At 34.3% G+C, this 43,964-nt stretch carries 46 protein-coding genes; 35 read left to right on the top strand and 11 right to left on the bottom strand.

Translation table 11 applies throughout. The annotated features are described in order from the left end of the window. Positions 1 to 166, top strand: a 166-nt coding sequence (locus tag CHRY9293_RS14280) for a transposase (protein ID WP_162033599.1), incomplete at its 5' end; no start/stop codon positions are given. Between the two features lie 732 nt (positions 167 to 898). Here the strand turns inward: CHRY9293_RS14280 and recA are convergent. Continuing rightward, positions 899 to 1,972, bottom strand: a complete 1,074-nt coding sequence (gene recA / locus CHRY9293_RS14275) for a recombinase RecA (protein ID WP_162033598.1) — start codon at positions 1,970 to 1,972, stop codon at positions 899 to 901. 22 nt (positions 1,973 to 1,994) lie between these two features. Next, on the bottom strand, positions 1,995 to 2,735 hold the full coding sequence (locus CHRY9293_RS14270) for a LexA family transcriptional regulator (protein ID WP_162033597.1): 741 nt from the start codon (positions 2,733 to 2,735) through the stop codon (positions 1,995 to 1,997). Between the two features lie 129 nt (positions 2,736 to 2,864). Between CHRY9293_RS14270 and CHRY9293_RS14265 the strand changes: the two genes are divergently transcribed. The 12 genes from CHRY9293_RS14265 (at position 2,865) to CHRY9293_RS14210 (ending at position 9,896) form a co-directional block, all read left to right on the top strand. Continuing rightward, positions 2,865 to 3,080 (top strand): hypothetical protein, encoded by a 216-nt coding sequence (locus CHRY9293_RS14265; protein ID WP_162033596.1) that lies wholly within the window; start codon positions 2,865 to 2,867, stop codon positions 3,078 to 3,080. Beyond that, entirely contained in the window at positions 3,077 to 3,283 is a 207-nt protein-coding gene (locus CHRY9293_RS14260) for a hypothetical protein (protein WP_162033595.1), read from the top strand. The genes CHRY9293_RS14265 and CHRY9293_RS14260 overlap by 4 nt, the downstream gene beginning before the upstream one ends. Then, positions 3,283 to 3,438, top strand: a complete 156-nt coding sequence (locus CHRY9293_RS14255; RefSeq protein ID WP_162033594.1) for a hypothetical protein — start codon at positions 3,283 to 3,285, stop codon at positions 3,436 to 3,438. The genes CHRY9293_RS14260 and CHRY9293_RS14255 overlap by 1 nt, the downstream gene beginning before the upstream one ends. 2 nt (positions 3,439 to 3,440) lie before the next feature. Further along, a complete protein-coding gene (locus tag CHRY9293_RS14250; RefSeq protein WP_162033593.1) occupies positions 3,441 to 3,845 on the top strand; it encodes a hypothetical protein in 405 nt (134 codons plus the stop codon). A 131-nt stretch (positions 3,846 to 3,976) separates the two neighbouring features. Further along, positions 3,977 to 5,086, top strand: a complete 1,110-nt coding sequence (locus tag CHRY9293_RS14245) for a coiled-coil domain-containing protein (protein WP_162033592.1) — start codon at positions 3,977 to 3,979, stop codon at positions 5,084 to 5,086. A 16-nt stretch (positions 5,087 to 5,102) separates the two neighbouring features. Beyond that, positions 5,103 to 5,687: a hypothetical protein gene (locus tag CHRY9293_RS14240; RefSeq protein WP_162033591.1), complete on the top strand. Its 585-nt coding sequence runs from the start codon at positions 5,103 to 5,105 to the stop codon at positions 5,685 to 5,687. A 2-nt stretch (positions 5,688 to 5,689) separates the two neighbouring features. Next, on the top strand, positions 5,690 to 6,433 hold the full coding sequence (locus CHRY9293_RS14235; protein WP_162033590.1) for a lambda exonuclease family protein: 744 nt from the start codon (positions 5,690 to 5,692) through the stop codon (positions 6,431 to 6,433). Positions 6,434 to 6,451: 18 nt separating this feature from the next. Further along, entirely contained in the window at positions 6,452 to 6,898 is a 447-nt protein-coding gene (locus tag CHRY9293_RS14230; protein ID WP_162033589.1) for a hypothetical protein, read from the top strand. A gap of 24 nt (positions 6,899 to 6,922) precedes the next feature. Then, positions 6,923 to 7,087 (top strand): hypothetical protein, encoded by a 165-nt coding sequence (locus tag CHRY9293_RS14225; RefSeq protein WP_162033588.1) that lies wholly within the window; start codon positions 6,923 to 6,925, stop codon positions 7,085 to 7,087. 3 nt (positions 7,088 to 7,090) lie between these two features. Further along, positions 7,091 to 7,873, top strand: coding sequence for a hypothetical protein (locus CHRY9293_RS14220; protein WP_162033556.1), 783 nt, complete (start codon positions 7,091 to 7,093; stop codon positions 7,871 to 7,873). Further along, the gene (locus CHRY9293_RS14215) at positions 7,845 to 8,108 is read left to right on the top strand and encodes an HNH endonuclease (RefSeq protein WP_162033587.1); all 264 of its coding nucleotides are present in this window, start codon (positions 7,845 to 7,847) and stop codon (positions 8,106 to 8,108) included. Before CHRY9293_RS14220 ends, CHRY9293_RS14215 begins: the two co-directional genes overlap by 29 nt. Before the next feature lie 879 nt (positions 8,109 to 8,987). Further along, positions 8,988 to 9,896: a hypothetical protein gene (locus CHRY9293_RS14210; protein WP_162033586.1), complete on the top strand. Its 909-nt coding sequence runs from the start codon at positions 8,988 to 8,990 to the stop codon at positions 9,894 to 9,896. 83 nt (positions 9,897 to 9,979) lie between these two features. Here CHRY9293_RS14210 and CHRY9293_RS14205 read toward each other — a convergent pair whose 3' ends face one another. The 8 genes from CHRY9293_RS14205 to CHRY9293_RS14170 form a co-directional block, all read right to left on the bottom strand. Further along, on the bottom strand, positions 9,980 to 10,456 hold the full coding sequence (locus CHRY9293_RS14205; RefSeq protein ID WP_162033585.1) for an Imm26 family immunity protein: 477 nt from the start codon (positions 10,454 to 10,456) through the stop codon (positions 9,980 to 9,982). Positions 10,457 to 10,578: 122 nt separating this feature from the next. Then, the gene (locus tag CHRY9293_RS14200; protein WP_228455545.1) at positions 10,579 to 10,947 is read right to left on the bottom strand and encodes a DUF2750 domain-containing protein; all 369 of its coding nucleotides are present in this window, start codon (positions 10,945 to 10,947) and stop codon (positions 10,579 to 10,581) included. A gap of 187 nt (positions 10,948 to 11,134) precedes the next feature. Beyond that, positions 11,135 to 11,620 carry an ankyrin repeat domain-containing protein gene (locus CHRY9293_RS14195; protein ID WP_162033583.1) on the bottom strand — a complete coding sequence of 162 codons (486 nt, stop codon included), beginning with the start codon at positions 11,618 to 11,620 and terminating at the stop codon, positions 11,135 to 11,137. Further along, complete coding sequence (locus CHRY9293_RS18960; protein ID WP_162033600.1) at positions 11,607 to 11,705, bottom strand: GH-E family nuclease; 99 nt, start codon at positions 11,703 to 11,705, stop codon at positions 11,607 to 11,609. The genes CHRY9293_RS14195 and CHRY9293_RS18960 overlap by 14 nt, the downstream gene beginning before the upstream one ends. A 31-nt stretch (positions 11,706 to 11,736) precedes the next feature. Next, a complete protein-coding gene (locus CHRY9293_RS14185; protein WP_162033582.1) occupies positions 11,737 to 12,468 on the bottom strand; it encodes a DUF4262 domain-containing protein in 732 nt (243 codons plus the stop codon). 2 nt (positions 12,469 to 12,470) lie between these two features. After that, positions 12,471 to 15,770, bottom strand: a complete 3,300-nt coding sequence (locus tag CHRY9293_RS14180; RefSeq protein WP_162033581.1) for a DUF6443 domain-containing protein — start codon at positions 15,768 to 15,770, stop codon at positions 12,471 to 12,473. 2 nt (positions 15,771 to 15,772) lie between these two features. Further along, a complete protein-coding gene (locus tag CHRY9293_RS14175; RefSeq protein ID WP_162033580.1) occupies positions 15,773 to 18,775 on the bottom strand; it encodes a hypothetical protein in 3,003 nt (1,000 codons plus the stop codon). A 4-nt stretch (positions 18,776 to 18,779) separates the two neighbouring features. Further along, a complete protein-coding gene (locus tag CHRY9293_RS14170) occupies positions 18,780 to 20,318 on the bottom strand; it encodes a T9SS type A sorting domain-containing protein (RefSeq protein WP_162033579.1) in 1,539 nt (512 codons plus the stop codon). Between the two features lie 741 nt (positions 20,319 to 21,059). Between CHRY9293_RS14170 and CHRY9293_RS14165 the strand changes: the two genes are divergently transcribed. From CHRY9293_RS14165 to CHRY9293_RS14085, 17 genes are all read left to right on the top strand, one after another. Continuing rightward, positions 21,060 to 21,242 (top strand): hypothetical protein, encoded by a 183-nt coding sequence (locus CHRY9293_RS14165; protein WP_162033578.1) that lies wholly within the window; start codon positions 21,060 to 21,062, stop codon positions 21,240 to 21,242. A 9-nt stretch (positions 21,243 to 21,251) separates the two neighbouring features. Continuing rightward, positions 21,252 to 21,662 (top strand): hypothetical protein, encoded by a 411-nt coding sequence (locus CHRY9293_RS14160; protein WP_162033577.1) that lies wholly within the window; start codon positions 21,252 to 21,254, stop codon positions 21,660 to 21,662. Then, positions 21,628 to 22,953 carry a phage terminase large subunit gene (locus tag CHRY9293_RS14155; RefSeq protein ID WP_162033576.1) on the top strand — a complete coding sequence of 442 codons (1,326 nt, stop codon included), beginning with the start codon at positions 21,628 to 21,630 and terminating at the stop codon, positions 22,951 to 22,953. The genes CHRY9293_RS14160 and CHRY9293_RS14155 overlap by 35 nt, the downstream gene beginning before the upstream one ends. Before the next feature lie 6 nt (positions 22,954 to 22,959). Next, on the top strand, positions 22,960 to 23,589 hold the full coding sequence (locus CHRY9293_RS14150; RefSeq protein ID WP_162033575.1) for a hypothetical protein: 630 nt from the start codon (positions 22,960 to 22,962) through the stop codon (positions 23,587 to 23,589). 120 nt (positions 23,590 to 23,709) lie between these two features. Beyond that, positions 23,710 to 27,039: a hypothetical protein gene (locus tag CHRY9293_RS14145; RefSeq protein WP_162033574.1), complete on the top strand. Its 3,330-nt coding sequence runs from the start codon at positions 23,710 to 23,712 to the stop codon at positions 27,037 to 27,039. Positions 27,040 to 27,108: 69 nt separating this feature from the next. After that, positions 27,109 to 29,052 (top strand): hypothetical protein, encoded by a 1,944-nt coding sequence (locus CHRY9293_RS14140; RefSeq protein WP_162033573.1) that lies wholly within the window; start codon positions 27,109 to 27,111, stop codon positions 29,050 to 29,052. Continuing rightward, positions 29,039 to 30,817 carry a hypothetical protein gene (locus CHRY9293_RS14135; RefSeq protein ID WP_162033572.1) on the top strand — a complete coding sequence of 593 codons (1,779 nt, stop codon included), beginning with the start codon at positions 29,039 to 29,041 and terminating at the stop codon, positions 30,815 to 30,817. Before CHRY9293_RS14140 ends, CHRY9293_RS14135 begins: the two co-directional genes overlap by 14 nt. A gap of 61 nt (positions 30,818 to 30,878) precedes the next feature. Then, the gene (locus CHRY9293_RS14130; RefSeq protein ID WP_162033571.1) at positions 30,879 to 31,484 is read left to right on the top strand and encodes a hypothetical protein; all 606 of its coding nucleotides are present in this window, start codon (positions 30,879 to 30,881) and stop codon (positions 31,482 to 31,484) included. A 7-nt stretch (positions 31,485 to 31,491) separates the two neighbouring features. Continuing rightward, entirely contained in the window at positions 31,492 to 33,195 is a 1,704-nt protein-coding gene (locus tag CHRY9293_RS14125) for a hypothetical protein (protein ID WP_162033570.1), read from the top strand. After that, positions 33,192 to 33,986, top strand: a complete 795-nt coding sequence (locus tag CHRY9293_RS14120) for a hypothetical protein (RefSeq protein WP_162033569.1) — start codon at positions 33,192 to 33,194, stop codon at positions 33,984 to 33,986. The genes CHRY9293_RS14125 and CHRY9293_RS14120 overlap by 4 nt, the downstream gene beginning before the upstream one ends. Continuing rightward, on the top strand, positions 33,953 to 34,981 hold the full coding sequence (locus tag CHRY9293_RS14115; protein ID WP_162033568.1) for a hypothetical protein: 1,029 nt from the start codon (positions 33,953 to 33,955) through the stop codon (positions 34,979 to 34,981). Before CHRY9293_RS14120 ends, CHRY9293_RS14115 begins: the two co-directional genes overlap by 34 nt. Continuing rightward, the gene (locus CHRY9293_RS14110; RefSeq protein ID WP_162033567.1) at positions 34,982 to 35,434 is read left to right on the top strand and encodes a hypothetical protein; all 453 of its coding nucleotides are present in this window, start codon (positions 34,982 to 34,984) and stop codon (positions 35,432 to 35,434) included. Beyond that, a complete protein-coding gene (locus tag CHRY9293_RS14105; RefSeq protein WP_162033566.1) occupies positions 35,427 to 35,915 on the top strand; it encodes a hypothetical protein in 489 nt (162 codons plus the stop codon). Before CHRY9293_RS14110 ends, CHRY9293_RS14105 begins: the two co-directional genes overlap by 8 nt. Next, on the top strand, positions 35,912 to 36,229 hold the full coding sequence (locus CHRY9293_RS14100; protein WP_162033565.1) for a hypothetical protein: 318 nt from the start codon (positions 35,912 to 35,914) through the stop codon (positions 36,227 to 36,229). Before CHRY9293_RS14105 ends, CHRY9293_RS14100 begins: the two co-directional genes overlap by 4 nt. Next, the gene (locus CHRY9293_RS14095; protein WP_162033564.1) at positions 36,214 to 36,576 is read left to right on the top strand and encodes a hypothetical protein; all 363 of its coding nucleotides are present in this window, start codon (positions 36,214 to 36,216) and stop codon (positions 36,574 to 36,576) included. The genes CHRY9293_RS14100 and CHRY9293_RS14095 overlap by 16 nt, the downstream gene beginning before the upstream one ends. Next, complete coding sequence (locus tag CHRY9293_RS14090) at positions 36,564 to 37,034, top strand: hypothetical protein (protein WP_162033563.1); 471 nt, start codon at positions 36,564 to 36,566, stop codon at positions 37,032 to 37,034. Before CHRY9293_RS14095 ends, CHRY9293_RS14090 begins: the two co-directional genes overlap by 13 nt. Positions 37,035 to 37,036: 2 nt before the next feature. Further along, positions 37,037 to 37,894 carry a hypothetical protein gene (locus CHRY9293_RS14085; protein ID WP_162033562.1) on the top strand — a complete coding sequence of 286 codons (858 nt, stop codon included), beginning with the start codon at positions 37,037 to 37,039 and terminating at the stop codon, positions 37,892 to 37,894. A 167-nt stretch (positions 37,895 to 38,061) separates the two neighbouring features. Here CHRY9293_RS14085 and CHRY9293_RS14080 read toward each other — a convergent pair whose 3' ends face one another. After that, positions 38,062 to 38,352: a hypothetical protein gene (locus CHRY9293_RS14080; RefSeq protein ID WP_162033561.1), complete on the bottom strand. Its 291-nt coding sequence runs from the start codon at positions 38,350 to 38,352 to the stop codon at positions 38,062 to 38,064. 215 nt (positions 38,353 to 38,567) lie between these two features. On the opposite strand from CHRY9293_RS14080, the gene CHRY9293_RS14075 reads away from it, so the two are divergent. The 5 genes from CHRY9293_RS14075 to CHRY9293_RS14055 all read left to right on the top strand — a co-directional run bounded on the left by CHRY9293_RS14075 (position 38,568) and on the right by CHRY9293_RS14055 (position 43,808). Continuing rightward, positions 38,568 to 39,641 carry a hypothetical protein gene (locus CHRY9293_RS14075; protein ID WP_162033560.1) on the top strand — a complete coding sequence of 358 codons (1,074 nt, stop codon included), beginning with the start codon at positions 38,568 to 38,570 and terminating at the stop codon, positions 39,639 to 39,641. Positions 39,642 to 39,656: 15 nt separating this feature from the next. Then, positions 39,657 to 41,990 (top strand): autotransporter outer membrane beta-barrel domain-containing protein, encoded by a 2,334-nt coding sequence (locus CHRY9293_RS18740; RefSeq protein WP_228455544.1) that lies wholly within the window; start codon positions 39,657 to 39,659, stop codon positions 41,988 to 41,990. A 22-nt stretch (positions 41,991 to 42,012) separates the two neighbouring features. Further along, a complete protein-coding gene (locus CHRY9293_RS14065; protein ID WP_162033559.1) occupies positions 42,013 to 42,366 on the top strand; it encodes a hypothetical protein in 354 nt (117 codons plus the stop codon). Positions 42,367 to 42,415: 49 nt separating this feature from the next. Then, the gene (locus CHRY9293_RS14060; RefSeq protein WP_162033558.1) at positions 42,416 to 43,165 is read left to right on the top strand and encodes a hypothetical protein; all 750 of its coding nucleotides are present in this window, start codon (positions 42,416 to 42,418) and stop codon (positions 43,163 to 43,165) included. A 106-nt stretch (positions 43,166 to 43,271) separates the two neighbouring features. Then, entirely contained in the window at positions 43,272 to 43,808 is a 537-nt protein-coding gene (locus CHRY9293_RS14055) for an N-acetylmuramoyl-L-alanine amidase (protein ID WP_162033557.1), read from the top strand. Positions 43,809 to 43,964 lie beyond the last annotated feature (156 nt).

Below are 43,964 nucleotides of genomic sequence, written 5' to 3'. Positions count from 1 at the left end.
AACAGTAATGAATCATTATAGGGATATCTTAAACTATTTTGATAATAGAAGTACCAATGCTTCAGCAGAGTCTTTTAATGCGAAAATCAAAAACTTTAGATTGCAACTAAGAGGGGTAAAAGACAGAGCCTTTTTCTTATTCAGATTATCCAAACTTTTTGCATAGCCCCCCAAGTTTTGCGCCTGATCCGTTAATAATTGTAAATCATTTAACAATATTTCTCTTGCCTGATCTCCTTTTTTTGATAATGAAAGGGACAATAAATCTTTCGTTGAAACTTCCGTAATATTTTCTTTTAATTGGAGCTGAGAAACGATTTCTTTAAAATCGCCTTCTAAATTTCTATGCCAACAAAATGCATTTGACTTTCCTTTAAAAGGAGTGTGTACTAATTCTTCAAATGAAGAAAATACTTGAATTTGATGGTGATAAGAATTGCTTTTGTTCACTTGAAAATAAAAAAGGGCTAAATTTTATATTTAACCCTTTTTGCGGAGAGTGAGGGAAACTATCCCATCTCTGACATGTTTTCAACAAACTGAATAACAAGCTATTAATGCATCTAAATTTGTTAATACTTATACTTTTTTGTTTACTTTTTGTTTATTTTCAAACCCTATAGAATCTTCGTGTATACCTTCAAAATATTATCTGACACTCCAAAACTCCAATTAGCATTTTCTTTATACATTTTCTTTGGTCTAAAATGAACAGGGATTCCATATTTTTCTTGATTTCTCACATTAGTAAAATACTGTTTTGAAATACCCGTTTCTTCATGAAATTGCACAATAAAAGATACTAGCCTTAATCTTTTAAGAATCTTTGGCAGTTTTAATATTTGTTGGTCTGACTAAATATCATCCTATTTAATTTGACTTTTTTCTATTACAAGACTCATCCGTTAATTGTAAATTTCTTTAATTTTAACATTTCAATTTTATCAATTAATTCAGCTAAAAGCACAGGGTTTCCTTTAATCAAACTCCTAGCAGAATCTCGTCCCTGTCCAAGATTTTCATCTCCATAACTGAACCAAGATCCGTTTTTAGCAATAATTCCATGATTTACCGCAATATCTAAAACTTCACCTTCTTTTGAAATTCCCTGACCGTACATTATATCGAATTCCACCTGCTTGAAAGGTGGAGCAACTTTATTTTTTATCACCTTCACTCTAGCTCTACTACCTATTACATTATTATTTCCATCTTTTAATTTTGAACTGTCCCCTCCGGCCCTTCTTATATCAACTCTAATCGAAGCAAAAAACTTCAAAGCATTTCCCCCAGTTGTAATTTCAGAATTATCATATTCGCCAATTCTATCCCGTAATTGATTGATAAATATTACAGCACATTTAGTGCGGCTTGTCACTGATGTTAATTTTCTTAAAGCCTGGGACATTAATTTTGCATGCAGCCCTATTTTAGAATCACCCATTTCACCCTCAATTTCCGCTTTTGGGGTTAGCGCAGCAACCGAATCTATTACCACAATATCAATAACACCTGAGCGAATAAGATTATCTGTAATTTCTAATGCTTGCTCTCCATTATCTGGCTGAGAAACAATAAGATTACCAAGATCAATCCCAAGTTTTTCGGCGTATCCTCTATCAAAAGCATGCTCTGCATCAATAAAAGCAGCAAAACCACCCGCTTTTTGAGCTTCAGCAATAGCATGTAATGCTAGTGTCGTTTTTCCTGACGATTCCGGTCCATAAATTTCAATAATCCTTCCTTTTGGATACCCTCCAACTCCTAAAACAAGATCTAGCCCTGCGGATCCAGAAGAAATAACTTCTATATTTTCTTCTATCTGAACATCCCCCATTCTCATTACAGTTCCTTTCCCAAAGTCATGGTCTAATTTTGCAAGTACTACATTAAGTGATTTGTTTTTATTTATAAAAGTTTCATTTGATTTGATGTAATTTTTGTTTTCCTTGTTTTTAAGGCTTTGCTTCATTTAATATTTTGTTTTTGTTCTTTTAAAAAAATATATTGGATCTTACTTTCTTTTCAACCGTGAAAATTTGTAAAATCTCGTCAATATTTATCTCATAGTCTTCCCAAGTGGGGTTAAATGAGTGGCAAAGTATGATTCTCTTTTCTTTATCTATTTTCTTAATTTGCTTTACTACAACTCCCTCATCAGTAACAATCACAAAGAGCTTGGATCTTATAGGTAAGTTTTCGATATGATCAAAATATTGTTTAATTAATAATTCTTCACCTTCTGAGATAGATCTTTTAGTATTATCATCCATTGAATGCCCATATACTCTAACCACCAGATAAAAACCTTTTGCATACTCTTTGGGAACTAATCTTTTTTTCTTTTCTGGCAAAGCCGCTATATCCCCACCACCCAACTTTCCTCCAGCTGTTTCTAAATCTTGAAACTCTACCATCATATAATCATCCTCCGGAACTGGGAAGACTTCATCTTTTTTATCATTCTTTTCTTCTTTGTCGCCAAGATCTAAACCTTCTCCAGTTAAAAACCAGTATTCATTAAAGTCATCAAAAGCACTTTTTATTTTATTCACCAGATTACTACCAACATTTCTCTTGTTATTTACTATAGCACTTATATACTGTTGAGAAGTCCCAATCTTTGAAGCAAATTCTTCTTGAGATATATTCTTCCATTCATAGAATTCTTTAAGTCTTTTATTTTTAGAAAAATCAATATTTATCTTTTTGGTTGTGAATTTATCTTCTTTCATTTAAAATATTTGTAGTTGAAAATCAGCAAACTATATAATATCAAGAAAATAATAACATACTTATTGTTGTTTTTTATCTTTTTGATTGTATATTTGTGGTACAATTGTTAACAAATGTAAAACAAAATTATGATAGCTCAAAAAAAATATTGCGAAATTATTCTTAACGCTCCTACTCTTTTGGGGACACTGATTATCAAAGACGGAGGATCAATGAAGCCAGATTGCATTCTCAGAAACTTACAAAGAGAATCACCTACCATCCGAAGAAGTAAGGCATTATTCGATACATTAGAAGAGGCCGGTTATACAAAAGAAGAAATATTCCAAAAAGGAAAACCATGAAAGGATTAACCGCAGATCAAATATATCCTTCAGTAATGTTTCAAATAAACCAAGTGCAAGATCCGAGTGAACGTCAAAAATTAGAAACTATGATACTGGGGGCAGTGGAAAGTAAATTAAGAAGAAAAGCTCGGATTTCTGCACAATTAGATAAAATCCCAAGATATCAATACAATCAAAAAACAATCAAAAAAATAAAATAATGAAAAAACAATCAAAAAAATTACTTAAAAGAGGATTAAAACTCTTCATAAGAATCGAAATAATACCATTCAATGATAATGGCAAAACAGTGGAATATTGTACGATGTATGTTTTCGGACTACCATTAATATCCAATATCTCTCAATCCAAATAGTCATGGAAACATTATCAATCCAAAATAAAGCAATTGACTTTTTGAACACATATAACAGAAATGTTTTAGTTGAAGTTTCAGAGCATATGGATATTGATAGTCTTTTTACTTATAACCGAAGTAGATATGATTCGGATTACTTTGAAACTATTCAGTATTTGGATTGGGATGAATTCTACTTTGAGGTAAAGTTCAAAATAGAATTTGATTATGAATCTCACCACGCAAAAGAAACTCGTGATAATGATGAGGAATCTATCATTGAATTTAAAAATGTAGAGGCAATTACTGAGATATTAGTATGCCTAATTTGGATTGATGATGAATACCAGGATTATGATTTATCAGAAAAGGAAATGAAAATGATTAAACGATACTTTGAAAAACACATAACCCTATCAGAATAATATAAAAAATTTAAAATCATATTGAAAATGAAATCTTTTAAGATCCTAACGGTAATCCTAAAGGCGGAAAACCACAAAAATGTGAAGCAAAATAAACCATATCATAATTAACAACAAAAAGCTCAAGAGCAATGAATGAAGTTTTAGAACAAAAAGAAAAAATATTTTTTGAAATTGAAAAAATTGAAGTTGAAAAGCTACCGGAACTGCAAGGTTTAAAAGAAAAACAATTTCAAATAGTAAGAGATAATCCTTTTGTTGAAATTACTGACATTAAAACCTACGAAGAAGCCAAAAAAGCAAGAACTGCTTTACTTACTGCCAGAACAAATATTGAAAAGCAGGACAAATTAATCGTTAGTAAGATCAATTCTTTTAAAACAAGAGTAAAAGAAATTAGCCAAAGCCTAATTTCCATTACCCAATCTCATGAGGAGAAACAACAGTTGGAAGTTAAAAGATGGGAGGAAACCAAGGAACAGGAAAAACAAGAAAAAATCCGATTAGAAGAAGAAAGAAAAGGAAAAATAAAAGATGCTATTGATTTAATTTATAAAAAAGAGCTCCAAAAAATTGAAATCCTTTCATTTGAAACAATTGATACCTTAAAAATAGACTGGGAACAAAATCTATTTAAAACGAATCTTTCTCAATTTGAAGAATTTGAATTAGACTTCACGGAAAAATTAATTCTTCTTAAAAATCAATTTGCATCAAAGGAACAAGTACTTAGGGAAAAGGAAGTACAAAGATTGGAAAGTGAATCTCTGAAAGCTGAACGTGAAAAAATTCGCCAAGAATTGGAATCCCTTGCTTTTGAAAAAGCCAGACATGAAGCGGAATTACAAGCCAAAGAACAAAAAGCAAAAAAAATCAGGGAAGCTGAGGAAGAAAGATTGAGACAAGAGCGTCAAGAAATAGAAAATGAAAAAATACGTCTCGCAAATATAGAAGCCGAGCGTATTGCAAAAGCTGAGGCTTTACATAAAGAGCTATTAGAAACAGAGCAGGCCGCAAAACAAAAAGCAGAAACAGAAACAAAGGCGAAAGAGGATGCCGGAAGATTACAAGCACTTAAACCTGAAAAAGAAAAAATAATCGATTACCTGCAAAGCATAAGAGGATCTATCCCATTGCCCGTAATACAGGACGAAAGTTTGAAAAAAGAATTTACAACAGCAATTGATCAGATCAATGAAATTATTTCAAAATCAGTTTCAATAATAAAAAATTTCAAATAATTAAAATCAAAATACAATGTCAAAAGAAATTACAGAAACAATTCCCACAAACAGTTTTTTACCGATAGGCTATAAGATGCCTGATAAATCCAAACAGTTTATGAAACTAAAACAAGGTGATAATTCCATAAGAATATTATCTTCTCCATTACTTGGTTATGTTGTTTTTAGTCATGAAAAAAAACCAATCAGACGTCCATTTTCTTTAGGGGATTTTCTTCCGGAAGAACTGACTGAAATCAAACCCAAGATTGATCCGGAAACAAACAAACCTGAACCTTCAAAACATTTTTGGCTAATGCTGGTTTGGGATTATACCGATAATGCCCCCAAAGTTTTAGAAATAACACAAATCACGATTCTAAAACCTCTGAATCTTCTTTGTGAAAATCCTAATTGGGGAGATTTAAGACAATTTGATATTACCATTAATAAAGTGGGTGCAACAAAAAATGATACTGAATTTACCGTTATTCCAAATCCCCCATGCCCCTTAAAGAATGAAATAAAAAATTTAGTTGAAGAACTGCATGAAAAAGATTTGTTAAACCTTGAGGCAATTTGGGAAGGTGAATATCCTTTCTTAACCTATAATTTTTAAATATGGGATTCTTTGATTCAGAATTTATAATTGGGGGTGTAACAGCCTCTGATTATTCCGAAACCTTACACATGTTGGAGACAAAGGAAAACCAAGCTAAAATAAAGCGGGAGGAAAAACTTAAACAACGTTTAGGGAGATTTACTGCCTCCAATGTTCATAAACTTATAGGTGGTAAACGTGATGAGAAAAGTAAAGAATTGTCCAAGGGAGCTGTTTCATACATCAATGAAATAGTTTCCGAAGCAACAACCGGAGAAACGGATTTCTTTGAAACAAAAGATACTAGACATGGTATTGCGTATGAAGAAGAAGCAATGCTATATTTTATAGAAACCACAGGAATAAAAGTAGAGAGCTTTGGAGAAGATCAGAAATTCATTCCTTTTGGAAATCATGCAGGATGCTCTCCCGATGGTATTATAAAAGACATTTTTATTGTTGGAGGTGCTGAAACCAAATGCCCTAAATCGGCAACATTTGCAAAGTATGCAACAGAGCTTACCCTTGAAAATTTCAAAGCGGAATGTTGGGAGTACTATTGGCAATTACAATTCTCCATGTTTTGTACGGGAGCAACATTTTGGTATTTCATTGCTTATGATCCACGAGTGAAAAAAGGAAGTAAAATTTTCTATTTGAAGATTGAAAGAAATGAAACCGACATTGAAAATCTTAAATCCAAATTACAATTAGCAATTGCCTTGAAAGAGTATAAACTCAAAAAGTTAGGATATTATAATTAAAATTAACCCATAACAAAAATGATTTTTGACACTTCCATACCAGACATACGAAAAAAAGCACTCCATAGAGTAAAACACCTGTTCCATAAGAAAGCAAAGATTGAGGTACTAGAAAAGAAAAAAAATAGAACCTATAGTCAAAACAATTACTTGCATTTAATTCTAGGTTGGTATGCCCTTGAATATGGTGATACTCTTAAAGAAGTAAAACTCGAACACTTCAAGAAAAAAGTAAATCCGGATATTTTCAAAACAGAATTTATTAATCTTAAAACCGGAGAATCTCGCGAGGAATGGAAAAGTACCCGTGATATTACAACATCTGAAATGTCTATAGCAATAGAAAGGTTCCGTAATTATTCAGTGAAATATATGAATCTATATTTGCCGGAATCTCATGACCTGCCCATATTAGAAGTCATCGAAAACGAGTTGGAATTACAACACAATAAAATTTATTTATAAATAATCATGGAAGATACTGATATCATGCCCTACGGACTTCATAAGGGCAAACAAATGCAGGATGTCCCTGCTGAATATCTTCTCTTGCTATATGAAGAAGAAAAGTGTACAGAACCTGTCAAAGAATATATTAAAGATAACCTGCAGGTCCTTGAAATAGAAATTGAACGTAATCAAAAAAACATATAACCCATGAAAGAAAAACTGGAAACCAAACATCAGGAGAAAAGATTCTTTACTTCCCAATTAGAAGAAATGAAAGATTTGTATCTGGCAAAAAGATTACTAAGAACATGGAATGAAGATTTTGTAGATGAAGATAGTGGAGAGGTTGTTTCCATTGAACGGAATGAAGTAATTCTCGACATTGGAGCCCATTTGGATCATCACAATTTACAGATTATAGATTTTCATTTAAGTGCTGGTGATATTAACGGAGTCGAGGTAAGCAATCAGAAAAGGGATGGAATTTTTACAGATGAATTCCTTACATCCACCTGGTGTGTAACAGCTGTAATTGGAGGTAAGAAAAAGAATGTTTACTTGTATGCCTATTCTGTATTTATAGCATTAGAAATTGCTAAAGATTATATTGAGCAATCTTATCCCGGGCGATTTGGGGTTACAGGAGTTAAAGAACTCAATAATGCTATACTTATCACCAATGTTTCACAGGAAAACGATGGTGAATTAAAATTCTACATGATTGAAGTTGAAATCGAAAAAGATAACCACTCTTACAACAGAGTATTTATTGTCAAGGCATTAAATGCAGAAAATGGAAAAGCGTTAATTGAAGCATTTTTAACCCATAAGTTTGAGCAGGATAATGATAGTAATGAATTTCACCTCACACTTCAATCTGCAAAAGTAATTCCATGTGAAGCAGTGATCGATTCCTCTTTTTGTGCAAAATATCTTGATCCAGAAAAAACAACAGATAGCTATGGAGAAACATACCAAAGTCTATACTGAATTTTTTCCTGCTCATAATGGGTTCTACTATTGCGAAATATGCCATAAACAAGCACATGATATACATCACATCATTAGAAGATCAGAGTTTGGAACCAAGACAAAAGATCAGCAGGACAACATTGAAAACCTGATCGCATTATGCAGAATATGCCATGAGAAAGCACATGCTAATATTCTCACTAAAGAACATTTAGCTGAAATCCACCAAAAAACAATTAAAATATGGAAATAAGTATTTAGAGGGTTTCAAGATGATTGGATTAAAATCTAGTAAAAGATCAGCGATACTCTTTGATTACAATATCAGAATTTCAATTCATGAGTTTCTTTGAAAAGCCAAATAAACTAATTAGTAACCAGAACTTCATTCTCTTAAAGATTGAGAAATAAAGAATGATTAATATTTATGATTTATCTAGAAAATATTGGGATTTTGCATTCGAAAATCCTGATAAAATCAAACCTAATCATACGGCAACTTATTTTTTTGCTATCGAACATTGTAATCGACTAGGATGGAAAGAAAAATTTGGATTTCCTACCTCCATGGCAATGGAAGCCATTGGAATAAAATCATACAATACCTTTATAAAAACACTTAAAGATTTAGTCGATTTTGGTTTTATAATTATGATTGAAAAGTCGAAAAATCAATATTCTTCAAATATAATTGCCTTATCAAATTTTAATAATACACAGCATGAAGCACTTGACAAAGCATTAATAAAGCATCATATAAAGCAAAGTGAAAGCATTGCACAAAGCACAGGTGAAAGCAATGATAGTATAGATATACCAATTTACAATAATACCAATTTACCAATTCACAATATTCTTTTAGAAAAAGAGTCAAAAGAAAAAAATGGATCAGAAAAAAATTCTAAAGAGCTAAGCACAGAATCAGAAGAAAGAAAAAAAGTTGCGCAAAAAAAAGAAAAATTCAAACCTCCCAGTGTTCAAGAAGTCCAACAATATTGTAATGAGCGAAAAAATGGAATTCCTGCATATTCATTTATTGACTTTTATCAATCAAAAGGATGGAAAGTAGGAAATCAACCTATGAAAGATTGGAAAGCAGCAGTTAGGACCTGGGAAGCAAAAAACAAACAACATGGAAAATCAACTCATCAACACACAAACACAGAACATAGCCATTCAACAAATTCAACTACAGGAAGTCATCCGATACCCGGGAAAATATCCGCTCGAACCATTCTTGCCCAAAGACTTACTGGAAAAGCTTCCGGAAATAACGAAAGCGGAAATCTCACAATCGATGCTCAAGTGGTCGAATGATCAGGAAATATCTGTTTTCACCGCTCGCGTTTTGAATTTTATTAATCCAAAATTTAATGATCAAAACGAAATAGAATTGGCAGAAGTTGAATTATACTCATTTGCAAAAAAATGTGAACTAACCGCTGATGAATATATTTTAGCTCTCGAACTTGCTGCTGATGGCAAATTATTTACTGAACCAAACGAAGAAGGGAATTCCGGTAAAGTAAAGTTATTTCGTGAAATTGACAGACTAAAACTTGGAGAAGTCAAATCAGCTTTCCTTTATTACAAAACTCTTGATGAGCAGTACAAATTAGGAAAATCTAAAATAAAATCATTTTTAGCACCACCAAAACAGGAAATAACGACAGAAGAAAAGAAAGCACAAAGAATAAATTTTTATAAGACAGATTACAAAAGACTTCAGCAGGAAGGAAAAGTCTTAGGGGCTACTTATTTTTATGATTTAATCAAGAAAAATGGCCTTGAAAAAGTGAACTTAAGATTTGTTGAACAAATTTTGAACAATTTCATTCCTGAAACAATCGAAACAAATGGAATTTCTCATTCAGAGCAAATGCAGCCAATAAAACTTCCAAGAATCAAAAAACAGGATGTAAAAGTTTTTTTCATTGATGCAGTGGTTAGTGCTTATATTGAAAAAGAGAAGTTGAAAAAACTTTCCGAATCAGAATGGATTGATTACTGGGAATGTATTTTTGAACTAGCCAATATTTGATATTTAGATTACATATTTAGATGTACTGGAAAAATTCATAAAAAAGGCCGTTTTCACAAGTTGTGATACGGCCCAATCATGTTCTATGGAAAAGTTGTATTAAATAATTCTCTATCATCCTTCAACCAAGCGCAAGGAACTCCATTGTAGTAGTCTCTAATACGGTCTTCCACATGGTTTTTATCCCACACAGCAGCTCTTTCTAATCCAATAATTTCCTTTTTTGTTGCCGGTGCTATTTCACCCATATTTGGATTGTAAAATTCAAAATGGTCAGGCTGCAAAGCATCTTGAATAAATTTCATAGGTAGAATTTCTAATTCCTTTCTAATATCCATCTTGCCAACTTTAAGCCATTCACCTTTTGTAATAATTTGATCATAAATTGCAATAATAAATAAGATTGTTTTGTCATTCAAGATCTCAAAATCTGTTATTTGTTCTTTGGATTTGTAATCGAAAAAAACATATCCATTATTTAAAATTTGTGCATAAACGTAATACTTACCATCAATAGGAATCTCCAAAATAGACCCTAGTGTTATTTTTTGTCTTTTCATAATCCAAATATTTTCTTAGCTTCATTAATATAATGTTGTAAGTTAGGATTTACTATACAAAATATTGATACTTTGCAGGGTATCGAAATACTTCGAAATTTTTATTGTTATAATTCTTAAGATTATTGATAATTTTTTAATTCTTCACTCAAATCTTTTGCAAACTCCTTTAGGGTCACAACAAATCCTGTTTTATCATAAATTGGAAATATATTTATTAGGCAATTCGAATCTGCTATAAAATCAATAATTTCATTTTCTAAGTCATCAAGATCCAATTTCCTAATAGCAGTATTTTCCCAACCACTAATCATACATAATTTTGCAAACTCCTCTGCACTCCAAACAGGAAATAATTTTTGACCTTCTAATTCAGATAATACATACTCTCCATTTTTATCAATAAGAGTGTAAAAAACTTCCCAATCTGCAATTTTTTTGATAAAGTATTTATATCTTTCGAATGGTTCTAATTTTAAAATATTTTCCATTTTTTTATTTACATCTGTCATAACATAATTCTTTTTTTGTATTGTTATTTTCAGGTCCAGAAGTTAAATCCCTAAATAAATTAAGGTAACTACATATAACTTTACATTAATCTAGTAAAATTAAATTAACCCACAAATCCCTCACAAAATGTGAGGGATTTTACCAAGTAATTAGTCTAACTTATTTTTAATTGTTTAAAATCTCTATCAACTCATCATCTTCAATTTGTTTTGCAAAATCCAAAGCCGATCTATTACTATTATTTTTAGAGTTAGAGTTTGCATTATGCTTTTTTAATAGCTTTACCACATTATAATCTCCGCGAGCATTAAAAGTCGCTACACACATAGGGTTGTTTCCATGAATATCTTTTTTATCTATTTCGATAGAATCATTTTCAAGAAGAAGTTTTGTTGTTTCATAATCGTTATATGCCGTACTAAAGTGTAGTGGGGTTTTACCATCTTTATCAGAATGATTAATATCTATACCGCATCCCAAAAGATATTTTAAAATTTCATAACTCTTACTTGAAAGGGCCTCCTGAAGAAGATTTTCATTATACACATTTATAAAATCATTAACATTTCTTGTGTTAACTTCCTCTTTTAAATTTTCTAATTCGTTTAGTCTTACATATTGAAAGACTTTTTCCATATTATCTTTGTTCATATCTTCCACTTCTATTTGCTGATTTTGATTCTGGTTGATAATTGTTAGGATTCTTATATTGCTTTAAAAATTCTGCTTTTGGGATTTTTCATCAGTATAATCTTTATTTACCCAATTTACCCCCAGTTCTTCCATCTTAATTCTTCAGAGTCTCTCCATAAACCTTTGCCAATATCCAAATTAGTAATGGGCGCAAGTGAATTATCAATTCCTAAAATGGTAGCTATCGGTAAAATTCTAATATCATTTTTTCCTATTTCTTCTCCATTCATTGTAAATCCTTGCCATTCATCCTCTTCCCATCGCATTACTTCAGTAATCCTTGTCCCAAATAATGCTTCTAGATTTGTAATTATTTTCGAATTAGAGGGTATTTTCCAATCCCATACAACATTTTCGTCTAGCCATTTCCAAACAGATTGCTCTTTTAAATTCCATTCTAAAGACATATTGGGAATATCTAACGAATAATGGTTTTCATCGGGAAGTATCTGATAAGCATCAAAATTATGCAAATCATAATAATCATAAACTCCTAACATCATTTTTCTTGCCCAAGAATGATGAATCTTTATTAATTTAAAACTACCAAGATTCGAAATAGAAAAATTCAGTGATTCCAAATTTTCAATATTTAATAGAGTAACAGCTTTATTAATTATGAACAATATCTCATCATAAAGAAAATTTTCATTGCCAGCGATAATTAATTCAAGATTAAATTTTTCATAAATACCAATTGTATAAGCATATCTGGGAACTTCACTCTGTGTAACAACTGTTATATGACAAAAATTTTCCTCAATATTTTTCCTAATAGTTTCTTTAAATTCCTTTGTATTATCCATTATTATTTATGTATTTCTTTATGACAATCTTTACATAGTGCCGCTCCATTTTCTATAGTTGTTTTTCCTCCATCAGCGTGCCTTACTTTATGATGTCCATCTACTTGCTCAATAGTTTTTGATTCCCCACATCCTACACATTTTCCATTCTGGTTCTCCAGCATTTTTGTCTTTTCTGATTTGGTATATACTCGTTTCGGATCTCTTTCACCAGGAGATACACTCCCTTTTCCTTTAGGTGGTTTTGGAAGCTCTATTGATGTTTTTAGTTCTGTTTTAGTTGCGACTTTCGCTTCTGCTTTTATTTCTGCTTTTGTAGCTGCTTTTACAATCCCTTTTTCTACCGCACCAACTTCAGGAATAAGATTTAAAGAAAGCATTTTTAACGCGTCTCCTCTACTTACTTTATTTCCCTCAAAATCTTTTCCGCTAAATAGGCTGTAAATTTCTTCGATAGGAGTAACAGACTTTATGACAGCCATAAAAGAATCACTTGCATCTTTTTGGGCTGCTATTTCAACTCGTTCTTGGACACCTCCTTTAAGCCTTTGATTTAATCTAAATCGGAAATCTTCTCCTTCAAGACCTTCAAGTTCCACATTGTCAATAACTCGATTCTCAGAAAAAGCATATGTACTATTATGGATATAATCCTCTGCGAGCGGGTCAATGTTAAAAAACCGTCCTATATCCGGCATATATTGACGCCATCTATATTGGTAAAATCCAGTTTCTTGTAGCTCCTGTCCTTGCATTTTGTACTGATAGCTCGGATTCCCATTTAGTATATTATATCCTTGATGCTTTAATCCAAACGGATAATAATTGTTTTCTTCAAGAACTTCTACTCCTGATCCATTGTTAAAATAGCTTAAGCGCACATTTCCTAAATGGTCTGTATAGTTGTAAATATACTTATTTTTTACAAAATCAAAGTAGCCCTCTGAGGTAGGAACAAACTTTAATGAGGAAGATGAAGCCAATACATTAGAAGTTCCACTATTATCATACTGAAACCCATCTAGATATTGTGTTTCTTTTGTAGTACCACCTAGAATATAATTTTTTGCAACCTTCACTCCATCTGCTCGATATACATAACGGGTAATAGCCGCATTTGAATTCCCTGAATTAGCTTTAATCTCTGATGGGAGATTCAAAAAGTTATAGCTGATACCATTGATTCCTTTATCAGGATGACTGGTCATATTACCATTATTATCATAACTTATAACATTTCCTCCTCCAGGATAACCATCCGTGTTTTGACTTGCATCCGTTACTTTAGTAAGTCTATTTCCTAAATAGATATAACTAAGATTATCAATCTGCATTGCCTGCCCATTCGTGTTCTTAGCATTTCGATATAAACGGGTAATATTTCCATTCACATCATATTCCATAGATTCCCCAAAATGATCTGCCTGAGGGATGGTGCTTAAAGGTTCAATATAATGACCATACAAGAGCCTGTTTAATCCATCATAATGATAGGCATATCTTTTTAAGATTCCATCATTGGATGTTTTCCAATCAATCTCTGCAATATTTCCATTGTATTTTGCAGGGGCTTGAGCCGTAAGAATGGGATTGTTATATTTGATCTCATATCCAAACAATTTTCCATTCAAATTGGAAGGATCATTGATCTTAGTCATCCATCCTCGGATATTGTATTTATAATCTATGGTTTGAATTGGACTGGTCGGACTTACTCCTCCTACTTTCTTACTCTGCAATTGAGAAAGCTCATTATAGCTATTCTGAGCTAAGATTTCCTCAGGATTACCATCTACTTTATGGATATATTTTAATAATCTATTTTGTGAATCATAAGTAAATACTTCAGTGATAACTTTTTCAGTATCGGTATTCAATCTCTTATGTTTGGTGATCGTATTTTGAACGACTCCTGTAAAGTCTAATTTGGATTCTGTTCTTGTGTAACCTCCCAAATAATTGATAGAATGATTTCCTATCACTCTTCCTTTAGTATCATAATAAGAGTAGTTCTTCGTCCAGTTATCATTCTCAATATTCTTCACCAGGCTCATCACCGAAAAACTCTTGGTACTTTTTCCTCCACTTGTAGATGGGTTATCTGTTAGGACAACTTCTCCCTGAATACTGGTAGGAAAAGGTGGATTGAAACTATAGAGAGGATAAGTATCATAATAGTTCACTGATAATACTGTTTCAAGATAGGGAAAGTGATTATTGGTATATTGAATCGACATTCCATTCTTGGTAAATCCTTGAGGATTTCGGTTTTCAACAATCACATTGTTAGCAATCATATTCTGCATGTCTGCACGGTAAGTTCCCCCTACGATTCCAGTGATGATCACTCTTCCAAATAAATCATATTTACTGAAAAGCCATTTCCCGGTTGCTCTCATGAGTTCATCCTGAGAAAAGACAAGCCGGTCCGCTTTATCATACACCATATGCTCCCAACCTTTACCGGGAAGCTTCTTTTCCACCAATCGACTTCTTCCATCATATCGGTATTCATAAGCCAAAGTATATTGATCTTCCCAGCCCCAGGTCTTCTTTTTGGAAAGAAGCGGGGGAATTACCCAGGCAAGCTGGTTATATTCATTATAAACATAATAAGTATCTGCATTTTCGGTAGCATTAAGTACTTTTCTTACCAAAAGCAATTGCCCTATACCATTTTTGAATTCAATGGTTTTATTCCCATCTTCATCAGTAACGGTATTCTTATAAAGTTGGTTAGCCCCATAGGTTCCTTGATATTCAATGGACGATTTGGTAGCGTTGCCTTCCCAAATTGTTGTGGTCGTATATTTAATAACCTCTCCAGCTGTATTAGCATCGTAATCAAACTTTACAGGCTTATTGGTCCAGTCGTTTCCTACCTGAATTTGTTGTTGTATTCTATCCAAGGGGGAGTTTTCCAATACTTTTTCGGAATAGATCTTTTCAACTCCATACACTGAGGAGACATTTCCTAAAGGATTGGGGATTATCGCTCCATTTCCAGTTAATGATTGAGGAATTGGTAAATAATCTTTTACCTGCCTTCCAAATGCATCATATTCGATAGGGGTAACCACATCTTTACCTGATGGAGAAGCTTTAACATTGACAATTTGTTTAGGTCTTCCTAATCCATCAAAATACTGAACTGTTTCAGAGGTTTTAGGATTAGGTTGTGTCGGATCGGAGAGATATGTTTTTGAAGATACATAGTTTTCTGTAGGACTCAACTGGGCATGGAGTAATCCTGCCATAAATAAAGTACTGACCGATATAATTGTTTTTAATTTCCTGTTCATTATTAATTCTTGTAATTGTATTTATATTCTTTCAACACCTTACCATTAACATCGATTACTTTTTCAAGTCTATTAGCAGAATCATAGATATAATTTTCTCTGACTCCTGATGTTGGGGTAATACTTGTCACTCCGATTTGAGGATTATAGGTATAAGTGGTAATCTGCGTAGTCACTAAAGCCGGTAAGGTTCTAAAGGCATCCAATGCGATAATCAGTGCATTTTCCGAAGCTTCTGTTCCCTGTACTGCATCTGCATCCGAAGCAGAAATAATTCCGGCGATTAATCCCGATACCTGAGTATACATTGCTCCTTCTATCTTAGCGATAGGTTGAGTCTGATTATATCCCCAGACAAGAGATACCGGAACTCCATCTTTTGTCGTATACTGCTGAAGGTTTCCTTTTGAATCATATAGATCATAAGTTATTTCTGTACTTGCCGCATTATTTTGCGGATCAAAATATAACTCTGAAATTGGAAGTAATAAATTCCCTGTTTGAGCGGTAGGCAACGATATAGGATACACAGTTTCTGTCTTTGAAACTATTTTATTATTCTTTTTTTCTTCCTGGCTGATTGGAACTCCCACCATATAAGCACCAAGCATAGCAGGATTATGGATGTCTGATGCATATTTATAAGTAGTTACATGCACATCCCCATTCCCTTCAGTTTTCCAAATGGAGGTTGGGTTATTATAGGTATAATCATAAAAATTTTGTTCTATGGTTTCTACATTATCAACAGTTGTTTTCTTTTGAGCTAAAAAGCTGGTATTGAAATTAACCTGATGGGCATCCAATAGAGCGCCATAAGATACTCCTCCAATGTCGGTTAAAGGTCCCCACGAGCCAGCCTGTCCAAATTGTTTTGAAATAAATGTATAAGCTTTTAAATAATCTGTTTGTTGAGTATATAAATACGAAGTTTCACTTATTTTCTTGGTGCTAGAATATACTACTTCTTTGAGGGGTTTACCTCTCATCAAAGAAAATGACAGATAAGGAAGCTGCTTAAAAAGTGCATTTACATACCAGCCAAAGTACACGCCTCTTTTATCGGCGTAGTCCATCTGATCAAGATTGGTAAAATAACTTTCTGTTTTACCTCCATGATCATCAATTTCTGTCACTTTACTGTAACCCACCGAATTATCTTCATCCTTGATACTTTGAAAAGAATTTGAATTAAACTCCCAGAAATTTAGATTAACAGACGAATCATTTCCTTCCAATACATAAATAGGCTTATAAGGAAGTATTCCACTCGAAGAGGTACCTCCATCATTTAGATAAGAATAGGTTTTATTAATACAATTGTTATTTTCGTTACAAGAGCTAATTCTTTTTATTCTCAATCCTCCTGCAATTTGATTTGACGTAGTAGGGATAATTTTAAGAGCGTTTTCATTAATATCCTTATCTCCATATTTCGAATAATCGTTAAGTTCGTATTCAAAATTAGTTTTCCCCCCTGTTGGATAAGTAATCTGTTCCAATACTCCCGCTTTGCTTAAATTAAGGTTAGGAGCTTTATAAGTAGGATATGTATTCTGATAAATATCTTTCTGTTGGTCAGGAGTCATGGTGTACATCGAAAAATAATCAGATTCAAAATTATTCCCATTATAAAAGCCCCATCCATCAATTTTGTCAGAGGTATAATTAGGTAACTTTTGAGCATTATATTGAAATGAATACTTTTCAATACTGTTAATACTAAGATTATTTAATAAAAGTCGATCATTTGAATCATTATTATAATTAAAAACGATATTTTTGATTGCTTTTCCTGCTTTATCTGTTATGGTTATTCCATCCAGTTTATACCAATGTTTGTGTCGGGTATAGCTTTTAAAATGATGAGTATAAGGAGGAATCCATTGCCCGGTAGGAACTTCTAATTCCTCATATTCTTTTTGATTGGTTTCTGAACGATTGAAATTGATTATAAAATCTTCACCTTCTACTTTCTTTAAAAAAACATTATTTAATCGATTGGAAGTATAGGTATTATAATTTCCACCAGATCCGGAATTTCCAATATTTCCATTATTTGAGCCTTGTGTATACCATGAGGCATTGCTACTTTTATTGACCATAAAAATGGCTCTTTCATCCCTCTCATAATTGAATTTGATTGTTTTTCCATTGGGGTATTGGATTTCCTTAATCTGCCAGGAGGAAGCAATTACCTGAGAATTAAAACTATCAGGAGATGGAGAGGGGGAAGAAAATTCTATGGCTGTATCATCTAATCCGAAAATATATTTTACTCCATCATCCATAGTAATGGTAAATCCATACAAAATACGTTTCAAATTTTCTGTTCTTGTTCCCCCATACTGTCCTCCAACAATCGTTTTTTCTTTAAGCAAATAATCTGATTTGTATGCATACTCCACTTTAAAGGTTCTTCCTTCACGGGTACGACCAATCCATTTTCCTTTTTCATTAAGATAAAAGCTTCCCGTAATTCCTCCGACATTAATAATAAATTCATCAGGATCAGGTACTACATTGGTAACATCTCCAGATATGTATTGTAGGTTAGCGCTATGATAATTTTGCATAGCCTCTTGACTATTCCAATTCGCATTATCCAATGTTGAATAATTATCCAGGTAAGAAAAACGATTGTAGGGAGTATACATGCCTTGGTAAACTTCATCCACCCCTCCATTGACAATTCTTGTAATAGAGCCCCCAACATTCAAATTCCATCCTAATCCTACCCAGGTAGGTATTGTGGAGGGTTTTACGGATTTCACGTTGTAATCCAGGGAGATCTTGAAATGATTTTTCCCATTTGCAAATAGGGGGATACCTATGATCGGAACTCCCTTATACATATTAACAGGGTATTTTCCTGTAACGGCAAAAGGTGTAGAATTAGGACTTTGTGGAAAAAAATGATTCCCAAAATTCTTGTAATTCTGTACCCCTTGTGCATTAAATAATGAAAATAATAGAGTAGAAACTAATATGATGTTCTTTTTCATGTACTTACTTCTTAATCAATTTAGTGTTAGCTGTTTTATTCGTGTTGGTTTTGATGGTAATTAAATATGCTCCTTGAGTGAGGGGCTGTGTATTGATTTTAGTCACCTTATTTTTCGTTTTTAGATTTTGTAATTGTCTTCCACTCATGTCATACAATAGGATGTCTGCTTCCTTGAAATCAAAACCAATCTCTATGTACGCATAGTCTGATACCGGATTGGGATAAACTTTGATGTCCTGCTTCTCGATTAATTGATCAACTTGCTTATCTTCAAGTTTGACTATCTTCCAACTCTCAGTGCCAAATTTTTCAGTACTGGTCCCTGCGATAATGATCGAACCATCCTTATTTAATTGAATATCTGATAATCGTTCTTCTCGTTTTTTTGATTCACCTTTTACATACTTTCTCCACTGTTCATTTCCATTTTCATCGAGATATAACATCCAAAAAGTCATATCTCCTGTTTCAATTCTTTCTTCAGATTGAGTATAGCCTCCAATTAGCATCCCTTGAGTAATACCTTTATTCTCGATAATATTCATTCCCATTAATAGATCACGATTTTTGAAATTGTAAGATTTCTGCCAGATTTCTTCTCCTTTTTCATCCAGTGAGATGAGCCATAAGTCAGTACCTTCTTCCAATCCTACCGTTTTATTTCCTGATCTATCGGATCTAGATTCACCACCTATAATATAGCCTGAGGAGGTTAAAGCTAAAGTCCTCAAATGATCATCATCTCTTCCTCCAAAGTTTTTTTCCCATTCTACCTTTCCTGAGCTATTGAGTTTTACCACCCAAAAATCTCCTTCGCCATAGTTATCTGTAGTCTTTGATCCACTCGCATTGCTTCGAGAATAGATTCCTAACAAAGCGCCACCATCACGTGTTGGAATCATCTTCTCTACTTCATCATTAGATTTACCTCCCAAAATCAATTGTGACAATTCTTTTCCGTTTTTATCAAGTCTTACTATAAGTACATCCTTTGCTCCATATCCCTTATCTGAGTTCTGAATGTTTCCCGCTACAAAAAATCCCAAATCGGTTGTCTGGATAACCGCTTTCACTTCTTCTTCAGCCGCTGAGCCAATTGCTTTTTGCCAAAGTTCATCTCCAAATTCATTAATTCTAATGAGCCATATGTCTGAACCTCCTTTGGAGTCTTCTTTTTTATCCAGCCCTTTGCTTGAGTAAGAAGTGCCGGCAAGAAAAAATCCTCCATCCTGGGTAGCAACAGTTGCTGATAAAAAATCATGTTGATCTCCTGAGAAATATTTCTCCCAGATTTTTTCTCCTCGTGGATTAAGCTTGATTAAATGAAAATCGTAACTATTGTTTTGTTTGTTTCTTGCATTTTGAAGTTCCTGAGTCTGGATAGAGCTTCCTGTAATTAAATACTGCCCGTCAAGGGTGGTCGTAACCTGACTTAGAAAATCCTGAGTGGAGGATTCAAAATCCCTTTGCCAGACGACTTGCTGTGAAAAAAACACAGGAAGAGCGCATAGGTACAGCGCACCGAAGTAAAGTTTTTTCATTGTTATATTTTTTTTAGTTGCGAACTTAGACGTTCATTTTATTTCTCAAAATAGGGAAAACCCCATATTTTATATTGACTTCTTAGTGAGTTTATCTATTTCAATTTTATGTGTGTAATTTTGAATTTTGCCCATGGATAAAGGCTTCGATAGTAATTTTGATTTCATTTTATAAGTAATTGTATGTGTATTATTTAAGTTTGCAAAAGTAACACCTTTAGATGGTTATTAAAAATTCCATGATATGAGATTTATTAGGTCTGTTTCTCTTATGATCATTGCAAAGATATTTCTTACAAACGTCAAAACTAGACGTATTATATTTTTCTTTATCTTTTATGAAAATATTTTTTTCAGCATTCTTTAATCACTTTTGGAGCTATACTTTTGTTATTGTTAGTTTAGCCTAACATTTTCACTAAGTTTATTCAAAATAAATGTTAGATAGTTTGTTTTATTAATCTAACATTTGTAACTTTACTCTTATTATAAGGGGTTATTTTGATAGCATCCTTTTGTATATTTAGACTAATCCAGCTTGCATCATGCCAAAAAAACAAATCGATATTACGGATAAAATTATAGGTATTTATGTTGAGAAATACTATGGAGAAAAATTGTGTGATATCCAGGGAAGGTATCATGTAAAGTGTCATTCTGCTATTTATTTTTATTGTTCTGTTGTAGAAGACCGGTTGAGATTTAATAAAGAGCTGAGAGAAAAGATAGAAATTAAGAAAAATGAATACAAATCAAAGATTAGAATTAATAGAGAAAGAAGGGAAAATAGCTTCCGTTCTTAAAGATGAACTTATGGGGATACAAAACAATGCTATTGCAGAAGGCTATTGGCTAACCTACCTGTATTGTGATGATATCTTTGTGTATATGTTATTCTCTAAATTCACCTTACCAACTGCCTAAACTCATGAGATGGCTTACAAGAAAAAAGAAATCTTTGAAAAGGCTAAGGAAGTTATTCCCCAATACAAACTTTTCTTCATTGAAGATATTGTTTCTTTTCTGCCTTGTGATAAAACTACATTTTATCGATTTTTTCCCCCAGAATGCAACGAATACAACGAGCTAAAAGAATTACTCGAGAAAAACAGAGTTGAACTAAAAGTATCTATGCGATCAAAATGGTATACATCGAATGCTCCGGTCTTACAGATGGCATTAATGAAACTTATTGCCACCCCCGAAGAACTTCAAAAACTAAGTCAGACGTATATTGATCATTCTAATAAAGGGGGAAAATTCAATGATGGAAAATTAATTATAGCGGGCAAAAAGTTCGCAAGCCAACATGAAAACCGGCAAACCGATGAGTCTCCAAATTGAAATTAATGAAAGTGCGTATTCAAAGAATTTTGAAAATCTGTTGCTTTCTCAAGATAGGTATATCGTTGCCTTTGGAGGTAGAGGAAGTGGAAAAACAGATACTTTTTATCTCAAATATCTTTTGGAATTATTCCAGCCTTATGAGTTTAAATTGGCCTATATCAACAAAGAAAAAACGAATATTAGAGATCAGCAATATGCCGGATTTAAAAGAGTAGCACAAAGAACAGGCTTATACGAGTATCTTCATTTTTCAGAAGGGACCTATAAAATAGTAAATCCTGAAAACGGGAACGCCTTAGTCCCCAAAGGAATGGATGATCCGGAAAAAACAAAAGGGCTTGATGGGATCACAACCATTTGGTGGGATGAGATCAACAAAGGAACCAAAGAAGATTTTACCGCATTAAATAAACTGTTGAGAAGTCCTCAGGCTGAGTACCTTCAATTTGCCTTATCTTTTAACCCGGTAAGTGAAAATCATTGGCTAAGAGCCCTATTCTTTGAGGAAAAGAATGGATATGAGCTTAATGAAAGATTTAGGGGTAAAGGCTATCTGCATCATTCAACCTATCAGGATAATGAGTTTATTAATCAAAAAGAATATCTTGAAACCTTACTTGCTGACAATTATGATCAAAGCAGTATTGACTGTGATGTTTACGGAATATGGGGAAATCCTAAGAAGGGTAATTTATTCATCAATACTTTCAAAAAAGAAAAGCATGTTCCTCCCGTCCCCTATTTATTTGACAGAAGCCTGTACACCTATATTTCTGTTGATTTTAATGTTAATCCTATGACCGCTCTTGTATTACAGACGGATCTTCATTTACGGAAAATAAGAATCATTAATGAGTTTAGGGATTTTGATAGCGATATTTATAAACTCTGTGACTGGATCGATAGAAATTATAATACAAGAGATCTTTTCATCACAGGTGATAGCAGTGGAAATAACCGGCATTCTTATTCTAAAGGGAGCTTAAGTGGATATCAGATTATACAAAACCAATTGAAACTCAACTTTACTCAAATCAAAGCCATGAAAGGAAAACCTGCCGGATATGTTCAGTCAAAAAGATTAATCGGAAATGCTTTTTTTGCAAGACATCCCGATATGAGTATCAGTAATGCTCCATTTTTAGTGGAAGATCTGGAATCAGTTTCAGTAAGACCTTCCGGAGACATGGACAAGACTTCCGATCCTTCCCAATCTCACCTGCTTGATTGCTTACTCGATGGGCTTTATAGCATTACAAGAGGAAATATTAAAAACATACCAAATTAAAATATCATGTATAAAGTATACAAAAAAACACCTCAGGAAGTTTGGGTAATGAATGAAACCTCCAAAGAACTAACCAGGCTTAAACATATTAAAAGCCATTCGGAATTAGGGGACTTTTATGTATTTAACAGTGTTCTATCGATGCCCTATCAGAGAAAGGTCATGTTTGATCTTATCCAACAGTTTAATACCCTGGGAATAGACAAAGAAGAGCTCATTAAAGAAAATAATGAGATTCTTACTTTACTTGAATCAAGAGAACAGGGGTTTGAAATGAAGATCTACAGTAAAATTACAGAGATCAACAAAACCGCCAAATCCTTGTGGGACTATCAAAGATCCTCCATGCTTATTGCGGCACTTCTTGTAGTGCATGAGGATGATCTTGATCTCATCGGGATTTTTGATCAGCAGCAGGCCGAAAAAAGAATTAATGAATGGTCTAAAGATTCTGAGCTGCTTGCTTTTTTTTTGAACATAGCACAAATGAAGTGCAACAATCTAATAAACAAATTAGAAGTGAGTTTACCCAACTTTTTGGAAACGGAATTCCCCTCGATGCAGCCCCAAGTACTATCCAAAGAAGAAAAATGGTTCTTAAGGGTCATAAGCAAAATAAAGAACTTATTGAATTGATTGCCGGAGGAGATATTGAGAAGACCCACTATATACAATCATTATCCGTAGTAGAAGTATACCGGCTTATGAATGATTTTTTGTCAAAATCCAAAAAGACATAAACGATACATTTGTCTTATGGATCCAAGTGCTATTTTCACCGTTGAATTTGACAAAGAGAAGTTTGTAAATAATGTTTCTGATGCGATTAAATCAAGCGAAAAGTTCGAGGAGAAAATGGAATCTTTATCTAAAAGTGCCGATCAAATTAATTTCTCCAGACCCATATCTCAACTTAACAAATTTAAAGAAGAGCTTACCTCTGCCTTTAAAGCTCAAAACTCACAATTGGGTCTTTCCAGGGATCAGATCAATCAATCGGTCGATAATATTATAAAGTCGGAATCAAAAATAAAAGAATTTCTGAGCGCCTTCAAGAAAGATTTACAATCGGCAACAGATCCTCAGGAGTTTAAAACGTTGAGAGAGGCAGTCACTCTTACTGAAAATGCTCTTGCTGAATTAACGGGAGAAGAACTCAAAAACGAAACGGCCACCAAATCGGCAAAAGCGAGATTGAGAGAAATGAAACAGGAACTCATAGAGCTTGAAGATGCAGGTCTTGATGATACCCAAATGTTTCGGCAGCTCACGATAGAAAGTGCTCGGCTAACAGATCAAATGGGTGACCAGGCAGAACAAATCAGGGTCTTATCTTCTGATACTTTTGGTCTGGATGCAGGGGTTGACCTGCTTACGCAATTGGCTGCAGGCTGGCAGCTAACAGAAGGAGCAATGCAACTATTTGGACTTTCTACTGAAGAAACAGAGGAGCAGATGCAAAAATTGGTGGCCATTCAATCCGTAATGAATGGACTTCAGGAAATTCACGCTTTTTTAACAGGACAAAGTGCCGCGAAATTAGCCCTACTCAACGGTTGGAATAAAGCAGTGGCCCTGAGTACAGCGTTAGTGGCCACTGTTACCGGGGAAGCAACGCTGGCTACAAGAGCCTTTTCCACCGCTTTGGCAGCAACCGGTATAGGAGCCGTAGTGGTAGCCCTGGGATTATTAATTGCCAATTGGGAAGAAATTACCACTGCTATTACAGGAGCCACTGCTGCTACGGATGCGATTGAAAAAGCTCAAAAAAGTGCCACAGATACTTTGGCATCGGCCAATAAAGAAATTGAACTTCAAAAAGGTTTATTTGAAGCGGCCAGAAAAGGGGTTATCAGTAAAAAACAGGCCTTAGATGATTATAACAAAACATTTGGGGATGTGCTGGGAACTGCTAAAAGCTATAATGAAGCCGAAAGGATTTTCAGAGATAAGACAGGCGCCTATTTAGCAGCTCTAAAAACAAGAACGATTGCAGAAGCCTTATTTCAGGAATCAGCAAAAAAAAGAGCCGAAGCCTCTACTCTCCAATTAAATGGATTGGATAAATTCCGGTCCAGGTTTTTTCAGCTTACCGATTCGGAACAAAAAAAATACCAACAAATCCTGAAAACACAAGGCAAAGATGCCGCTGATAAATACTACGAAGGAGTTAACGAGGCCTATGTTTTGGCTCAGAAAAAGAAACCCCTTATCGGAGATGCCAATGACATTGAAAAAGAAGCCACTCAATTTCTTATGGAATCCCTTAGAATTGAAAAAGAAAATCAACTCCAGTTAAATGCCGAAAAAGAGAAGACTAAAAAAGAAAAAAATAAATCGCAAGTTGAAAATATCTATGAAGAATTACAACGAGGTTTTCAAAGTGATCTTGAAAAATTAAATACAGCCGATTTGAATGGCCTCTCTGCTATCAATGCCAAAGCTGAAGAAAATTACAAAGAAAGAATTCGTAAAATAAATGAGGCTCTACAAGATGGTAAGCTCACCAGGCTTCAGGCTGAGGCCCTAAGAAGTACCGTTGTGGGGATCAAAAAAACAGAAATCCAACAGGAAGTTAAAAAATTTCAAGAAGAAAGAGCTAAGGCACTGGAAGAAGCTGATAAGCAGCAACAATCCCTACAAGATGAATTGAGCCAAAACAGAATAGATACTATCCGGAATGAATATGAGCGTGAAATTGAAACCATCAAACTCCAGGAAATACTAAGGCTCCAGTCCATTGAAAATGCCAGAAAAGAAGGAATAGAGAAGATTAATGATCTTGTAAAAGAGGAATATATTAACCAGGAGCAGGCTCAAAAAAGGAGTAAGAATTTACAGCAGGTGTATGACCTGCAAATCGTTGAATTGAAATTAGCCACCAATAAAAAACTTCAGGATGTCAATCTTAGAAGACTGGAGAGTGAACGCGATTTATATGATAAACATCTGGAAACATTACAGTCTTTTTTAACCAGTCAGCAAACCCTGGAGATAAAAGCCATTACAGAGAGATTCAATGCAGGTTTAATTAATGAAGAAAAGTTAAACTCCCAGATCAGCAAAATCCAAAAAAAGTATAGGGAGCAGGAAAAACAAAACAGGATTCGTCAGATTAACGATACTATAGAAGCTTTACAAATAGAGATTCAGGCCACAGAGGATGCTAAAGAGAAAGAAACCAAATTAAAACAAATCTATGACCTTCAAGCCGAGCGAAATACGTTAGAAACCAACCAAAGAAAAACCCCTTCCTTTTTAGAACAAATATTTGGCAATGATGAGCAGGCCAAGAAAAAGGCTGAAGCAGTACAAAATCTTGTAAAAACTACGATCCAGAGCTCTATTGATCTGTTAAAAGAACAGTCCCAGTTAGAAGTAGAAGCCTACGATCGTGCGATATCACTACAACAGGGAAGGGTCGATGAAGCCCGAAAAATTGCAGATGCCGGAAATGCTGAATATCTTAAGCAGGAAACTGACCGATTAAATGAACTGGAAGCCAGACGTGAAGGGGCTGCAAGAAGACAGCTGGAAATTGATCAGGCGGTTCAGGCTTCCCAGATACTCGTAGCCGTTGCCGGGGCTGCTGCTCAGATCGCACAAGGAGGAACAGTGGCTGTTATTACAGGAATTGCCTCTATCATAGCGGCTCTGGGAACAGGAATTACCCTGGTGAATCAAATGAAATCCAATGCGCCTGAGTTTTATCAGGGAACTGAATATGTTGAAAGAGGAGCTCACCCGGAAGGTAGAGACACTATTCCAGCTATGCTCAATATTGGAGAACGGATTGTTCCCACCTATATCAACAAACAATTAAAAGGAATTAAAAATAAAGATTTACCCAAACTCCTCACCGGTGAATTGTTTTACAACCCTATGATCCAAATGGGTGAAAAGAATCTATCAAAAGAAGATAATACTTCCGGACTGGAAGAAAGACTAAAAAATTTGGAAAGTATACAATCTGAACAATTGGAATATTTAAAAACATTAGGAATAAACATTGTCATGGATAGTGAGGGCTTTGCAGCTTCTTTAGAGACCGTTTCACTCAAAAAGAAAAAAATGTTTAATGCATAAGTACGCCCAATGAAAATGGGTTTACGAATCCGGCCCAACATTGTTTATTTTCCCTAAGATACTACCACCATGCTTACTATTGAAATCAGAAAACACCAACATGTAGATCAGAACGGTAATAACGTGCTGATCGATTGCACAAATGCTATTGCAACCTATATTTCGGGAACAATACCCGATAACGACTGGATTGATATAACCCAGGATTGTGAAAATTTAGATACCCTGGAATTTTCAGAAAAACAACCCGATAAGCAAAATAAACAAAGGGAAAAAGGAGCCACCAGCCAGATTGTAATTGGTTTTGATGCCTATCATCTTATTATGGATTGGCTTATGTCTACCCCTTGTAGTTTTCTAAATTATTTTGATGTCAGGATCACAGATACGGAGTTAAACTATCAGTACAAGCCTTATGAACTCAAGCCGGACAATATAGAAATGTGCCAGGATGAGGGTTGTCAATTAACTTTACCCCTGAGGGAATCAGATCATTTAAAAAGTGTTGTTGATAAATTATCCATTCATGATAACTGGCAGGGTTGGTTTGGGGGTGGAGCAAAAGATTTTCCCTGCATTCAGGTTTTCAAACATTTGAATGCGATGACTAAAGCGTTTACCATTGGGGCATGGGCAGTGGTAGATGCCATCAAAGCATTTTCAATCATAGGCCTCTTTATTGATATATCCACTCTTTATAAAAAGGCTTACGGATTCGGAAATTTTCTTCCATCACCCTATATCAGAGATATTCTTGAAAATTGTATGTCAAAGATCGGATATACCATTAATACCCCATTTGATGTGGGTAAATTTGCAGAAAATGACGTTTTTGTCTATTCCAATGGATATTATCATACCAACTATGATGATGAGCCTTTAAGTCCCAGTCAAAAATTTATATTTGAAAACAGATTGGTATGGCAGCTATCAGATTTTCTGGAAGCCATTTGTGACTTGTATTGCTCTATATGGGTGATTTCAGGAACTACTTTATACATTATTCCTCAGAAAGATAATGATAATACTGAACCTGTTTTGGAAATAGCAGAACAGGATGTGGTCAGTGATTGTAAAACATTCTCCTTTGAAAAAGGAAAAGCAGGAGGTAATTATGAGTATAGTAAAGATAGTGCTGATACCGCAAGTGGGGATACCATCAACGAGTATAATGATGTAGTAGACTTTGATGGGGTAACCAATAACGCCATGCTGGAGGGATTATTTGATAAAAAATTCAGATTTTCAAGTTCAAGTTTTTGGGGTGATTCTTTTGGAGATGATATGCAGGAAGAAATAGAAAATTTTTCTATTATAGTAGCCGTTCTAATCGCTATCGTACTATCCTGTGTAGCTTTATCTTTTGTTACTGGTACAGCAGGAGCAAATGTGGCAGCAGGAGGTTTTATTGCTTCTGCAGCGATTGTCATCGCAGCCACTGTAGCGATCACCGGGGCAGCAATTGCATTTATCAATGGGCTTGGAAGTAGCACGAAATATGGTTACAGCAATGCTCATTTCAAAGGATCATTAAAGGTGGTGGGGACCGGAAGTATATTTACACCACGAATCATACGCATGAATCCCGGTAGTGACAACAGAAATAAAAAACCGGTGATCATCAGTAGTGATTCAATACAGATTAATCCCTATTATAATACATTCGGGATCTCATGGCGTAATCAATGGACAGGCTATGGTTACGGAGATTTTAATGAGGCCTTTAACTATCCTTTATTCTTTGACTCCCTGTATTTTGGAACACTGTATGATACGCTACATGAAAAAGCAGACAATGCCTTGTTTCTTTCTCAAAGCAATGAGTCAAGAAAGCTGGTCATTCCTTTATGTGGAGACTATCTATCAAAAACAGGCGTGAATAATGATCAGGACTCCATTATTGGAAAAATTATTCTTTACAAAAACACCCGATATAAAGTGATTGATTTTCAGATCAAATATACAGACTTAAGTATCACTTTCAATTTGAAAAAACAAAATGAGATTATATAGTTCAATAAACAGTTTTTGTGATTCCTATGCGATTCCAATTAGTGAAAGTACTATTGGATATTTGCAGTTTTTTAGTGAATTGGTTATCCCGAATTCTACGGATGTGGTCACATTAAAATGCTATGTTGTAGATGCTATTGCCATAAATGAAGTTTTGGCAACGCCACTCAATAGTATTGTTCAATACCTGGGAGATGATACTTTTAGGATGCTTATTCAGGGATTTCATGATATCCCTGAATCATTCAGATTCCGATTCAAAATAGTCATTACTACCGAATCAAACTCAGCGATAGTATATTCCGATTTGTTCTCGTTTGAGAAATGCGGTGTCAGTTATCCGATCATTCCCTGTTTGGCAGAGGGGCAACAATATTCAGGATCCGGCGCTTTTCTAGGAGAAATCACCGGAAGTATTGTGTATCAAAGCTGGCATACCCATGACCCTAAAAAATATACCCCTGTCGTCTTTTTACGAAATGTTTCATTTAATAAAAAAACAAGTACGATTGAATATAAAAAACTTAATAATAAACCCTTAAAAAGCACATTAAAAAAGAATTTCAATTTAATTTGCGAACCTGTTTCTGGTATTTACAGTGAGTATGTCATGGATATTTTTGGTTTTGGAAAAATCAACCTTTTAGCAAAAACCTATGCTTTTGATACCTATTCAGATGAAATACTTGATGAGAAAGACTGCCATTCACTTTATAAAATTTCAGCTACTGCCTATCAGGAAACTCAGTTGAGACTTCAATGTTCTAACCAATGTGTGGTTTTGGATCCCATCACCTGTGAGGATTTGGTAGGTCCTGATGAAAATGTCATTGTGCAGGTAAGTCCTGATGATTTTGTTATCGGACATACCCTGGATATTACCCAACAAATTTTAAACAGCACCGGATTTGATATTTCTGAACTGGATTTTTTAAACGGGATCCGAAATGATTGCTGGATTATCGTGTATGATACAAGTCATATTATGCTCAGATATGATCCTGTTAATCCTAATGGAAGTTGTGAAGAATTAGCCTTTAATTATAGTATTTGTGATGTTATGATCTCTGTTATTATTAAGATTATGACTCAGGAATTACCATGTATAGCTTCTACCTTAACTTCTATAACATACTCAGGCATCGATCCGATGGGTTATACTATCATAGGGGAGTTCAATACAGAGGTTAGATTACAGTATTCTGCTGATCATGTAAGTTGGATAGATGCGGGTGTATTCCCTATAGGAATGGAAATATTTACCAATAGCTTACCTGTAGATTCTCAGCTGTTTGTAAGAGTGATTTCGACATGTGAAGAAGGATTGATTTCCAATGTTATTGAGTACCAAAGTTTTATTATAGACTACAGGTCTGATTTTGTTTCAACTATCTATAAAGCTGACTCCGGAAGTCATTATGTAGGGCAATTAAAATTCAATAATTTACAGATTCACACCGTTGATTTGTCTGATATTGTGAAGGTAGAAGTTAGGTGTAGATTTAGAGCAATAGGGGAAAATATATGGTTTGATCAAACAGAAACATACGATATTCCTATCCCTTCCCCTTCTCTATCTTTATCCCATCAATTTATCTATGGATTCAAAGATCCTTCAAAATATATTGGGACAAGAGACTGGAATGGAGCTGATAACTTCTTCCATGAAATAAAAATATATACCTCATTGGGAAATTACATCGCATTCCCCCCAGCTACCACCAACCAAATATGGTATGGTGATTATCCTGATGCTATTACATAAAGTCTATATTTTGTCAAAATAAGAAAGTATTCAGCATTTACCTTTGTTAAAAAATAGAAGCATGTCTATACTAGATGAATTGTTAATTGCGTGCAGTACAGACTGCGCAACCGAGCAGCTACCCTCTATATCCGACCCCTGTAATCCTGAGGTCTGGTACGGAAGGGCAAACGAAATCTTATTTGTTCCATGTACTGAACAAATAGACGAGAGCTGGATTATGAATTTAGGCAATTGGCAAAGAGTATTTCATGATGTGGGCTTTATGGGTCGAAAAACCGGAAAAGGAATAGGTTCTTATACCCAGGTCAATGCTACTGCTATTGATACAGGGGCCAATTGCGGAATACCCACTCTTGTGGGGACTAAAACAACATGGGAACTGAGCTATAGAAAAGTCATTATTGACAGATCCACTCAACTTACTACCCATACTTTTGCCAACACATTACAAACGGGCGCTTTACATCAGTATAAATTATTTGTCCGATATTGTGATGCTGTGGATATGATTCTGCCTATTGGTAAGGCAGCCTTGAGTAAATTCAATAGTACATTACCTGAAGGAGTCGATGATTTTATGACCATAGAATATGGGTTTCAGTGGAAACAAACAGGGATTCCTACCCCCATTCTTGTACCTGGTTTAGGAGCCGTTTTACAATAAAAATAGCATGACCACCTATTCTAAAGAGAATATTTCCGAGCTTACTAAAAAAATAATAGGGAGTCGCGATGAAAACGCATTCCCTTTTAATTATTGGAATAAAAAGAAACTGGATCTTCAGGTACACACCCAGGGAAAGATGTATGAAAAAACACTGACGGTATTTAAAAATGAAGAACCTTCAGCTTCTCATTTTGTGATGGAAACCTATGAGCCTATCACCAAAAGTTCAATTTGGAAAGGCATTGATAATATTTCAAGGATCTTTAAAAATACAGGATTTGATATTACCACCGATGCAAAAACAAGTCGGTTTATTGCTCAAAGTGGCATTAAAGAAAAGATTATTGACAACTTTGTTAATGGATCTATGTCTAGTGATCCTAACATCTTTGCCGTTCCATATATGGGAGATCCGGGAGATTGGGAAATTAGATTTATAGAATCTCATCTTATTACCTCTATTGATAAAGAATCCATTTCTTTTATCGATGAAACCCACAGCACGTTTGAGATTGAATTAGCGTATTATCCCTTCCTAAGAAAAAACCATCAAAATACCTATAAAGCAGATTGTTTATTATCAAGCTATCCTAAGAAAATATTTTCTCAAAACCAGATCAGATACATCTATATTTCTCGTGAGCAGTATATTATCATAGACTATAAAGGAAAAGGGTTTACAGCAACATTTCATACGCTTGCTAAAGGGACTTATCCTTATATTGCTACAGGAGTCAATAAAGAATTCGGTTTTGTTTCGGAAAGCCCCGTAAGCCCATTTATTCCATTTGGAAATATCTCTTTATTGCAGCATAGAGCGGCAAGAAGTGTGGAAAACATTTTCGGATATCCGAGAATGAGCGAAATGGAACTCCCTTGTGATCATTGCCATCAGGGAAAAGAAAAATGTGAGATAACTGAGGAGTATCCTCTGGGGGAAAGGGAGTGTACCAAATGTCACGGAACGGGATCCTTATCACTCCAATCCATATTTAAAATTTATAAACGGAAACTCTCGGAAGACCCGGCATTAAATGCAGATATAGATCCTGTGAAATTTCATACACCCGATGTCGGGATTCTGGAATATATCAGCAAATCATGGAAAGATACCCTCAGACTTGGAGAGGATGCGATCTATGTTCAGCAGATTGTAGAAACAGGTAATGTACAGAGTGCCAAAAGCAGAGAAAAGCAACTGGAGCAAATGTACAGCTGGCTGGACAGATTGAGTAATTTCTTTTATAATTCTGCCTCCAGGATTATCAATAATGTATGTCTGCTCAATGGGTATGGGAATGTGAGTATTGAAAAGCCCATTTCATTTGCTATTATGAATGAGCTGGAAAGCTTTGAATATCTGAACATGATTGTTAATTCAAACAGCCCCATCTTCATTAAAACGGTGCATATAGAAAATTTCCTTAAGAAATACATCAGCAGTTCTAACCCTATTATACGGGTGGTGGAGCTGCTCAAAAAAGTAGATCTATTTTGCTTCTATTCGATGGATGATCTGCAAAAAATGAGCAATAGTGGTGTTATTGATGATAAACAGTGGAAAATACACGCATATGCTTTTCCCTTGCTTAATCAAATGTATGCTCTAAATCCTGAACTATTCTTACAGGATGATGATGAAATTATTAAGGAACTGGAGCTTAGGCTAGGTACTGTTATCATTTCTTCAAATGCTGTATTGCCATGATATTCGATGATACTCTTCTGCGTGAAAAAGAACTGATTGATGATAAAGAAGTCAAAAAGTTAGAAAACTCACTTGTGGCACTCCTTATAGAAAATATTTCTGAGAATATTACCATGGTCAATAGAAAACTGGAATTTTCAAATACCACCGATAGCATTGTCAAAAAATCCTTAAAAAAGTTTTACAACACCAAAGTATACCGGGAGTCATTGACTAAGTACCTGATAAAAATAGAAGATATTTCTCATTTGAAACTCGCTGCTTATCAAAAAAAAGGACTGTTTATAAACTCTTCAGAGATTAACCCACATCAAAAGCTGGCGATCGATGAGCATTTGAGCTATTTGAATGAAAATGGGCTTAATGCAAGGTTTAATCAAATGTTGCGAAGGATTATCTATTCCAATATATATGCAGGAAGATCACAAAACCAGCTGGAAGCGGAATTGAAAAACTTCATATCCAAAAAAGAAGCGTTAAGCAAATATATAAAGCAAACTGTCATGCAGGGAGCGGATGCATATACTTCCATTATTGATCAAAAAATCACAGATAAATACATGGACAACGTAACAGGATATACGATGGTGGGCTCACTCATTGAGTCTTCAAGCCCGCAATGCAGGTATTGTGGGGAAAAGTTAAAAAGAAATATTAAAAAAGAAGACTGGAAAGCCGTTAAGGAAATTGCTTCACAAAACGGCCTTATGGAAGGAACAGAATTTAAAAATCTTCCCACCCATAAGTTACATTATGGATGCAGGCATCAATTTACACCAATAATACAATGATTATGGATTGCTTACAAAATATCATACAATTTAAAAGCCTTTGCCCCTCTTCTTATAATGGCAGATATGTGGAGGATTTCGTACAGGTAAATAGCATACTGCTTTCCCATCTTGTTAACGAAAATGAACTGAGCGGAAAAGACTATGGAAACCTTATGATCGATGCAGCATGCCAAAGCGTATTATCTGACCTCTATACGAGTTACGGGAATATGGTGCTGGAAAATGTTGTTGAGAATCTTGTTTTTTCAGGGCATTTCAATACGCTTTCGATGGCAGGTGGCGGTTTTTCGTTAAGAGATATGTCAGGTTCTACCATGACTAAAATGGTTATTAAATCGTTAAAGATAAAACCGCTTTTCGATGGTCTTTTTACTGTTATACTCGATGACGGGAAAGAGCCCAAAAGCTTTGACTTTATCGCTCAGAATACCGTGGAAACTTCGTATGCACTAGATTATGAAACTTCGTCTAAAATACTAAAAGTGTATGTTACAGATCCATCAAAAGAATTTTCACAAATTACCGTTACGAAAAAAACATGTGGCAGCTGTTCAGGGGTAAAATATAATGTAGTATTACAGCCCCTTAAAAATAAGCTTCCCGGCAATATCTATTCTACCTTTATTCCTGACGCCTTTTTACTATGTGATTCTTCTGGTTTTATCTGTAAACTACTACAAAGTCCGGTTATAAAGCAGGCTATTATAAAAGCGGTAGCTATTCAGTGTGGGATCAGTGTATATGAAAGGCTTCTTTTATCTCCCAGGGTGAATGATTCAACGATGAATATTAATAAGCAGGCAGCAGAGTTGTATTTGAATACGCTGGTGGGTAAATATCAGGAATTTGTTTTCGGAACTAATTTTGCCTCAGGAATTTCCAAAGCGAATAATATTCCATTAACCGATCTTATTAAGAGAAATATCAAAACCTTCAAAGATATTTGTATCAGCTGTAATTCAAATTATCAAACAAGTACGGTTATTTTCTAAATGAATGCCATCACTCAAACCTTACTCAACATTAAAGAATTTGCAGAGGGTGAAAAACCTTTGGATTATATCCTCATTGCCGTGAACGAAGCAAAAGCTGAATTTCAGAACAGAATATTTAATTCTGAAGAAGGGGCAAAAGATGACAAAGCTAAGGGGTTGGGAAAATATACTAATGCCTATGCCCGATATAGGATAGCAAAAGGCAGACAGGCAAAAGTAATCGATCTTGAATTAACAGGTTCTCTGCGACGTGATATCAAAGTGATTAAAAACCAATCACAGGTAATGATTATCATCATTTCCGATGTAGAACTAGAGAAGCTTGAGCATCTGGAAAGGATGTATACAACAAAAATCTTCTCTCTCAATAAGCAGGAATATGAGAGGTATGCAGAAAAAGCGGCAGAACTTTTTATTGGAGAACTCATACATATATTTAATAATGAATAATACGATTAAAAGCAAAATTGGTTCATTATGGCTTGAATCACCATGTTACCATGAGGTTAGTCTTCAAAAAATAGGAGGAAGAGAAACAGCCTGCTCCTTTGATGGAAAAGATTATATTTCCCTAAATCCTAAAGACAGTGAATGCTCTTTTAGTTATTTCAGAAAATTAAGTGAAGAACCTTTATACATTGATACAGGAGCTTGTAACCTTCTCATGAGTAAAATAAAAGAAGCCTATCGGTTTGTTTATTTTTCTAAAGAAAAAAAAGAGGTGGAACTTCTCCTGTTATTATTTCAAAAGAAACTTTCTCAAGAATTCTCTCTTGTGATAAAAAGCATCAACAGGGATGAGAATAAATTGTTAAAATGGGAATGTGGAATAGTGGATCATGATATAAAACTTAAAAACTGGACCTATTTCTCAATTGACTTTCAACTCACCTATAAATACGATAACTGTTTAATATCTGATTGTCTATGAATTGTTATACCTGTTCGCTTAATCTTTGTACGATCTATCTGGATTGCGACAATAACGCCAGCATTGATTTGAATTTTCCCGCACCCGAAAACGGTGAATATATTTTGTATCTCAAATACCTGAATATTGTATTGTCTTTTTCTACCACTTTTCAGCAAGGAGAGAATCTTCTATTCAATCTCACAGATCTTAATGAACATTACGCATACTCTTTTCATATCATGATAAATGGAGAAAAACTTTTTGTCAATAATGACATGAAATCTTATGATAACTTTACTTTCAGGACAAGAAAAGAATGGAAAATATCCTGATCATATTATCGTGTATAGGTTTTTGCCGGGCTTTTTATTATGCCATTGGTGAGCCCATGTCTGCAATGAACGAAAACGCCATACTATACTGTTATACGGATTGTGTCAGTAGGCTTATTGCCAGGATTCATCATATCCCGCTTCCTGGTGACGGGACTATCGCGTATTATGTTGTTTTAGGATATGTCGAAAGGTATTACAAATTCTTAGGATTTTGTTATATCTGCTTTTCCTTTTGGGTTGGAATGATCTTTTGTGGGTTTTATTTCAATTCACTCCATGACAAAGCAGCCTACTTCGGCTTATTCATATTAATCAATTTTATTATAAGAAAATGGACAATTTAGAACGTTTTAAACCTGAAAACCTTACCCGGGAGGTAATTGATGAAATCAATGCAATGCCCTTAGAAGAGCTCATACAACTGGAAGATATTCCCGGTGTTTTTCTGATCAGAGACAAAGCTTCGACTCATAAACATTACACAGGGCAATCTACCTATAAAAATCTTGCAGTACTTCATAAGCTGGGGTTTAAAAAAAGATATGAAGTCGTTGGCACATATCCCAGCCCCATGAGATCGGTTACTTTACCTGAGGAAAATTTCACCAAAGAGGATTTTATTGCTCCTGAAAAGGAGATTCTAAATAAGGAAGGGGAAGATTCAGGGGAAACCCCCGGGGAACATGCTATAGAAGAAAGTGAAGAGCCGGTATCAGATATCTCAGATGCTGACAACACCAATACCGAAGAAAAAATAACAAAAGTTCAACTCGTTGAAAATAAAGCAAGAAAAACAAAATAAAAATGAGCGAATTATTATACACAAAATTAGGAATTGATCCTTCATCTCTTGAGGGGCTAACAGAGGAAAAGGCTGTAGAAATTGCCAGTACTATCGAAAGTGGAATACGATCAAAAATTCTTGAAAGTGAAGATTTTTATAAAACGCTTGATGAAAATAAGATTCCTTCTGAATATAAAAACAAATATCTTTCGGAAGGGACATCCAAAATTGCCGGAATTGCAAAAAAAACACTGGATAAAGAATTTGCTCTAACCCAGGAAGATAAAAGTAAATTTGGCGAAGAGGACCTTAAGAATATCGACAAATATATTGCTAAAGTAAAAGAGATTTATTCCAGCAAAGTCAATGCTGGAAATAATGAAGTGGGAAATCTTCAGAATGAAAACTTAACCCTGAAACAGTCTGTTGAAGAATATAAAGGTCAACTCGAAAACCTTACTACGGAATATGAATTAAGAACGGCACACAGATTAAAACAAAAAGACATAGAATCTCTGACCATGCTTGAAGTTATTAAATTAAGTGGTCAGATCATGGGGAATATCGGAGCTACCTTTAAACTGGTGTATCCGTCCCTTACTGAAAAGTATGCCATTGTAGAAGAAGGGGGAATTCCTACCATTAGAAAAAAAGATAATCCTGCTTTTAAAGTTGAATTTGATAATGCGGGAAAAAAAGAGCATTTATCATTGAATAGAGCACTTGAATTAGAATATAAGGCACTGGGACTTTGGAAGGAAGCAGAAGAAAAATCCAATCCCAAAACAATCACAATAAATACAGATTTTATGAACAAAACAATTCCTGAAAATATTCAGGATAGTATTAAAAAAGAAAGGGCGTTTTTAGAATCGTAATATTAAAAAAATAGTGTAAAGCTGTCCAAATTAAAACAGGCTCTTTTTAAAAATCCTAATTAAGTGTCTGTTTTTATTTATCTTTTATATAGGTTAGATATGTGAATAGCAATACAATCAAGGCATTTATTATAACAGCAACAATCTTTACAACATTCCATATAAATCTACAATTTTTTTAAAAATTCTTTGTATTTATAAGGTTTTCTTTTAAAAATAAACTTAGGAGCAGAATCTATTTCTATAATACCTTCAAATGATATTTTGTATGATTTAAGGGAAGGTGATGAACTTTGAACCGAATATACATAACCATCATCTACAAATTTCTTAATAGCCGGAGCCATCAAATCCTTTTCTTCCTTATTAAATCCTTTTATTTCATCTTTTGTAATTGAATATCCATTGTTGTCCTTGATATAATTCAAAAATCTATCTAGAAAATCTATTTTACTCATAATTATCAGTTTCTGGAAATTTACTGAAAAAAAGAAATTTATAATTAAAAAACACTATATCAAAAGTAAAAATAATCTCCTTTTATTTTGTCAAAATAGATCCTTTTATATCTGCTAATTTTGTTTTGGCAGCAGTGCCGTACAACTCTTTTACTCTGTGCGCAAACACGAAATTGCAATAATCCAAATAAGCTTTAACGAAAAATAATGATAAAATGGGTCAATTAACACCTTCTTCAGGTTTATGCATACCTACTACAGGAGAGCTGGTAGAATATTTCGGTAAAAACACTCCGGAAGGAAGAGAAAATGATGGGCTGGGATTTCTTCAATTTTTGAAATCTCAGGCTAATATGCAAGGTACCAAAAGATTATCTGACAGTATAAAGGGGGTGGCAGGGAAGAGACGAGGGGTAAAATTAATGTATACCTCTCCGATTTGCTATTCTATTTGTGCAAGCCCTTTCAATTGTCTGGAAATGAGAACACCTTATTCCGTTCCCTTAAACGTTGTGGACTATGAAATTGAAACAAGATATACCCCTTGTGATGGTACAGGTGAACCTATGGAGCTCACCCTCGATGCGGCTCAATACCAGCAGTATTGTGACCTTGATGACGCCTCTTTTTTTGGGGATCTTATTATGGGGTATGATATGAGATTTATGAAAGAACTCAATAAGGTTCTTGTGGAAATGCTCCTTACCAATATTACCAATACTCAGGTGAGTTATCCCATTGTTTCTTCAAATCAGATGACAGGACAAAGAGTGGTTAATAATGAGTTGCCGTTATGGCTTAAGGAACTTGTCGCTACCGCTAAGATGGAGTATTCAGAATATGTCATTTTTGGCGGACAGCTCGTGAATCTCATAGCAACGAAATTTGGACTAAGAACCTCTACTACGCAGGGGGAAGTCTATACCATTAATGATCTGCCTCCTTTATATTATGACAGAAACTTTGATACTGTTTTCGGAAAAAACTCTTTAGTCCTGCTTCCTAAAAAAGCATTTCAATTCGTAGACTGGACTCAATATGAAGGTTCAAAAGCATTCAAGGGTGAAAAAGAAATTTTCTTCACCAAAAATGTTCCGCTGGGCAATTCCTCATTTCAGATTATCGACTGGATATGGAAATGGGATCCTGAATGTTCAAAATACAAGTATATGCCTTCTCTGTACGCAGAACTGGTAAAAACCATTGGGGAAAATTGCGAGGATGCGGATCAGGATGGGATTTTCATTATCAAAGATTGTAGTACTACAGTAATTCCTGTATGTCCTTAATATAAATAAAAAAAGATGCCTAATCTTATTAGTCTCCATGTTGTGTATGATTCAGCCGGTCTTCTGACCGGACTGAATGATATTGACCTTGTGTGCTCAATTTCACCACCCGAAAATAAACAAATCTCTAGCGCAGTCTATGATATTTCAGTGAGCCCCCCCGTAAAGGTTTCTAATCCTATCAATGGAAATACTAAGATACTGGTCAAAATAGAAGACTGTGATGGTTCTTATTATTTAGTATCCGATTCTTATGGAAAAATATCCGATGCCATGGGAGCTGATTGTGAGTTTTGCGTGTCGCAACCTTTTGGAGAAGAGCCGGAAACGGATCCTATATTTTCAGCATCCCCTGCGCATGATATTACATCAGGTCATATCACGTTTTTAAATACGAAGGATTACAATAGTCTGAACAATCGGCCTGATCTTTCATTAAAAGCCGATTTGGTAGGAGGTAAAGTACCTGCATCTCAGCTTCCAAGTTATGTAGATGATGTTTTAGAATTTGCAGATTTGTCCTCTTTTCCTAATCCTGGAGAAGAAGGGAAAATATATGTTGCTTTAGATACTAATAGAATATACAGATGGAGTGGATCAGCGTATATCGAAGTATCACCAGATACGGATCATTTAACTCAAAGATCAGTAATTCAAAATGTAACCTATACTCAGGATTCCACTAATTATTATATCAAGGGGCAGGTGTTGCATTTGGCTAAAGATCAAACGGCAATCAACTTTGCTCCAGGAAATTTATCATTTTATTTAAACGGGACTTTACAAACCGGTACAGGGATTTTAATAGACAGAGAAGTGAGCCCTACACCTTTATTGTCTAATATGACTTCTTTAAGAGATATGAATGGTGATGTGGCAACAGTAGGATATGCATTCATCCCGTTTATTATTACTATTCCTAAATCAACCAATACTGCGGCTTTGTATTCTAATGGAAATGGTTATATATCATTTGTATTGAGCTATACAAGTTTTAATCCTGATAATCTGATCTCCACGCCTATGTATGTGATGAGGGCTGTTTTTACAGATTCAGTGCCCTATCTGCCATTAGCGGGAGGGAATATGACAGGGGCAATACATTTTCCTGCAACGTATTTAGTACCTGTATCTTTAACGAGAGATTTTGCAGGGGTTGCAGGTACTTCAGGATGGGCAAGAGATTTTACTCAAGTTATAGATAATACAGGAGCTATTGATTCTTTCGGGCATTATGGTAGCTACCATAATGGAGTGGTTGATATATTAGTTGGATATATGGGAGGTAAAACATATCTTACAAAAAATGCCTTAAAATGGGATTCTAACCAGGCTGTCATTATTGGATCTACAGGAATATCAGGAACTTCATTACCTACAGCTGGTTATGCGTTGGATATAGTAGGGAATGAATTGGTTAGGGGGAATGTTGATTTTACAGGAAATGTAAATACAACCAGTGGAGATCTATTACTTCAAAGATTAGGAGTAACTGCTTTAAGAGCCAATGCAGCAGACACTATACTATCAGGAAATGTTCCCACAGGTATTATTTATTTAAGACCCCAAGGAGATACAGCTTCAGCGGGACAAGTGATTATTAATCCCAATAACACCCAATTTGTAACTGCCTATAATCTGTTATTTGGAGCCCAAACAATTTCAGGAGCTTCTTTATTTCATACAGATATACCGGCAGATTCGGTAAGAGGATATGGATTATGGATGGGGCAAAACTTACAATTTAATGGAACAGATTTTATTCAACCCAGAGGAGATTTACCATCTTATGGTTTTACGGTAAATAATCATAAAAAGTTTTCTTTTAATAGAGGATCGAGTACGGGAGTGAGTGGAAATGTAGTTACGTTGACAGAGTTGGTGAGTATTAATGACACCGGTGTAATAACTACATTAAATACAGGAAATAGCACCCAGTGGAATAATAAACAGGATGCTTTAGTTAGTGGAACGAACTTAAAAACGGTAAATTCTAATTCGTTGTTGGGGAGTGGAAATATTAATATTCCAGTACCTCCTGTACAATTTGGAACTTCTTATACGAAAGAGTGGAATGGTTCTGTTACGACAGCGACTAATACCGCGGTTTTTAATATATCTTCTGCCTCTTTTTCTAGTATCTCTAATATCTCAGTAGCTACAGAGTTAATTGGAGCGAGTGTCAATAATGCTCCTATTGGAGTGATCACAGCAAGAAGTTTAACGAGTATCACTGTCTCTTTATATGAAAGCAAAAATACAGGGGTGTTAATTGGTGGTAATATTGAGGGGTTAGAAGATCATTCCGTAACGAATACTGTAGTGTATTTAACAGTGAAAGGAAATTAATGTTTAATAAATAATCAAAAAAATGCACCAAATACTAATTGAAAATTTTGGAGCTTTCATGGGTGCAATTTTAACGGGCATTGTAGGTTTTTTATTTGGAAAGAAAAAGTTGCAAGCTGAGGTTGCCGGAATGTCTGCAGATAATGAAGGTAAGGAAATTGAAAATGCTGACAAATTAGTGAAACTTTATAAAGAAGTTTTAGATGATTTGGGCAATCGATATGAAATAAAATTTAAAGAATTATCTTCTATCTACGACAGTAAAATAAAATTACTGGAGGATGAGATTAATTTGCACAAAAGAATTATCGCTCAATTAAAGGAAGAAAATATCATCTTGAAACAGAAAATAAAATTTGGGGGAGTTACACGTTAATGACGATGAATATTTATATGGATTTTCATAGATTTATAAGAAAATCATTATGAATAATCATGAAAAACAACAAAAAGAAGAGGAAAAACAAATTTTTGAATCCTTCCAAAAAGCTTATGATGACTTTCCAATTGGAAAATGTTGTCCATTTGAGGGGCCTGATTACTTAATATACACTGCAGAAAAAAAAATTGGTATAGAGATAACAGAAATAATTTTTAATAATAATCCCTCAAACAGAAAGACCACGAAAGAAACAGAGAGTTTGTATAATCGAATTGGAAATTTATTATGTGAAAAGCTTGACGAAATTTTAAATTTTAAATTTATTTTGAGCATTAATTTTAATAGTGATGATTTTACAAACAAACAAAAACCAAAAATTTCTAAAAAAACAATATCCAAAATCGTGGAAACAACAATTAATTATTTTAAAGAAATTAAATGGCCTGACGATTGTACAAACAAAGATTTTGATGATTGGAAAAGGCTTCCACCACAAATTAATAATATTAATATTTATAAGCAGTTTATAGAGGAAGAACCATCTTATTATGATGAGTCTACAGGTGGAGCGCTTCCATCCTTAACGTTAGAATATTTAAAAAGCACACTAGAAAATAAGGAAAAGTGTCTGAAAAAATATTCTCAGTGTGATGAATATTGGCTACTTCTTTTTGAAAGGGGCTCTTCTTTATCAACTAGTTTTAAAAGCATAGAAACATTTGAAGTTGCAACTACATTTGATAAAGTATTCATATATCGAAATTCTAAAGATAGAGTATTTAAACTGAAGTAATCTTCACGATATTGATAATAATATATCACGTAATTAAAGGAAGAAACATCATGTTGAAATAAAAAAATCAAAACCAGTGATTACTCCATAAAAACTAAATTTAGACATGATATTTATTTCAGCAGGACATCACAATACTGATCCAGGTGCAGTTTCAAATGGTTATATTGAAAGGGATCTGACAAAAGATGCTCGAAATGTAATTATTCAAAGTTTGGATCTGAAAAATGTAATTCAAGACAAAGATTTTGAAACTAATTTGCAGTATCAAAGAAGAATTAAACCGGGAAATGGATCCGTAGTTTTTGATATCCATTTTAATTCAGGACCTCCTACAGCTGGAGGAACTGAATGTTACGTAAATCAAAACGACTTTGCGGATAAAAACTCTTTATCCTATAAAATGGCTGATGAAATTTGCAGGACTACATCCAGAATATTAGGAATTCGAAATCGAGGGGTAAAATCTGAAAACCATAGCCAACATCCAAGAATTGGTATCCTTAATCTGGGATCTGGAGTTTCTGTTTTATGGGAGATATGTTTTATTTCCTCGGTAATAAACATGCAAAATTATCTTCAAAAAAAGAATGATTTATTGAAAGAGGTGGCTGCAGTTTTGAAGAAATATGAGATTAATTAATAATCTGATATTAAAAAGTTCCCAATTAGAGGTAGTGTCTCACTAACTGTGTAAGTTAAAAAGTTATTCTGGAAAATTTAGAGCTCTTACAGCTCAAGAAATTTTTCGGAACTCACTTTTTATTATTTTTAACCATTACATAGTTATGATTGACAA

Origin of the sequence: Chryseobacterium potabilaquae (assembly GCF_902728265.1) — a bacterium.
In the GTDB taxonomy this organism is placed as follows: Bacteria; Bacteroidota; Bacteroidia; order Flavobacteriales; family Weeksellaceae; genus Chryseobacterium; species Chryseobacterium potabilaquae.
Note: the sequence above shows the minus strand (reverse complement) of the source record. Positions and strands in the feature narration are given on the sequence as shown.

What these genes read in the sequence shown, in the direction of transcription:
- CHRY9293_RS18740 (WP_228455544.1), top strand. Translation starts at nt 39,657, where the DNA reads ATGCCTAATCTTATTAGTCTCCATGTTGTGTATGATTCAGCCGGTCTT.
- CHRY9293_RS14145 (WP_162033574.1), top strand. Translation starts at nt 23,710, where the DNA reads ATGGATCCAAGTGCTATTTTCACCGTTGAATTTGACAAAGAGAAGTTT.
- CHRY9293_RS14125 (WP_162033570.1), top strand. Translation starts at nt 31,492, where the DNA reads ATGACCACCTATTCTAAAGAGAATATTTCCGAGCTTACTAAAAAAATA.
- CHRY9293_RS14185 (WP_162033582.1), bottom strand. Translation starts at nt 12,468, where the DNA reads ATGGATAATACAAAGGAATTTAAAGAAACTATTAGGAAAAATATTGAG.
- CHRY9293_RS14105 (WP_162033566.1), top strand. Translation starts at nt 35,427, where the DNA reads ATGAATAATACGATTAAAAGCAAAATTGGTTCATTATGGCTTGAATCA.
- CHRY9293_RS14095 (WP_162033564.1), top strand. Translation starts at nt 36,214, where the DNA reads ATGGAAAATATCCTGATCATATTATCGTGTATAGGTTTTTGCCGGGCT.
- CHRY9293_RS14060 (WP_162033558.1), top strand. Translation starts at nt 42,416, where the DNA reads ATGAATAATCATGAAAAACAACAAAAAGAAGAGGAAAAACAAATTTTT.
- CHRY9293_RS14055 (WP_162033557.1), top strand. Translation starts at nt 43,272, where the DNA reads ATGATATTTATTTCAGCAGGACATCACAATACTGATCCAGGTGCAGTT.
- CHRY9293_RS14065 (WP_162033559.1), top strand. Translation starts at nt 42,013, where the DNA reads ATGCACCAAATACTAATTGAAAATTTTGGAGCTTTCATGGGTGCAATT.
- CHRY9293_RS14230 (WP_162033589.1), top strand. Translation starts at nt 6,452, where the DNA reads ATGATTTTTGACACTTCCATACCAGACATACGAAAAAAAGCACTCCAT.
- CHRY9293_RS14100 (WP_162033565.1), top strand. Translation starts at nt 35,912, where the DNA reads ATGAATTGTTATACCTGTTCGCTTAATCTTTGTACGATCTATCTGGAT.
- CHRY9293_RS14165 (WP_162033578.1), top strand. Translation starts at nt 21,060, where the DNA reads ATGAATACAAATCAAAGATTAGAATTAATAGAGAAAGAAGGGAAAATA.
- CHRY9293_RS14130 (WP_162033571.1), top strand. Translation starts at nt 30,879, where the DNA reads ATGTCTATACTAGATGAATTGTTAATTGCGTGCAGTACAGACTGCGCA.
- CHRY9293_RS14265 (WP_162033596.1), top strand. Translation starts at nt 2,865, where the DNA reads ATGATAGCTCAAAAAAAATATTGCGAAATTATTCTTAACGCTCCTACT.
- CHRY9293_RS14090 (WP_162033563.1), top strand. Translation starts at nt 36,564, where the DNA reads ATGGACAATTTAGAACGTTTTAAACCTGAAAACCTTACCCGGGAGGTA.
- CHRY9293_RS14210 (WP_162033586.1), top strand. Translation starts at nt 8,988, where the DNA reads ATGGAAAATCAACTCATCAACACACAAACACAGAACATAGCCATTCAA.
- CHRY9293_RS14245 (WP_162033592.1), top strand. Translation starts at nt 3,977, where the DNA reads ATGAATGAAGTTTTAGAACAAAAAGAAAAAATATTTTTTGAAATTGAA.
- CHRY9293_RS14195 (WP_162033583.1), bottom strand. Translation starts at nt 11,620, where the DNA reads ATGAACAAAGATAATATGGAAAAAGTCTTTCAATATGTAAGACTAAAC.
- CHRY9293_RS14255 (WP_162033594.1), top strand. Translation starts at nt 3,283, where the DNA reads ATGAAAAAACAATCAAAAAAATTACTTAAAAGAGGATTAAAACTCTTC.
- CHRY9293_RS14155 (WP_162033576.1), top strand. Translation starts at nt 21,628, where the DNA reads ATGAAAACCGGCAAACCGATGAGTCTCCAAATTGAAATTAATGAAAGT.
- CHRY9293_RS14270 (WP_162033597.1), bottom strand. Translation starts at nt 2,735, where the DNA reads ATGAAAGAAGATAAATTCACAACCAAAAAGATAAATATTGATTTTTCT.
- CHRY9293_RS14260 (WP_162033595.1), top strand. Translation starts at nt 3,077, where the DNA reads ATGAAAGGATTAACCGCAGATCAAATATATCCTTCAGTAATGTTTCAA.
- CHRY9293_RS14110 (WP_162033567.1), top strand. Translation starts at nt 34,982, where the DNA reads ATGAATGCCATCACTCAAACCTTACTCAACATTAAAGAATTTGCAGAG.
- CHRY9293_RS14080 (WP_162033561.1), bottom strand. Translation starts at nt 38,352, where the DNA reads ATGAGTAAAATAGATTTTCTAGATAGATTTTTGAATTATATCAAGGAC.
- CHRY9293_RS14140 (WP_162033573.1), top strand. Translation starts at nt 27,109, where the DNA reads ATGCTTACTATTGAAATCAGAAAACACCAACATGTAGATCAGAACGGT.
- recA (WP_162033598.1), bottom strand. Translation starts at nt 1,972, where the DNA reads ATGAAGCAAAGCCTTAAAAACAAGGAAAACAAAAATTACATCAAATCA.
- CHRY9293_RS14225 (WP_162033588.1), top strand. Translation starts at nt 6,923, where the DNA reads ATGCCCTACGGACTTCATAAGGGCAAACAAATGCAGGATGTCCCTGCT.
- CHRY9293_RS14085 (WP_162033562.1), top strand. Translation starts at nt 37,037, where the DNA reads ATGAGCGAATTATTATACACAAAATTAGGAATTGATCCTTCATCTCTT.
- CHRY9293_RS14220 (WP_162033556.1), top strand. Translation starts at nt 7,091, where the DNA reads ATGAAAGAAAAACTGGAAACCAAACATCAGGAGAAAAGATTCTTTACT.
- CHRY9293_RS14175 (WP_162033580.1), bottom strand. Translation starts at nt 18,775, where the DNA reads ATGAAAAAGAACATCATATTAGTTTCTACTCTATTATTTTCATTATTT.
- CHRY9293_RS14160 (WP_162033577.1), top strand. Translation starts at nt 21,252, where the DNA reads ATGGCTTACAAGAAAAAAGAAATCTTTGAAAAGGCTAAGGAAGTTATT.
- CHRY9293_RS14150 (WP_162033575.1), top strand. Translation starts at nt 22,960, where the DNA reads ATGTATAAAGTATACAAAAAAACACCTCAGGAAGTTTGGGTAATGAAT.
- CHRY9293_RS14135 (WP_162033572.1), top strand. Translation starts at nt 29,039, where the DNA reads ATGAGATTATATAGTTCAATAAACAGTTTTTGTGATTCCTATGCGATT.
- CHRY9293_RS14205 (WP_162033585.1), bottom strand. Translation starts at nt 10,456, where the DNA reads ATGAAAAGACAAAAAATAACACTAGGGTCTATTTTGGAGATTCCTATT.
- CHRY9293_RS14200 (WP_228455545.1), bottom strand. Translation starts at nt 10,947, where the DNA reads ATGGAAAATATTTTAAAATTAGAACCATTCGAAAGATATAAATACTTT.
- CHRY9293_RS14075 (WP_162033560.1), top strand. Translation starts at nt 38,568, where the DNA reads ATGGGTCAATTAACACCTTCTTCAGGTTTATGCATACCTACTACAGGA.
- CHRY9293_RS14180 (WP_162033581.1), bottom strand. Translation starts at nt 15,770, where the DNA reads ATGAACAGGAAATTAAAAACAATTATATCGGTCAGTACTTTATTTATG.
- CHRY9293_RS14240 (WP_162033591.1), top strand. Translation starts at nt 5,103, where the DNA reads ATGTCAAAAGAAATTACAGAAACAATTCCCACAAACAGTTTTTTACCG.
- CHRY9293_RS14120 (WP_162033569.1), top strand. Translation starts at nt 33,192, where the DNA reads ATGATATTCGATGATACTCTTCTGCGTGAAAAAGAACTGATTGATGAT.
- CHRY9293_RS14115 (WP_162033568.1), top strand. Translation starts at nt 33,953, where the DNA reads ATGCAGGCATCAATTTACACCAATAATACAATGATTATGGATTGCTTA.
- CHRY9293_RS14235 (WP_162033590.1), top strand. Translation starts at nt 5,690, where the DNA reads ATGGGATTCTTTGATTCAGAATTTATAATTGGGGGTGTAACAGCCTCT.
- CHRY9293_RS14215 (WP_162033587.1), top strand. Translation starts at nt 7,845, where the DNA reads ATGGAGAAACATACCAAAGTCTATACTGAATTTTTTCCTGCTCATAAT.
- CHRY9293_RS14250 (WP_162033593.1), top strand. Translation starts at nt 3,441, where the DNA reads ATGGAAACATTATCAATCCAAAATAAAGCAATTGACTTTTTGAACACA.
- CHRY9293_RS14170 (WP_162033579.1), bottom strand. Translation starts at nt 20,318, where the DNA reads ATGAAAAAACTTTACTTCGGTGCGCTGTACCTATGCGCTCTTCCTGTG.